The following is a 57,215-nucleotide window of genomic DNA, read 5'->3' on the forward strand; positions in this document are numbered from 1 at the left end:
GTGAGCGGCGGGTGCTGGCGGCGGCGGATGCCATGGCCGCCGCGGCGTTCGCCGCCGAGTTCCTGCCGCCGAACGTGCGCCGCGCGCTGGCCGCCGAGGCGCCGCGCCGCCGGGGGAGCCTCAAGGACGTCGAGCACGTGGTGATCCTCATGCAGGAGAACCGCAGCTTCGACCACTACTTCGGCACGCTCCCCGGGGTCGCCGGCTTCTCCGACCCGAACGCGATCACGCTGAGCACCGGGCGGTCGGTGTTCTACCAGCCCGACGACGTCAACGAGGCCGGCTACGTGCTGCCCTTCCACCTCGACACCACCAGGAGCAGCGCGCAGGCCATCCCGTCCACCAGCCACGCGTGGAGCGTCCAGCACGCGGCCTGGAACAACGGGAGGATGGACGGCTGGCTGCCCGCGCACCGCGCCGCCGACGGGGACAACGCCCCGTATGTCATGGGCTACTACACGCGCGAGGACATCCCGTTCCACTACGCGCTGGCCGAGCAGTTCACCGTCTGCGACCGCTACCACTGCTCCGTCCTCGGCCCGACGTGGCCGAACCGGCTGTACCTGATGAGCGCGACCATCGACCCGGACGGCGACGACGGCGGCCCGATCACCGGCAACGTCGACCCGGAGCCCTACACCTGGGACACCTACCCGGAGGCGCTGACCGACGCGGGTGTGAGCTGGAAGGTGTACCAGGAGGCCGACAACTACGGCTGCAACATCCTGGAGCCGTTCGCCGCCTACCAGGACGCGCCGGCGGGCTCCCCGCTCTACAGGAACGGGATGCGGACGTACTCGGCGGGCCAGTTCGAGTACGACGCGGCGCACGACCGGCTGCCGACGGTGTCGTGGATCATCCCGACCAGCTACCAGTCCGAGCACCCCGACTACACCCCGGCGGCGGGCGCCGACTACGTCGCGTCCAAGATCGACGCGATCGCGTCCAACCCGGACGTGTGGGCCAAGACCGTCTTCATCCTGAACTACGACGAGAACGACGGGCTGTTCGACCACGTCCCGCCGCCGGTCCCGCCGCCCGGCACCGACGGCGAGTTCGTCGACGGCGTGCCGATCGGCGCCGGGTTCCGGGTGCCGTGCGTCATCGTGTCGCCGTGGACGCGCGGCGGCTGGATCGCGAGCGAGCCGTTCGACCACACCTCCCCGCTGCGCTTCCTGGAACGGGTCACCGGCGTGGAGATCCCGAACATCAGCGACTGGCGCCGCGCCGCCTTCGGCGACCTGACCTCGGCGTTCGACTTCGGCCCCTCCGGCGGGCAGGGCGCGTTCCCGAAACTGCCCGGCACCAAAGGGCCCCTCGCCGACGCGGTCACCGGCGTCACGTCCCTCCCCGCGCCCGCGCTGCCCGGCGCCGAGCAGACCCCGCCCGTCCAGGAGCACGGCCCGCGGCCGCGGCCGCGGCGCTGAACCGCACCGACAGCGACAGGAGACCGAGATGGTGCGAGGACTGCGAGGACTGAGCCTGACCGCCGCCGGAACCGCCGCCGGGGCCGCGCTGATCGCGCTGCCCGTCGCGGCGTCCGCGCTGGCCGGGCCGGACCCGGGCACCGGCCCGTCCGACGAGCAGGGCGTCCAGCCGGGCGCGCCGTCCTGGGCGCCGTTCGTCCCGCCGGCGCCGCAGCCGGTGTCCCCGCCCGCGGTGCCCGCGCGGCCGTCGGTCCCGCAGGTGCCGCCCGCGCCGTCGCCGTGGGGGCGCAGCCAGCTGAAGGAGAGCGGCTATACCGCGTACGTCGCGCTGGCCGGGAGCGGCCGGGTCGCCCGGGTGGACGTCGCGACCCACACCGTCACCTCGACCGCCATCCGCGCCGACACCGCCGAAGGCGTCGCCGTCACCCCGGACGCCCGGAAGGTGTACGTCGCCGTCACCGGCCAGTACCAGGTGATGGCGGTGGACGCGGCCACGCTGCGGACCACCCCGATCGTGGTCGGCGCCTTCCCGCAGGACGTCGCCGTCTCACCGGACGGGTCGCAGGCTTACGCGGCCGTCACCGGTGGCGACACCGGTGACGGCGGGTCCAGCACGGTCGCGGTCATCGACACCGGCACCGACACCGTGACCCGCCGCATCGACGTCGGCGCGGCGCCGCGCCGGCTGGCGTTCGCGCCCGACGGCGAGCACGCCTACGTGACGACGGCGCGCGGCCTCGTCGTCATCGACACCGCGAAGGGGACGGCCACCGGCACGGTCCCCGGCATCCCGGACGCGCAGGGCGTCGCCGTCGGCCCGGACGGCTCCCGCGTGTACGCGACGCAGCCGGACGCGAACCTGCTGTACGTGGTGGACGCCGCGCATCGCACGGTCACGCGCAAGGTGAAGGCGGGCGCCGAACCGTGGGCCGTCGCCGCCACCCCCGACGGCCGGAAGGTCTACGTCGCCGACATGAACTCCGACTCGGTCGGCGTCTACGACGCCACGGGCCGCAAGCACCTCGGGGACGTGCCGGTGGGCCGGCTGCCCGCTTCCGTCGAAGCCGCGCCGGACGGCTCGGAGGTCTGGGCGGGCAACAACATGACCGGCACCGTCTCGGTGATCGACACCGGCGACGACAGGGTCACCACGACGATCCGCGGCGGTTCGCGGAGCGAGACCCTCGGCGCGAGCCCCCTCGACATCGCCTTCGTCCGCAACCCGTGACGAACACGCGTTCATTTGCGGCGAGTCGTCGTCTGGAGCGCTCCCATAACGACGACTCGCCGCAACTCGACGGCGGGGCTAGGCGCCGATGGCGGCGCGCTTGCGGGCGATGTGGACGGCGTGCCGCAGGCTCTCCAGGTCGTAGGCGCCCTGGTGGCGGCGGCCGTTGACGAAGAACGTGGGGGTGCCGGACACGCCGCTGAGGTCGGCGGAGTCGACGTCCTCGGCGACCCGGCCGGCTCCGGCGCCGCGGCGCAGGTCGTCGCGGAACCGGGCCACGTCCAGCCCGAGGTCGCCGGCGTACCGGACGAGGTCCTTGGGCTGCAGCGCGTCCTGGTGGGCGAACAGCAGGTCGTGCATCTCCCAGAACGCGCCCTGCGCGGCGGCGGCCTCGGCGGCCTGCGCCGCGAGCTGCGCCTGCGGGTGGACGTCGTTGAGCGGCAGGTGCCGCCACACGTACCGGACGTCGCCCTGCCCGGCCAGCAGCTCGCGGATCACCGGCTCGGCCTGCCCGCAGTACGGGCACTCGAAGTCGCCGTACTCGACCACGGTGACCGGCGCACGGTCCGGGCCGCGGACGTGGTCGCGCGCCGGGTCGACCGGCGCGGCCAGGTCGATCACGCTCTGCGCGGTGCCGAGCAGCGCGACCACCCGCGGCCGGGCCGGCAGCAGCGCCGTCACGCGGACCACCAGCCAGGTCACCACGGACGCCAGCAGCGCCGCCGACAGGATGCCGACCTTGGCCTCGGCGAGCCGGTCGCCGGTGAACGCCAGCGTCGCGATCAGCAGGGCGGCGGTGAAGCCGATCCCGGCGATGGCGCCGCCGCCCCCGACCGCCGCCCAGCCGACCGGCGGCTTCAGCCGGCCCCGGCTCACCGCCGACACCAGCCACGACAGCCCGAGGATGCCGATCGGCTTGCCGACCACGTAGCCGGCCACGATGCCCAGCGTCACCGGCGAGGTGAACGCGTGCCGCAGGAACCCGGCGCTGATCGGGATCCCCGCGTTGGCGAGCGCGAACAGCGGGACGATCACGTAGCTCGTCCACGGGTGGTACAGCTGCTGGAGCCGCTCGTTCGGGGAGATCGCGGCGGCGACACCGGTCCGCGCCGACCGGGCCAGCTCCGGGGTCGGCTGCTCGCGGAACAGCCGGAAGACCTCGCTGGCGCGCTCCAGATCGGTGCGCGCGGCCGGGTACGCGTACGTCAGCAGCCCCATGGCCAGCCCGACGACGACCGGTTCGACGCCCGAGGCGTTCAGCGCCAGCCAGGCGCCGACGCCGAGGACCGCGTAGACCGGGAGATGGGCGACGCCCGCCGCGCGGACCGCCAACGTGACGGCCAGCACGCCGACGGCGGTCAGCAGCGGGCCCACCCTGACGTCCTCGCTGTACACGGTCGCGATCACCAGCAGCGCGACCAGGTCGTCGACCACGGTGACGGTGAGCAGGTAGGCGTGCAGCCGGCCGGGGAACCGCTTGCCGACGAGGGTGAGGACCCCGAGCGCGAACGCGGTGTCGGTCGACATCGCGGTGCCCCACCCGTGCAGGGACGGCCCGCCCGCGTTCACCGCCAGGTAGATCGCCACCGGGACCACCATGCCGCCGATCCCGGCGGCGAGCGGCAGCGCGAGCCGGCGGCGCTCGCGCAGCTCGCCCATGTCGAACTCGCGGCGCGCCTCCAGCCCGACGACGAAGAAGAACAGCGTCATCAGCCCGCTGTTGATCCACTCCCGCAGGTCCATCGCCAGGGCGTGGCGGCCGGCGCGCAGCGACGCCTCCGTCCCCCAGAACGCGTCGTAGGACGAGCCGGAGGCGTTCGCCCACACCAGCGCCCCGATCGTCGCGGCCAGCAGGACGACCGCGCCGCCGGTCTCGGTGCGCATGAACTCCCGCAGCGGCGTCTGCAGGTTGCGGGCCCACGCCGTCCGGTCCGACAGCGGTCCGGCGGGCGGTCCCTCGCGGTTCTCCGTCATCGCAGCATCGTCACCCGATCATCCGGCGGCACTGCGGGCCGCGGTCGGTCGACCGGCCCCGACCAGCGCATACCCCATGATCGCAGACCCGGAACCGGCGCCGCCCGGCGCGCCGCGGCGCGGGTCAGCCGATGTGCGGGCGGTCCAGCCGGGCCCACGCCGCGTCCCACATCTCCTCCCGGCCGCGGTCGCAGCGCCGCCGGACCATCAGGTAGACCGCCAGCGGCGGCAGCGCGGCGGCGCCGGCGGCGCCCGCACCGGCGAAGACCGCGCCCGCCACGGTGTCCGCGCGGTCCTGCGGGCGCGGGGTCTTCTCGCCGCGGTCGTCCACCCAGATCCGCCGCGCCGTCCCCGGCGTGGTCTTCCTCCCCGCGGGGACCACGGCCGTGTGCGCCTGGCCGTCGGGAGTGGTCCAGGCGAGCCGGGCGTAGGAGTACCGCTGCTCGCCGCTCTGCTCCTCGATGCCCGTGACCCGGGCGGTGATCCGGTGGTGCGCGGCCGACTCCGCGTGCTCGGCGTGCACCCCGGCCCCGTAGGACAGCGACGCCGCGCTCGCGCAGGCGGGTGGCGCCGCGATCGCGAAAGCGGCGGCGGCCCCCATCCCGACGGCCCGCTGCCGGCGGTCGACGTCCCGGCGCAGCGGGTTGCCGTCGAACCCGAACCGGCGGCGCAGCCGCCGCAGGGCCGCCGCGACGCGGCGCGGACGAACGCTGGTCATGGCTCCCTCCCGATGGGACCCATGATCTCAGCCCGGTCCGCCGCGGGCTCCGCCGGGCTCCGGGGTGCGCACGGAGACGCGGGTGACGCCGGCCACGGTGCGGGCCAGCACGTCGGCGACGCGCTGCGCCGCCTCGTCGGCCGGCCCGGTCAGCACCACCACCCCGTCGCTCACCGACACCTCCCAGGCGTGCCCGCCGGGACCGTACTCGGTGATCGCGGCCAGCACGTCGTCCCTGATCCGCGCGTCGCCGCGGGCCAGCAGCGCGATCAGGTCGCGGCGGCTGACGATGCCGACGAGCACGGCCCCGTCCAGCACCGGGACGCTCTTGTGTCGCGTCCGCATCATCGTCTCGGCGAGCGCGGCGACGTCGGTGCCCGGGCGGGCGGTCTCCACCTCCCGCGTCATGACCTCCTCCACGGACCGCGGGGGCGGCCCGGCGGAGGTGGCGAGGGGTCGCGAGAACGCCCGCGGGTCGGCCTCGAACGCGCCGCGCAGCAGGTCCATCTCGCTGACGATCCCCGCCAGCCGACCGTTCTCGTCCAGGACGGGCAGCGCCGTGATCTCGTGCTCGTGCAGGACGCGGGCGGCCTGGCGGACCGTGGCCGTCCGCGGGATCGTCACGACCGGTGAGGTCATCGCCTCTCGGACCAGCATGGCGTCCTCCCCTTCGACGTGTCGTCCTGTCTACATCTCCCGCACCGGACCGCGCATGCGCCGCACGGGCTACCGCGCCGCGGGCGCCGGCCGCCGGTAGATGGTGATGGTGTGGCCGACCTCGTCGATCGGCTCGCTCGTCCTGATGAGGGCGAGTATGCGGGGATCGGCCTTGGCGATCCAGCTGTCCGACACCGCGAGGATGCCGCGGACCCGGTCCGGCGGGACGGCGAGCGGGTCGGAGGCGGCGATCCCGTAGCTCGACGGGACGCCGCTGCCCTTGTAGGCCAGCCAGACCGGCTCCCCGGCGTACCGGTCGCGCAGGCGGCCGGCGAGGCGGCCGAGGTCCTGCCCCCAGTCGGCGTTGGAGTCGTGCAGCCGCAGGTGGGTCTTGGACGGCCCGCCGAACGCCTCGTTCGAGTACGGCAGGTAGTACGGGAACGTCCGGACCGAGCTGACCGCGACGAACAGGACCAGCCCGGCCGCCGCCACGGGCGTCCACCGCCACCGGACCGCGACCGCGCAGCCCGCCGCGACCGCCAGCAGGATCGGGACGAAGATGGCATACCGGACGCCGAGGTCGCGGGATCCGGCCATCGCGGCGGCCAGCAGCACCGCCGCGGGCACGAGCACGTACGGCGCCGCCGGACGAAGCCGCCGCACCGACACCATGGCCGCCGCGCCTGCGAGCCAGAGCGCCAGCATCCCCAGCGGCGTCTTCACCAGGAGCGCGGCCGGCAGGTAGTACCAGAGCGACCCCTGGTACTGGTGGCCGAACAGGAAGCCGGTCCACGTCGCGTCCTCGAACCCGAACTGGATGCGCAGCCCGTCCCGGTACGGGCGCGGGAAGGGCAGCGCGTCCGCGGCGAGCCCGCGGAGCCCGCCGATGGACGGGACGCCTGGCGGGGTCGTCCACCGCAGCCGCGGATCGACGGCGAGGTAGCTCGCCCACACCACCGCGACCGCGATCACCGCGACCCCGGCCGCCGCGGTGGCACCGCGCAGGATCGCCTTCCGGACCGACTTGTCCTCGCCCCGGCGGTACGCGGACCACGCCGGGACGGCCGCGAGCGCCAGCAGCACCGGAACGGCCGCGAGGGTGCTCATCTTGGTGGCGAGCGCCGCGCCCAGCGCCGCCCCCGCGAGCGGCAGGTACGGCCACAGCCGGTTCCGCGCCCGCCACAGCAGCCACACCGACGTCAGGACGAACCCGGCCGCCGGCACGTCCAGCGTGGCCAGCGATCCGTGCGCGATGACGTCGGGCGAGAACGCGTACAGGCCCAGCGCCGTCAGCCCGCCGGCCGCGCCGGCCAGGTCGCGCGCGAAGGCGAAGACGACCAGCCCGAACAGCAGCGTCAGCACGATCATGGGCAGCCTGGCCGCGAGCATCACCCGGTCAGGGGCGTTGCCCGACTCGTACAGCAGGTGCCGCCCGATCGCCTCCTGCGGCCCGGTGTAGGACCGGTCCAGGCGGACGCCTGCCAGCTCCGGCCCGACCCCGATGACCAGCTTGCCGAGCGGCGGGTGCTCCGGGTTGTCGCGCAGGTCGTGCTCCCGCAGGTACACCAGCGACGCGCCGGCGTACACCGGCTCGTCGATGGTCGGCGTCTGCCGCACCGCCGTCGTGACCATCGCCGCCGCCATCGCGGCGAGCAGCGCGACCACGGCGAGCGCCACCGCCAGCGACCTCATCACCCCAAGGTCCCACCATCGGGGGCCCGAGGTCACCTGTGCGACGCCGCCGGCGCGGAAGAGGCGGAGGGCGTCGAGCCGAAGGCGGTCAGGAAGCGGTCGCGGAACGTGCTCATCGGCCAGACGGGCGAGGTCCGCGCCGGCCGCAGGCCGTCCTGCCAGCCCCAGCCGGAGATCCGGTCCAGCACGGCCGGATCGCGGGCCACGATGGTGACCGGGACGTCCCGGCTCGCGTGCTGCCCGGCGATCGTCGGCGCGGGCTGGTGGTCGCCGAGGAAGACCAGCACCGTGTTCTTCGTCCCGTAGGTCAGCATGTAGGACACCAGCGTGTTCAGCGTGTACTCGATGGACTTGCGGTACTCCCCGCGGATCCGGCCGGACGACGGCCAGGCCGCGTTCTCGCCCTTGCCCATCCCCGCGAACACCGACCCGTCGCCCACCGTCCTCCAGTCGACCAGGCTCGGGATGGACGCCCACGGCGCGTGGCTGGACACCAGCGCCAGCTCCGCCATCACCGGCGCCCGCTTCGGCGCGCTCAGCTCGTCGCGCTGCAGCGTGTTCAGCGTGTACTGGTCCGGCATGGTCGCGTAACTGAACCGGGGGCCCTTGTAGCCGAGGTTCCGGTCGTCGTAGACCTTGTTATAGCCGTAGAACGACGCCTCCGGCCACGACCGGGTGATCGCGGGCTGGACGGTGAGCGTCCGCCAGCCCGCCTCGCCGAACGCCCGGGTGAGCGTGAAGCGGCTGCTCGACGTCAGCGTCCGGTACCGCTGCTGGTTGTCGATCCACAGCCCGGACAGCAGCGTCGAGTGCGCCAGCCAGCTCCCGCCGCCCGCGGTCGAGGAGGTGAGGTAGCCGCTGCGGGCGCCGAACCCGGCCGCCTTGAGCCGCCGGCTGCCCGCGTCCAGCACCGCGTCCACCTGCGGCGCGTACTCCGGGTGCTCGACCGCCGAGCGTCCGTAGCTCTCCACGAACGCCAGCACGACGTCCTTGCCGCGCAGGCCGGTCAGCATCTGGCTCGGGGGCGTGTGCTGGAAGGCGTCGACGGCGGCCTGCTTGGCGAACACCTTGCGGTCGTTGAGGCTCGACCCGACCTGCCGCGCGTGGTCGTAGGCGAGTTCCGCGGCGCTTCCCGACGCCAGCGGGACGCCGGGGACGACCTGCACGCCCAGCGCGCCGCACGCGACCCACGCCGTCCCGAGGACCGCGACCGTCCTGCCCGTCGCGGTGCGATGCCGGGCGGCCAGCCGGGTCAGCCGCAGCACCGACAGCGCCATCAGCACCGGCACCGCGATCACCAGGAGCACGATGAGCGCGGTCAGGCCGATCGCGGCCGGCCGTCCGACGGAGGTGTCGACGAACTCGAACCCGGGCCGCAGGAAGCTCCAGTCGAACACCGGGTTGAACGGGCGGACCAGGACGGCGTCGAAGCCGATGTCCATCACCTTGAAGATGACCACCACACCGAGGAGGGCGCCGAGCGGTGCCGCGACCCACCGCCGGGCCCGCTCCGGCAGCACGAGGACCAGCGCCACGGTGAGGAGCGCCTCGACCGGGATCCGGACGAACTGCCCGGGCGTCAGCCGGTCGAACCGGTCCGGTGCGTCCAGGGCGAACAGCACCAGCAGGCAGGCCAGCGTGGTCGCCGTCCATGCCGCGACGCGCCGCAGCCGGCCCCGCGCGGGCGGGTCGCCGGGTTCCCGCCCGGCCTCGTCCTCGCGGTCCGCGCTCGCCGAACGGAACGCATGAAACACCGACATCTCGGTTCTCCCCAGCCTGGCCCGTGACTGCACGTGGCCGTCCGAAGCCCGGCTTCGATCCCGGGCGCGGCGGCCACATCCGGTTGTACGGCCCGGGGCCTGGATCGGTTCAGGTCGGAGAGCGGCGCCGGGGACGCGCCGGCGCGTGCGAAGGCCGCCCCGGGTGCGTCCCCGAGGCGGCCTCTCCAGGTCCGGCCGGCGCGGCCGCGCCGGCCGTGATCAGTACTTGATCAGGCCGCGGATGTTCTTGCCGTCCCGCATGTCCTGGTAGCCCTGGTTGACCTCGTCCAGGCTGTAGGTGTTGGTGATCAGCTCGTCCAGCTTGAGCTTGCCCTCCTCGTAGAGGCGCAGGAGGCGCGTGACGTCGCGGCGCGGGTTGGCGTTGCCGAAGATGCAGCCGACCAGCTCCTTGCGCTGCATGGCGAGGTCGAACAGGTTGAGCTTGACGTCCTCCTGCATGACCGGCGCGACCGCCGTGACGACGCCGCGGCCGCCCTTGGTGACCATGCCCATCATCGGGCCGATGAGGTCGCCGGTGGCGGTCCCCACGGTCAGGATGACCTTGTCGGCGTTGGCGCCCCAGGTCATCTCGGCGACCATCGCCTGCGCCTCCTCGATGGAGGCGGCGCCGTGGGTGGCGCCGAAGACGGAGACGGCCTTCTCCCGCTTCCACTCGACCGGGTCGACCGCGATGACGTGCCGGGCGCCGGCCATCGCCGCGCCCTGCACCGCGTTCATCCCGATGCCGCCGATCCCGATCACCACGACGGTGTCGCCGGCCTGCACGCCTGCGGCGTTGACCGCCGAGCCCCAGCCGGTGGTGACGCCGCAGCCGACCAGCGCGGCCTTGTCGAGGGGGATCCAGTCGTCGATCTTGATGACGGACGACTCGTTCACCACCGTGTACGGCTCGAACGTCCCCGTGCAGCACATGGTGCCGAGGTCCTCGCCGTTCTTGGAGTGGTGCCGCGACGTCATGTCGCTGATCTGCCGGCCCGACAGCAGGAAGGCGCCGAGGTCGCAGATGTGCTGGCGGCCCTGCGCGCAGGAGGGGCAGCGGCCGCACGCCGGGATGAACGACAGGACGACGTGGTCGCCCTCCTTCACCGAGGTGACCCCGGCGCCGACCTCCACGATCTCGCCGGCGCCCTCGTGCCCGCCGATGACCGGGAACTGCTTCCAGCCCATCAGGTCGGCGATCTCCTTGTCGATCACCATGTCGCCGGTGACCATGTGCTCGTCGGAGTGGCACAGGCCGGAGGCCGCGAGCTTGACCTTGACCTCACCGGCCTTGGGGTCGTCGAGTTCGATGTCCTCGACGCTCCACTCGGTGTTCTTGTCCCACAGGATCGCCGCTCGAGTCTGCACAGGGCCCCCTCGCTGGTTCGGGCTGAAGATTCGTCAAAAATAGACGTTTTCCACCCCGCCTGTCGACATCCGAATCGGATTATGTTTCATGTTCCGGACGGGGTTCCGGTCGCGCCGCTGGACAGGCGTCCAGGTCCGCGCTTTCTTAGAACCTTCTGAGATCACCGTCCTACCGTCTGCGGCGTTCGATCGGCGAGTCGACGGAGGCGGCACGGTGGACGGAATCCGGGACTACCTCGTTATCGGCGCGGGTCCGGCGGGCCTGCAGCTCGGTCATCTGCTGCGGCGCGCGGGCCGTGACCACACCATCCTGGAGAGCGGGCCCGGCCCGGGGACCTTCTACCGGACGTTCCCCCGGCACCGCAGGATGATCTCCATCAACAAGCCGCACACCGGCTGGGACGATCCCGAGCTGAACCTGCGGATGGACTGGAACTCGATGCTCAGCGACGTTCCGGACCTGGTGCTGTCGAAGTACACCGACGCCTACTTCCCGCACGCCGACGACTACGTCCGCTACCTGGCGGACTACGCGACGACGCTGAAGCTGGACGTCCGCTACGACACCCGGGTCGTCAACGTCGCCAAGGACGGGCACTTCAAGGTGACCGACCAGCACGGTGACGTGCACCAGGCCAGGCGCGTCATCGTCGCGACCGGGTTCGGGAAGCAGAACGTCCCCGCGATCCCGGGGATCGAGGGCGTCGAGCATTACTCCGACGTCTCGGTCGATCCCGACGACTTCACCGACCAGCGGGTCCTCATCCTGGGCAAGGGCAACTCGGCGTTCGAGACCGCGGACGCGCTGGTCGAGCGGGCCGCCGTCATCCACGTCATCGGTCCGAGCGAGGTCAGGTTCGCGTGGCGGACGCACTTCATCGGCCACCTGCGCGCGGTGAACAACAACTTCCTGGACACCTACCAGCTCAAGACGCAGAACATGGTCCTGGACGGCCGCGTCGAGCGCATCGACCGCGCCGGCGGCGCCTACCGGGCGCGGATCGCCTACGCCCGGCGCGACAAGGTCGTGACGCTGGAGTACGACCGGGTCATCAACTGCACCGGCTTCCGCATGGACGCCTCGATCTTCGACGAGACGTGCCGGCCGCGGCTCGTGATCAACGACCGGTTTCCGGCGCTCACCACGCAGTGGGAGTCGGTCGACGTGCCGGACCTGTTCTTCGCCGGGACGATCACGCAGTCCCGCGACTTCAAGAAGTTCACCAGCGCGTTCCTGCACGGGTTCCGCTACGGCGTCCGCGCGCTGCACCGGATGCTGGAGCGCAGGTACGAAGGCGTGGACTGGCCCGAGCGCGAGATCCCGGCCGAGCCCGGCGCCATCGCCGGCGCCGTGCTGGACCGGATCAACCGGACCTCGGCGCTGTGGCAGCAGTACGGCTTCCTCTGCGACGTCGTCGCGGTCGGCGACGGCCGCGCCCGCTATCTGGAGGAGCTGCCGCTCGACCACGTCGCCGCGCACATGGAGGGCGAGGACGAGCGCGCCTGGTTCACCGTCAGCCTGGAGTACGGCGCCGGGCACGCCGACATCGACCCGTTCGACATCGAGGCGGGGCGCGCCTGGGAGGCGGACCCGTCCAAGGAGGACCGCTACCTGCACCCGGTGATCCGCTACTACCGGGACGGGGAGCTCGCAGGCAGGCTGCTTCTGCCCGAGGACATCTGCAACGACTGGTCGGGCGAGAAGGAGTTCCGCGAGCCGCTCCGCGCCTTCGCCGCGTCCGCGCTGACCCCGGCGGGGGCCTGACGTGGGCGCTCCGGTGAACGTCCGCGAGTTCGAAGACCTCGCGCGCGAACGGCTCGATCCGGTCCACTACGACTACTTCGCGTCCGGCGCGCAGGACGAGGTGACCGTGCGCGCCAACGAGGCCGCGTTCGCCCGCCTCGCCCTTCTCCCGCGCGTGCTGCGCGGCGCCGGAACGCCGCGGCTCGGCGTCACCGTCCTCGGCGACGAGGCGTCGATGCCCGTCATGCTCGCGCCCACCGCGTTCCACCGGCTCGCCCATCCGGACGCCGAGCGGGCGACCGCGCGGGCCGCCGCGAAGGCCGGCGTCATCATGATCGCGGCGATGCTCTCCACGGTCGCGATCGAGGAGGTGGCGGCCGAGGCGCGCAAGGCGGCGCCCGACCCGGCGCTGTGGTTCCAGCTCTACCCGCAGCCGGACCCGGCCTTCACCGAGGCGGTCGTCCGGCGCGCGGAGGCGGCCGGGTGCCGCGCGCTGGTGGTGACCGCCGACTCGCCCGCCCTCGGCCGCAACGAGCGCGGCGACCGCAACGGCTTCCACGACCTGCCGCCCGGCGTGCGCTGCGAGAACCTGCGCGAGCCCGGCGACCCGGCGCGGACCGGCCACGTCCGGCAGGTCGTGCTGTCGCCGGGGATCTCCTGGGACGACCTCGACCGGCTGCGCGGCGTCACGGACCTGCCGATCGTGGTCAAGGGCGTACTGCGTCCCGACGACGCGCGGCTGGCCGTCGAGCGGGGCGCGGACGCGGTCATCGTGTCCAACCACGGCGGCCGGCAACTGGACACGGTGCCCGCCTCGATCACCCGGCTCGCGCCGGTGGCGGAGGCCGTCGCCGGACGGGTCCCGGTGCTGCTCGACGGGGGCGTGCGGCGCGGGACCGACGTGATCAAAGCGCTCGCGCTGGGCGCGGACGCGGTCGCGATCGGCCGCCCGGCGCTGTGGGGCCTGGCCGCCGGCGGCGAGGACGGGGTGACGGAGGTCCTCGGGCTGCTGCGGCGGGAGCTGGAGAACGCGCTCGTGCTCTGCGGCTGCGCCGCCCCGCAGGAGACGGGCCCCGACCTCGTCCAGGAGGGGGCATGTTGATCGCGACGGTCGCCGTGGCGGCGATCGCCGTTCTCGCGAGCCTGCCGTACTGGCTGCCCCGCACGGTGGTCGCCCTGCGGGTGCGCATCTTCGCGCGGGTCAACGGGGAGGAGGGCGTCCCGATCCCGGGCGACCTGGTCGGCGCCGACCGGTTCCGGGAGGTCTACTCCCATCCGGCGGCGGACGGGCGCAGCGAGGGCGCGCCGCTGTCGGACCTGTTCTGGTACTGGCTGGCGCCGGGCCCGCACGTCCATCAGGAGCATCTCGAACCGGGGGAGCGCTACGACGAGGTCGCCCGCGCCACCCGCCGGATCCTGGCCCGGCCGAAGGGCGAGACGGCGGCGCTCGCGGAGCGCTGCGCCGCCCGCGTGCTGGACGGGACCGGGCCCGGGCTCGTCCGCCTCCGCGACCTGATGATGCCGATCTGGGCGGAGTTCTCCTACGAGTTGGTCTTCGGCGAGCGGTGCCCGGCGCACGCCCGCGCTCTGATCGTCGCGAACGCCGACGACGTCATCACCGCCCTGAAGTGCTGCGGGCTGCGGCACATGGACCGCCGCGGCCGGCTGACCGACTACCTCCGGGACCGTCTCGGCGACGTCCGGTTCCCGCTGCCGGAGCGGCTGTCGAAGGACGAGCAGGTCTTCTACCTGCAAGGGGCGTTCTTCAACACGGCGGTGGTGCAGATGTCGGAGGCGATGGCGCACCTGCTGATGGCGATCGCCCAGCATCCGGACGTGCAGCGCCGCCTCGCGGACGATCCCGCCGACGACGCCTACCTGGACCGCGTCATCGAGGAGAGCATGCGCCGCTATCCGCTGTTCGGCATCGCGCACCGCATCACCTCGGCCGACATACCCGTTGACGAGCGGACCACGCTGCCCGCAGGGTCCGTGCTCTGCTTCAACTACCCCGAGTTCCACGGCACCGGGTTCGAGGACGCCGACCGCTTCGACCCCGGCCGGTGGGAACGCGTGCCGGCGCGCGGCGCGAACCACATCCCGTTCGGCGTCACCGCGAACCGGCCCTGCCCGGCCCGGGGCGTCGCGCCCGCCGCCATGCGGGCGGTGACGCGGGAGACGCTCCGCCGCTTCGCGCTGTCGTCGTCCGCCGCGCACACCCGCTCCCTCCCGAACCGGGGGCCGTGCCTGCTCGCCCCGCGCGGCGCCCCGGCGCCGGCCCTCCGCGCGGGGGCCCGGCTGGCGCTGCTGCGGCTGCGCGACCGGTGGGAGGACGTGTGGCGCAGCCTCGTCCAGCTCGTCTACGGCACGTACATGGTGCTGGACGCCCGGCGGCAGCGCCTCGCCGCCGCCCACTTCGAGAACCTGCGGACCGCGGGAGAGAAAGGCTGATCGGGTTGGACGACGAACTGCTCGCCGAAGCGCGGCTGCGCCGCCCGAACGGCGCTCCGCACGACCGTTTCCTCGCCTCCTACCGCGCCCGGATGGGCTATCGCGGGCAGGCGCTCGTCCCGCCGGCCGTGTTCGGTGTCGAGAACGCGGTCGACATCCACTGCCACGCCCACGAAGGGCAGCAGGACGCCCTGGCGATCGCGAAGCTGGCGTCGGCCAGCGGGATGAAGGGGCTGCTGTTCAAGAGCGTCGTGGGCATGAACCGGCCCGAGGCGCCCGGCCCCGCCGAGGTGGTCCGGGCGGTCCGGCGCGACCTCGAACGGTGGTGCGAGGACACCGGCGTCGAGCCGGTGCGGCTCTGGTCCGGGTGGATCGCCACCGACACCCGCGGCATGCCGCTGCCGGAGGCGGCCCGCCGCGCGATCGAGGACGGCGCGTCCGCCGTGTGGATGCCGGTCTTCCGCAGCGCCAACACGCTGCACAAGGTCGGCGGGCTGCCCGTTTGGTGGGGCGAGGACTCCCGCCAGTGGAGCGACCCGCTGCCGTGGCCGGACGCCCTGCGCGCAGGCGCGTACACGCTCGACGAGCAGGGCTCGCTGAAGCCGGAGTACAAGGAGGTGTTCCGCATCGCCGCCGACCACGACGTCATGGTCTCGTTCGCGCACGCCACGCACGAGGAGATCTACGCGATGGCGGACGAGGTCCGGAGCCTCGGCATCACCAAGGCGGTGATCGACCATCCGTTCAGCCCGTTCATCGACCTGTCCCTCGACCAGATGCGCGAGCTGGCGTCGGCGGGGATCACCATGAACTTCACCTACGACGAGATCTCCCCGCTGCTCGGCGTCGACCCGGCGCGGATGTGCGCGGCGATCCAGGCACTCGGCACCCGGCACGTGACGCTGTCCAGCGACGCCGGCGAACCGCTGTTCCCCAACACCGTCGAGGCCCTCCGCCTGCTGCGCGCCCACATGTGCGCGTTCGGGCTGAGCGAGGAGCAGGTGCACGAGATCAGTTCCGTCAACCCGTCCCGGCTGCTGAAGGCGGACGCATGACCGAGATGCTCATCGGCGGCGAGCCCGTCGGTTCCGGCCGGACGATCGGAGTCGTGAACCCGGCGACGGGGGAGGAGTTCGCCCGCGCGCCCGACTGCGACGAGACCGCCCTCGACGCGGCGGTGCTGGCCGCGGGCGAGGCGTGGCCGGGCTGGCGCGCCGACGCCGCTGCGCGCCGCGAACGGCTGGCCGCCGCGGCCGCCGCGCTGCGCGAGGCGGCGGGCGAGCTGGCGCCCGTCCTGACCGCCGAGCAGGGCAAGCCGCTGCGGGAGGCCGAGGCGGAGGTGGCGCGGGCCGCCGCCCGCTTCCAGCACCTCGCGGAGCTGGAGATCGCCCCGGACGTGATGGAGGGCGCCGACGGCGAGCGCGTCCACGTGCATTGGCGCCCGGTCGGTCCGGTTGCCGCGATCGCGCCGTGGAACTTCCCGCTGCAACTGGGCGCGGCGAAGGTGGCGCCCGCGCTGGCGGCCGGATGCACCGTCGTGCTGAAACCGTCGCCGTATACGCCGCTGGCGACGCTCGCGATGGGACGCGTCCTGGCGGACGTGCTCCCGCCCGGCGTGCTCAACGTCGTCTCGGGCGCCGACCCGCTGGGGGAGCGGCTGGCCGCCCACCCCGGCATCCGGAAGATCAACTTCACCGGGTCGGTCGCGACCGGGAAGCACGTGGCCGCCGCGGCGGCGCCCGACCTCAAGCGCCTCACGCTGGAACTCGGCGGCAACGACGCGGCGATCGTCCTCGACGACGCCGACGTGGACGCCGTCGCCGACGCGCTGTTCTGGAGCGCCTTCGCCAACTGCGGCCAGATCTGCATGGCGGTGAAACGCGTCTACGCCCCCGCCGCCCTCCACGACGATCTGGCCGAGGCGCTCGCGGAACGCGCCGCGAAGGCCGTCGTCGGCGACGGCATGGACCCGGCCACGCAGATCGGCCCCATCGCCAACCGCCCGCAGTACGAGCGCGTGTCGGGCCTCGTCGCCGAGGCGCTGGCTGGCGGCGCCCGCGCCGCCGCCGGTGGCGGCCCCCTCGACGGCCCCGGTTTCTTCTTCGCCCCGACCGTGCTGGCCGGCGCCGAAGCCGGCATGCGGATCGTCGAGGAGGAGCAGTTCGGCCCTGCGCTCCCTCTCGTCCCCTATCGCGACGTCGAGGAGGCGGTCGCCCTCGCCAACGCGACCCCGTACGGCCTGTGCGGCTCGGTCTGGGGCACCGACGCCGGCCGCGCCGCCGAGATCGCCGGACGGCTGGAGTGCGGAACCGCCTGGGTGAACGGGCACATGCGGATGTCCCTGGCCGAACCGTTCGGCGGCACCAAGCACAGCGGGCTCGGCGTCTCCGGCGGACCGTGGGGCGTCCGGGCGCACTGCGAACCGTTCGTCCTCCACGTCCCCGCGCCTTGACACGTTCCATGCGGCGACGGCGTCGAGCGGGCACCTGCCGTCAAGATCAAGCCCGTGGAATCCTGGAGGGGTGCGCACGCATCCGCCCCGGATCCTCCTCATCGAGGACGACGCCGAGATCGCGGGAATGCTGGACGAGCTGTTCACCGGCGAGGGCTACCGCGTCGAGGTGGCCCCCGACGGGCACCGCGGGCTGCACCTGGCGCTCGCCCGCGCCTATGACGTCCTGGTCGTCGACCGGATACTGCCCGGCCTGGACGGCCTGGACGTCCTCCGCCGGGTCCGCGGCAAGGGCGTCGCCACCCCGGTGCTCGTGCTGACCGCGCTCGGCACGGTCGCCGACCGGGTCGCCGGGCTCGACTCCGGCGCCGAGGACTACCTGGTCAAGCCGTTCGACGTCGACGAGCTGCTGGCGCGGATCCGGGCGCTGCGCCGCCGGCACGCCGACCGGGAGCGGACGCTGCCGCTGGGCGCCGGGGAGATCGACCTCGTCCAGCACCGGGCGCGGCTGGCGGACGGCACCGAGCACGAGCTGTCCGCCCGCGAGTTCGAGCTGCTGCGCGTCCTCGCCGGGCGGCCCGGCATGGTGTTCAGCCGCGCCGAGCTGCGCGCGCGGGTCTTCGAGGACACCACCTCGGAATCGATCGTCGACACCTATGTCCACTACCTGCGGCGCAAGCTCGGCCGCGGCACCGTCCGCACCGTCCGCGGCCTCGGCTACCGGGCGGGCGAGCTGTGAGGCCGGGCGGCGGAGGAGGCCCCGTGCAAGGACCGGACGCGCGCGTGCTCTCGAGGGTCGGATGGGTCCTCACCCTGCAACTCGCGGCGGCGGCGACCGTCGTGATCGCGCTCGTCGGCGCGCTGGTCTACCTGGCGATGAGCGCCGGGCAGCGCAGCGACGCCGAGCGCGACCTGCGGCACGTGATCGCCGCGAACGCCGTCGAGAACGCGCCTCCCTGCGTGTGGATGTTCTCCATCGGCGACGGCCGGGTCCGCCGGACGCCGAACGCGCCGGCCGAGCTCCCCGTCCAGGCCGATCTGCGCGCTCGCGGCACGCTCGTGCGCGAACACCGCATCGACGGCATCAGCTACCTGGTGCGCACCGAGCACCACGGCCCGGTCGTCGTGCAGGCGGCCCTCGACCGGCGCTACCAGATCCAGGAGCGGCACCGCCTCTACAAGGCGCTGGGCGTCGCCGAGATCGGCGGGCTGCTCGCCGCGCTCATCACCGGCCGGCTGCTCGCGCGGCGGGCGATCTCCCCGCTCGCCGAGGCGCTCGACCGGCAGCGCCGGTTCGTCGCCGACGCCAGCCACGAGCTGCGCACCCCGCTGACGCGCCTGCACGTCCGGGCGCAGCTGCTGGCGAGGCGCACCGACGCGGGCGCGCTGGGCGACGAGCTCGGCGCGATCGTCTCCGACACCCGGCAGTTCGGCGAGGTGATCGAGGACCTGCTGCTGTCGGCCCGGCTGCGTCCCCACGCGGTCGAGGGCAGCGCCGTGGACCTCGCCGGCGTCGTCGCCTCGGTGGCCGCCGCCGAGTCCGTCCGCGCGCGGACGCGGGACATCGCCCTGGAGGTCGCGGGCGCCGGTGCGCCCTGCGTCGTGGACGGGATCGAGACGGCGCTGCGCCGCGTCGTGTGCGCGCTGCTCGACAACGCCATCGGGTACACGCCCCCCGGAGGCCGCGTCGAGGTGGCGGTGGCGCGCGACGGCGACCGGGTCGAACTCACCGTGCGCGACGACGGGACCGGCTTCGACCCGGCCGACGCCGAACGGATCTTCGAACGCTTCGCCCGGGGCGCGCACGGCAGCGGCCGCCGCTTCGGGCTGGGGCTCTCCCTCGTCCGCGAGGTCGTGGAGAGCCACGGCGGCACGATCGAGGCGACCGGACGTCCGGGGGCCGGTGCGACCTTCACCGTCCGCCTGCCCGCCGCGTCCCCGCCCGCGCGGCGCCGCCGCGCGGGCGCCGTCCCGGCCCGCTGGGCCCGCGCCTAGGAGCGGGCGTCGGCCCAGGCGCGGTCGAGGACCTGCGTGAACGCCTCGGCGGGCTGAGCGCCGGACACGCCGTAGCGGCGGTCGACGACGAAGAAGGGGACGCCGGTCGCACCGAGCCGCTGGGCCTCGCGCTGGTCGGCGTCCACCTCGTCGGTGAACTCACTAGACGCCAAGGTGGCGCGGGCCGCCTCCGGGTCGAGTCCGGCCTCGGCGGCGACGCTCACCAGTGAGTCGCGGTCGAAGATCGAGCGCCCGTCGGTGAAGTGCGCCTTGTAGAGGGCCTCCACGACGGCATCCTGGACCCCCTGCCCGCCTTGCTCGCCCGCGAGGCGGACGAGCCGGTGCGCGTCGGCGGTGTTCCCCACCTGCCCGCCGTCGAGGTGGTACTCCAGCCCGACCCCGGCCGCGCGCTCTTCCATCTGCCGGTTCATCTCGACGGCCTGGTCGCGCGTCATGCCGTACTTGCCGGCCAGCATGTCCGCCACGTCCTCGGTCTTGCCGCTCGGATAGGACGGGTCGAGCTGGAACGCCCGGTAGGCGACCTCGACCCGGTCGCGGTGCGCGAAGCCGTCGAGCGCCCGCTCGAACTGGCGCTTGCCGATGTAGCACCAGGGGCAGATGACGTCGGACCAGATCTCGACACGCATGGGACACCTTTCTCAGGACGGCTGACCGTGTGCAACGCTCAGCGGCCCTGATCGATTTCCCTGGGGGCGACCCCTACGCGGATCGAGCCGGACCGGGCGGCCTCCTGGAGCGCGGCGTCCAGGCCGTCCAGCGGATGGACGGCGCCGAGCAGCGCGTCCACCGGCAGCCGGGCGGCGGCGGACTCGGACCAGGCGGCGGCTTCGGCTAGGTGGGCGGGAGCGTAGTTGTGCACGCCCCGCACGGTGAGCAGGCCGCGCACCAGGTCCTGCGCCTCCCAGTCCAGTGGCGCGCCGGGCGAGACGGTCCCGGCGAGGACGATGGTGCCGCCCGTGGCAGTGCGGGCGACGGCGTCCCGTGCGGCGGCGGGCGCGCCGGACAGTTCGATGTAGACGTCGGCGGGCGGCGGCTCCGCGGTGAGGCCGACGGTGTTCGCGGCGCCCATCAGCTTGGCGGTCGCGCGGCGTCCGGCATCGGGATCGACGACCGTGACGGCGGCGCCCCGGTCGGCGAGCATCGCGGTCGCCAGCAGGCCGAGCAGGCCCGCGCCGCACACCGTGACGTTCCGGCCGCGCACCTCGGCGCCCCCGGCGGAGACGGCCGCGACCGCCGTCGCGGTCGCGCAACCGAGCGGCGCCGCCAGCGCGGCGGGCAGGTCCGGCGGCACCACGGCCAGGGGAGTGTCGGCGCGGACGCGCACATGAGTGGCGTAGCCGCCCGACAGCGGCCCGGCCTCCGCCAGCGGCGCGTGACCGTACTTGAACAGCCGCTCGCACTTCTGCGGCAGATCCCGGCGGCAGCGCCCGCACTCCCCACACGCCGCGTAGATGCCGACCGCGACCCGGTCCCCGACGGCGACCGCCCGGCCGCGGACGTCGCGCGGAGGCGAGTCCCCGAGGCGGACGACCCGTCCGACGATCTCGTGCCCGAGCACCCCGGGCGCCGGACCCGGCCGGCGCCCGGAGACGGTGTGCAGGTCCGAGCCGCAGATCGTCGCGAGCTCCACCTCGACCAGCGCCTCGCTCGGCACGAGTTCCTCAGGGCGCACCGTCACCGGCCGGTGGCGTCCGCCCACACCGGGCCAGACCATCGCGACCGCATCGGCGGTCACGGCGCGAGCCTGCGTCGGACGAACGAGCTGAGCACGTCCACCACCACGACCAGGACCAGCACCATCAGGATGTAGGTGAGCATCTGGTCGAACCGGAACTCCTGGATCGACTGGTTGATGAGGAAGCCGATGCCCCCGGCGCCGACCAGTCCGAGCACCAGCGACGCCCGCACGTTGACGTCCAGCCGGTACAGCACCAGCCCGACCAGCTGCGGCACGCACGCCGGCAGCACCGCGTGCGCGACCAGCTGGGTGCGGCTCGCCCCGGCGATCCGCAGCGCCTGCGCCGGGCCGTCGTCGACCTCCTCCATCGCCTCCGACCACAGCTTGCCCATCACGCCGGTGTTGTTGCAGACCAGCGCGAGCACGCCGGCGAACGGGCCGAGCCCGACCGCCGTGACGAAGATCAGCGCGAACACCACGTCCGGGACGGCGCGCAGGAACGACATGACGCCCCGCGCGGCCTGGTAGACGGCGGCGTTGCCGTTGACGGCGCGCGAGCCGAGCGCGCACAGCACGATCGTGAACGGGATCGACAGCGTGGTCCCGAGCAGCCCGATCCACAGCGTCACCAGGCAGGCGTGCAGGCCGTCCTTGACGACCGGGTCCCAGGCGAGGTCCGGCGGGACCGCCTCGGACACGAACCGGACCATGCCGTGCCAGCCGTCGGCCAGCAGGCCGAGGTCCATGTCGGTGCCGATCCACGCGGCGACGTGCAACGTGACGAGCACCGCGATGACCGCGCCGCCGGTCACCAGCGTGCGCGTGCTGCGCCGCCTGCGGGGGACCGGCGACCGCTTGGGCGGGCGCTCGGTGGCGAGAACACTCACGGATGGACCTCCTCGTCCGCGACATAGAGAGAGGACACCTGGTCCTGGGACACCTCGCCGGCGGGCCCGGCGAAGGCGATCCGCCCGCCGCGCAGGCCGACCAGCCGGTCGGCGTGCCGGCGGGCCAGGTCCGGCTGGTGCAGCACCGCCGCGACCGCGATCGACTCCGCCCGGGCCAGCTCGGTCATCACGGTCATGACGTTCTCGGCGGCCGACGGGTCCAGCGCCGAGACCGGCTCGTCCGCGAGCAGCACCTCCGCGCGCTGGCACAGGGCGCGGGCTAGCGCGACCCGCTGCTGCTGGCCGCCCGACAGCGCGGCGACCCGCTCGTGCGCCCGGTCGGCCAGGCTGACCCGGTCCAGGCACGCCATCGCCTCCTCGCGCAGTTCGCGGGGGAACGCGACGGGCGCCCATGAGCGGCGCAGCGGCAGCCGGCCGAGCGCGCCGGCGCAGACGTTGTCCAGCGCCGAGCGCCGCCGCACCAGGTGGATCTGCTGGAACACCATGGCGACGCGGGTGCGGGCCCGGTCGGCCGCGCGGGACCCGTCGAGCAGGTCGTCGCCGAACACGCCGGCCCGTCCGCCGTCCGGGCGGACGAGGCCGACCACGCACTTCAGCGCCGTCGACTTGCCCGACCCGTTGGCCCCGAGGAGCGCCACCACCTCCCCCGGGGCCACGTCGAGGTCGAAACCGGACAGCACCGTGCGGCCGCCGAAGGACTTGCGCAGGCCGCGGACCGTGAGCGCGTTGGCGGTCATCGCGCTACAGGTTCTTCTCGGTGAGGCCGAGCGTCCTGGCCAGGTCGAACAGCGGCTGGTAGGTCTGCTTCGTCACCGGGACGAGCGGGCCCGGCTCGACGTCGAGGAACGCGCCCGCCTTCGCCACGTCCTGCGGCGACACCGACGTCAGCGCGGAGACCAGCTTCTTCTTGAACGCCGGGTCGAGGTCCTTGGCCACGGTGATCGGGTCGTTGGGGATCGGGTCGGACGCCCAGATCTGCTTGTACTTCGCGGCGTCGAACTGGTGCTCCTCCGTCGAGGTCGCCTGCTGCTGGGTGTTGATCTCCGCGGCGTCGACCTTCCCGTAGGTCAGCGCGAGCAGCGACTGCGGGTGGCCGCCCGCGTACTGCAGCTTGACGTCGGACTCCGACAGCCCGGCCTTCCTGAGGGCGTACCGGGGCAGCGCGTCACCCGACGTCGAGCCCGCGTCCGACAGCGCGAGCGTGCGGCCCTTGAGGTCGGCGATGGTCCCGATCGGGCTGTCCTTCTTCACCCAGATGCCGGCCTTGTAGGTCGACACCGAGCGGTCCGGGTTGCCGAAGGACGCCACCGGCTCGGCACCGGTGCGCTGCGAAGCGAACACGAACCCGAGCGGGCCGAACTGCGCAACGTCGAGCTTGTGGTTCTGCAGCGCCAGCACCTCGGCCGAGTACCCCTGGACGATCTGGACCTTGACCGGGCAGTCCAGCTTGGCCTCCAGGGCCTTGCCCAGCGTCTCGTAGGCGGGCGTGAGCTTGGCGGCGTCCTCGAACGGCTCGACGCCGAAACGGATCTCGCCCCCGGGACAGGACCCCTTGGCGGCGCCGGACGAGCCGTCACCGCAGCCCGCCAGCACGAGGGCGGCCGCGGGGACGAGCGCGGCCAGCACGACAGAAAGCCGAAAACGGCGCATGGAAAGGCCTTTCATAGGTCAGAACAGCGAATCCAGGACGGCGGGGGCCAGTCCGTGGGCGATGGTCATGCCGATGCCGGAGGTGACCGAGACGGCGCGGACGCCGTGGGCCACCTCCACGTCGAGCACCCCGGCGGGCGCCGAGGCGTACTGGCCCCGCCAGCGCCGCAGCACCCGCAGCGACGGGGCGCCGAGCAGCCGCGCGCCCTCGCGCAGCAGCAGCCCCGCCGTCTCCTCGTCGTCGAACGGCGCATGGGTGGGGGAGTAGTGGTGGGTGTCGCCGAGCACGATCGCGCCGCCGGGACGCTGGGTGAACATCAGGTTCACCCCGGCGTCCAGCAGCTCGGGCGCCTCCGCGGCGACCGCCTCGCGCAGCGCGGCGGCCGACGGCTGCGCCGCGAACCCGCCGTAGCGCAGCAGCGACAGCCCGGTCAGCACGCCCGGCGCGACCCGGACGCCGCCGGGCGGCGCGACCTCCAGCATCCGCAGCAGGCAGCGGGTCATCCCGGCGGCGTCGGCGACGTCCGGCAGCAGCCGGTCGAGATCGTGGCCGACGGCGAGTACCGTCCGGGCGGCCCGGACGTCACCCCGCGAAGTACGGACCAGGCCCGGCTTCACCGACAGCACGCTGGTGCGCCACGCGATCGGAACCCCCTGCCCGGCCAGCCAGCCGGCCACGGCGGGGACCACCGTCGGCGAGTCCAGCCGCAGATCCAGCGGCAAGTGCGCGCCGCCCAACGCCCCGGCCACCCGCGCTTGCCGCGCGACAGCGTCCGCATCCAGCATCCGCACCTGCTCGACGCCCCGCGCTGCGGCGAACTCCTCCAGCACGGCCATCTCCTCGGGCCGCCGCGCGACCACCACCGTGCCGGCCTCAACGACGTCGAAGCCCGCCTTGGCGGCCAGCCAGAGCCAGCGTTCGCGCGCGGCCAGCGCGTACCGGAGCGCATCGCCGTCCTGGGCGGTCACGCAGATATGGCCGAAGTTGCGGATCGAGGCGCCCGCCGCGAACGCGTCGCGGTCGACCACCGCGACCGTCAGCCCGCGCAGGTGCGCCTCGACGGCGTGCGCGAGCCCGACGACGCCGGCGCCGACCACGAGCAGGTCCACAGGAGTGGAGGGAAGGGGGGACATGGCCCCGAGAGTCGGGGCCCGGCGGGCCACCCGTCAACCACCCGAGAGGACTTGTACAAACAAGTTAACCGCCTGTTCACCTGCAAAAACAGGACGTTGACAGCGCTGCCACCGGCCCTTGTATGGTCAGCCCATGCCGTCGGGATCACTGCACGCCAAGCTCGCCGACGCGCTCCGGGAGCGGATCGCCTCCGGCGCGCTCGCCGTGGGGGAGCCGCTGCCCTCGGAGGCCCGGCTCGTCGAGGAGTTCGGGACCTCCCGCGGCACCGTCCGGCAGGCGCTGTCCACCCTGCGCAACGAGGGCCTGATCGAGGGCGGCCAGGGCCGCCGCCCCGTCGTCCGGCGCCGCCCGATGGGCCAGCCGTTCGAGACATTCCTGTCCTTCTCCGCGTGGGTGGAGCTCTCCGGGCACCGTCCCGGCCAGCACACCATCGAGCTGGCCCGCCGCGGCGCCGACCCGGTCGCCGCTGGTGCCCTCGGCCTGGAGCCGGGCGAGCCGGTCATCGACGTGCTGCGGCTCCGGCTGCTCGACGACGAGCCGGTCATGCTGGAGCGCAGCACGTTCGTCCTGGACATCGGCCTGCTGCTGTTCGACTTCGACCCGGACGCGGGCTCCATCTACGCGGGCCTGCTGGCCCGCGGCGTGGAGATCGTCGCGGCCACCCACACCATCGACGCGATCGCCGCCCCCACCGACGACGCCCGCCTGCTCGGCGTCGCCAAGGGCGCCCCGCTCCTGCGCGAACGCCGCACCGCGAGGACCACCGACGGCCGTCCCGTCGAGTACGGCGACGACCGCTACCGCCCCGACCGCGCCACCTTCACCATCGCCAACGAGCGGGCGCACCACCTGGCGCTCGTGCGCACCGTGCCCGAAACAGGAGAGGCCCTATGACGTTCGAACTCGCCGCCCTCGACATGGCCGGCACCACCGTCGAGGAGGGCGGCGCGGTGTACGCGGCGCTCGACCAGGCCGTGGCGGCCCACATCGGCCGCCCGGTCCCCGCGGACGTCCTGCACCGCTGGACCGGCACCAGCAAGCGCGAGGCCACCGCCGGCCTGCTGACCGAACTGACCGGCACCGCCGCCGACACCGACACCGTCTACACCGACTTCACCCGCCGCCTCACCAAGGCCTACGCGGACGTCCCCCCGCGACCGATCCCCGGCGTCACCGAGGCCATCGGCGAACTGCGCGCCGCCGGCGTCAAGGTCGTCCTGCAGACCGGCTACTCCCGCGACATCGCCGAGTCCATCCTGGACGCGATGCACTGGACCGTCCCCGGCACCGTCGACGGCCTCGTCACCAGCGACGAGGTCCCCGCGAGCCGCCCGGCCCCCTACCTGATCTTCCGCGCGATGGAGCTGGCCGGCGTGACGAGCGTGCACCGCGTCCTCGCCGCCGGCGACACCCCCAACGACCTGGCCGCCGCCCACAACGCCGGCGCCGCCTACGCCGTCGCCGTCACCACCGGCGCAAGCACCCCCACCGACCTGGGCCGCCACCCCCACACCCACCTCCTGAAGTCCGCCGCAGACCTCCCCACCCTCCTCTGACCCGCACAAAGGGCAGCCCGCACCGAAAGGGGGCAAGGGGCGAAGCCCCAAAAAGCGGAGGTGGCGGAGACCGGGGGCTGCTCGCTGACCGCAACCACCGAGGGGGCGAGGGGCGAAGCCCCAAAGGACAGCAACCACGTGGGGACCGCAACGGAAGAGGAGACCGCAACCACGTGGGGGGTGTGGGGGGCGGAGCCCCCCACAGCGGGGGTCCGGGGGTCGTCCCCCGGGTCAACAGGAAGAGGGAGTGCCGGCCCGCGCTCTCCGCGGGCACACCACTCCCCACTCCATCGTGGGCGATACTGGGATTGAACCAGTGACCTCTACCGTGTCAAGGTAGCGCTCTCCCACTGAGCTAATCGCCCTTGCGTGTACTGCGAGGTGGAGACGGGATTTGAACCCGTGTACACGGCTTTGCAGGCCGTTGCCTCGCCTCTCGGCCACTCCACCAGAGCGAGGCCTTACGGGCCTCTCAGAGCGGACGACGGGATTCGAACCCGCGACCCTCACCTTGGCAAGGTGATGCTCTACCAACTGAGCCACGTCCGCTTGTCGGCTCCGGGGTTTCCCCCGGCGCGCATGGACAACTCTAGCGGAATCCGGGAGCGGTTGCGTACTCGATGGGCTCGGAGCCGGTGGCCTCGGCGTGCACCGAGTTCCAGAAGGCGAGCTCCTTGTCCTCCTCCAGGTGGGCGATGCGGCCCCAGAATTCGCGGTCCTCGGCCTCGTGGGCGGCGGCGAGGGAGAGGGCGGGCATGACGGTGGTGCCGGCGTCGGCGGCGTCGAGGTCGGCGGTGGTGACGCCGGCCGGGAGGGCGACGGGGGTGGAGGGGCGGTGGTGCTTGCCGCGCTTGCGGACGCGGATGGGCGGCGCGGTGGGTGCCTTCGCGGCGGCGACGCGTCCGGCGGCGAGGGCGACGGTGCCGCACAGCACGAAGGCGAGGATGCCGCCGAGGACGACGTCCTGGGTGGGGAGCTGCTGCTCGGGGGAGCTGTGCTGCTCCTCGTGGGTGTGCGTCGCGGTGCCGCGGTCGCCGACCTTGTCGACGGTGGTGGCGGGGGCGGCGTGCTTGGGGGTGTACTTGGCCTCGGTGACGTGGATCTTGCCGGGGTAGCCGAAGCCGACGACGTCGTCCATGCCGCGGGTCTTGCGCATGAGCTTGTAGCCGTCGGCGTTGCCCTCGATGGTGTGGAGGGTGTGGCCGTCGACCTTCTCGACGATGCCGACGTGGTCGATCTGGTCGATGTCGCCGGAGCCGGACCAGTCGTAGAAGACGAGGGCGCCGGGTTCGGGGGAGTGCCCCCAGGCGTCGTGGTCCTTGAACCACTTGGCGTGGTCGATCGTGGAGGCGAACTGCCCGGCCTGCTCGGCGACGCCCGCCTTGTCGGCGGCCCAGGCGAGGAACATGTCGCACCAGGGGGCCGTCTTGAAGTAGGAGTCGTGGTCGCCGTCGATGTGCTGGGCGTACCAGTCGCCGAACTTGGTGTAGCCGCTGCCGTGCTCGGTGTATCCGAGCTGCTTCTGGGCAACGTCGAGCAGCTTCTTGCCGATCGGGTCCATCTCGCTCCCTGCCGACTCGCCGACTCGGGCAGGGGACGCCCGACCGGGGGATCCGGTCGGTGCCTCGTTCCAAGGTCACGTTCCGGTCTCGCTGGAATGTAGTCGAGGTAAACCGCGAGCGGCAAGCCGTTCCGGGAAAGCGGTCAAATCGGGCTACCCGGAGGTAGCCCGTCAGAAGTAGCCCCTCGGCAGGACGGTCACCGGGCAGGGCGCGGCCCGCAGCACCTTGACGGAGACCTCGCCGAGGAAGACCCGGTGGGCGGCGGCGTCCTCGCTGGACGCGCAGACCAGCAGCTCGCCCTCGGGCCAGTCGAGGTCGTCCAGGGCGTCGGCGACGTCGTCGCCCTCGGCCAGGTCGGCGCTGACGTCCTCGGGGAGGAGTTCGGCGGACTCGACGGCGAGCCGGATGGCCAGCGCCAGGTCGTCGCGGAGCCGCTCGGCGTCGACGTCCCCGATGGCGAGGGTGACCAGGCGGAGCGGGACGTCGAGCCGGTCGGCGGCCTGGGCGGCGCGGACCACCGCCTCGTCGCACTGGGGGCGCCGGACGTACATGACGGTGATCCGGCCGAGCTCCTCGGGCGGGACGTAGCCGGCGGGGGCGAGCATGACGGCCTCGGTGGCCGAGTGCAGCAGGTGGTCGGCGGCGGCGCCGACGCCGATGCGGCCCCGCGCGCCGCCCTCGGGGGAGCCGACGACGATCAGGTCGGCGCCGATCCGGCCGGCGAGCGAGGTGAGGCCGCGGCCGACGCTGCGGCTCTCCTGGGCCATCAGCTCGGCGGGCTGCTCGCCCAGCAGGTCGGCGGCCTGCTCCAGCAGCGTGTGGGCCTCGGCCGCGGCGCCCGCGCGGCCCGGCGGGTGGACGGTGGCCACGCTCAGCTCGCCGCCGGTGAGGGCGACGATGGCGCGCCCCAGCTCCAGGGCCTCCCGGCCGCCGGCGTCGTTGACGTATCCGGCCAGCACGTGTTCGCCGATCATGTGTCCAGCATTCCCCCGGACGGCGCCCTCACAACGATCATGGTCTGATTTGCGGTAACTTTTCGTGTTTAAAGCTCAGTGCACTATTTGGGGGGATTTTCATGGGGGACGAGGCGGGGGGCCTCGCACCGGGCCGCTGGACGATCGACCCGGTCCACTCCGAGATCACCTTCACGGTCCGGCACCTGATGACCACGGTCCGCGGTTCCTTCCCCGACTTCGGCGGTGAGGTGACCATCGGGGAGGACCCGATGCGCTCCAGCGCCCGGGCCGAGATCAGGATGGCCTCCATCGACACCCGCAGCGCCGAGCGCGACGAGCACGTCCGCTCGGCCGACTTCCTGGACGTCCGGCGCCACCCGGTCATGACGTTCCGCGGGACCGGCGTGGAGCGCGCCGCGATCGGCCGCCGGGCCCGGCAGCCCCGCTACCACCTGGACGGCGAGCTGACGGTCAGGGGCGTCACCCGGCCCGTCCGGCTGCTGACGGAGTTCCACGGCATCGCGTCCGACCCCTGGGGCGGCACCCGCGCCGGGTTCACCGCGACCGCCTCGATCAGCCGCCGCGACTTCGGCATCGAGTTCAACGTGCCGCTGCAGGGCGACAAGGTCATGCTCGGCGACACGATCGCCATCGCGCTGGAGATCCAGGCCGTCCACGAGGGCTGACCGGTCCGGCCCGGGGGCCGGTCAGGTGAGCGGGCCGGGCCCGCCCGTGCCGGCCGGTTCCGGCGCCCGCACCTCCGGAACGTGCGGGTTGCCGTACCAGGCGACCGCGACCGCTCCGGCGACCGCCAGCACGAACCCGATGCCCGCGGGGACCGCCATGCCGTCCCGTGCCGCGTCCCCGAGCCACAGCACGCCGATGATGCCCGGAACCACCGTCTCGCCCGCCACCAGCGCCGCCGTGGCGCCGTTGATGGACCCGATCTGCAGCGCGAGCGTGTGGAAGTACATCCCGCCGAGGCCGGCGATCGCGATCGCGTACAGCGCGGGGTCGCCGAGCAGGTCCCGCCAGGCGAACGGGTCGGTCCCGTTGAGGACCCGGACGCCGACGCCGACCGCGCCGAAGCACAGCCCCGACAGCAGGCCCGCGGGGATCGCGGCGCGCGGCCCCATCAGCCGGACGATCGGCAGCGCGGCGGCGACGAGCAGCACCGACACCGCGAGCAGCCCCCAGTGCCAGCCGATCGCGACGCGCCCGGCGCCCTCGTGCCCGGCGGTGCCGGCCAGCAGGACCAGCGCGGCGCACACCACGGCGATCGAGATCCACTCCGGCCGGACCAGCCGGATGCCCAGCACCCAGATGCCGAGCACCGCCGTGATCACCAGGTTGGCGCTGATCACCGTCTGCGACAGGAACAGCGGCACCAGCTTGGCCGACAGCGCGCCGAGCGCGAACCCGGCCGTGTCCAGCACCGTCCCGACGATGAACTCCCACGTCACGACGGCCTTGGCGGTGGAGGACAGGCTCGGTCCGCCGTACTCGGTCGATCCTTCGCCCGCCGTGGTCTCGCGGGCGGCGGACCGCCGGGCGCCGAGCGCCTGCAGGACCGATCCCGTCCCGTAACACGCCGACGCGCCCACCGCCGTCAGCAGCCCGATGAACACCGGCGTCCTCCGATTCGCCGCGGGAGACCGCCCGTTCCGCCGGTCCGGTCCGTCCCGCCCCCCAGTCTGACGACCGGGCGGGCGGGAATGTTTCGCCTGCTCCGCACCCGGTCGCGCCTCACCCTTCCCGCGCCAGCCGCCGGACGGCCAGCTCCGCGTAGAGGGCCGCGCCGTCGGCGAGCACGGCGTCGTCGTAGCGGGCCTCGGGCGAGTGGTTGACCGCCGCCTCGCCCGGGTCGGTGCCGGCCGGGCACGCGCCCATCACGACGAAGGCCGACGGGACCTCGTTGCACACGAACGCGAAGTCCTCGGAGGTGGGGAACGGCCGCGGCGAGTCGACGTAGCGCTCCTCGCCGTAGACCTCCCGGACGGTGTCCGCCATGAACGCGGCCTCGGCGGCGTTGTTGATCATCACCGGGAAGTCCTGGAGGTAGCTGACGTCGACGTCCAGGCGGTGCGCCTTGGCCAGGCCCTGCACCAGCTCGACCACCCGCTCCTTCAGCTTCTCGTGCGCCGCGGGGGAGAACGACCGGACGGTGCCGGAGAAGCTCGCCTCGTCCGGGATGACGTTGTCCATCGTCCCGGAGTGGAACGATCCGATCGTCAGCACGACCGGGTCGAACGGGTCGAACACGCGGGTCACCATCGTCTGCAGCGCGGTGACCATCTCGCAGGCGGCCGGCAGCGGGTCCTTCGCCAGGTGCGGCATGGACCCGTGCCCGCCGGCGCCCCGGACGGTGACCCGCAGCCGGTCCGCGGCCGCCATGACCGGCCCGGTCCGGCTCACGAACATGCCCTGCGGCAGCGCCGCGGAGAACACGTGCAGGGCGTACGCGGCGACGGGACGCTCGCCGGACGCCTCCAGCACGCCCTCCTCGATCATGATCTTCGCGCCGCCGAGGCCCTCCTCGCCCGGCTGGAACATGAAGACCACGTTGCCGGCCAGGTCGCCGCGGCGGTCCGCGAGCAGCCGCGCCGCGCCCGCCAGCATGGTGGTGTGCAGGTCGTGCCCGCACGCGTGCATGACCCCGTCCACCTGCGAGATCACCCCGGCGTCGCCGCGCTCGCTCACCGGGAGCGCGTCCATGTCGCCGCGCAGCAGCACCGTCGGGCCCGGGCGGGCGCCCCGCAGCACCGCCGTCACCGAGGTCAGCCGCTCGCCCGTGGTGACCTCCAGCGGCAGGCCGTCGAGCGCCGCGAGCACCTTCTCCTGGGTGCGCGGCAGGTCCAGGCCGAGCTCGGGCTCGCGGTGCAGGGCGCCGCGGAGCCGGACGAGGTCGTCCTGGAGGGCGGCGGCGTCGTCGCGCAGGGAGCCGGGATCGGGCGAGGGCTGGCTCAACGGTTCCTCCTCAGGGATCTCCGGTGGGCCGCGGGCGGCTTTCCGGGCGGCCCGTTCCGGCGCCGCACCTGCACCGTATCGTCGGCGCCGCCCGGTTCACCCCTCCCTGCGGGCACGAAGATCCTTGAGGAGGAGGTGCGCGTCGCGCAGCCGCGGCGCGTCCTTCAGCGACCGGTAGATGCCCCACTTGGGGGAGATCCCGGCCGTGCCGGGCCGGAGGTCGAGCCCGTCCCGCCCGGCGCCGGCGACCGTCCGGCCGCCGGCTTCGACCGTCCAGTGGACGCGCCCGGCCGGCGCGGCGGCGAAGCGGGCCTCGACCTCGACGTCGATCCAGCGGCTGCTCAGCGGCGCCAGGTCGGTGGCGTCCACGACGACGCCCGACCTGATCGCGTTCAGCTCCAGCAGGTCACGCCCGCCGCGCCGGCGCAGCGACATCACCAGCACCGGCGCGCCGCCCGGCCCGCCGCCGGGGACGGAGGCGAAGAACTGCTGGACGTGCGTGAAGCCCGTCGTCGCCCCCAGCGCCCGCGTCAGGTACCACGACCAGGCGAAACGCCACGTCTCGCCCTCGGCGACGCGGCGTTCCCGGCCGTCCGCCGTCCGCATTCCCCGGACCTCCTGGCGCTGCCGGTCCGGATACGTGTCGACATCGCTCGGATAGTGGATGTCGAACCGGTACATCGTCCCCAGTGCCCGGATATGGCGGACGCCCGGATGCGACCCCGCCCGGTCGTCCTCGACCCCCGCGAACGCGCCGAGCCCGTCCGCGCGGGGATCGGCGCTCCACGCCGCCGGTCCGTCGTCCGCCACCGGTCCATCATGCCGCTCGTCAGAAGGCCGCGGCTCGTCAGAAGGCGGTACGGGCGAGCCAGTGGTCCAGAAGCGACCGGTCGCCGGTCACCTCCACCTCGGCGTCGCCCGGTGCCAGCCGCCGGGCGAACACCAGCATCAGATCGCGGACGGGTCCGGCGACGGTCAGGTCGCCGTCCCGCGATGCGCGCTCCCAGCCGATCCCGTCCGGCAGCCGGCTGATCACCCATCCGGGCACGGACGGCTCGGACGGGCGCAGGGCCAGGGTCTCGCCCCGCCCGCGCAGCTCGGCCAGCTCGGGTCGGAACGTCGCGGCGGCGGGCTCGGACACCAGCACGAGCCACTCGCTGATCCCGTCCGCGGCGACGTCGGGCGCGACCCCGTACGGGACGCCCGTGGTCAAGGCGGCGTCGGCGTGGTGGACGACGGTGTCGTGCAGCATCCGGCGCAGCCACATCGCGGCCGGGCGCGGCCCCATGACCGGGTGCGCGACGGTGCGGCCCGGGTCCGCCTCGAAGGCCCGGACGAGATCGTCCGCGCCGTCGCGCAGCCAGCCGGGCCAGTCCGCCGCCGGGCCGGGCGCCGTCCGGGGCACCTGCGTGACCAGGTCGGTCTCGCCGGCGCGGAGGAACCCGGCGGCCCACCGGTGCGCCTGGCCGACGTGCCCGACGAGATCGCGCAGCGTCCACTCCGGGCAGGTCGGGACCCGCGCGTCCGGGTCCGCCCCGGCGACGGCGCCGGCGATCCCGCCGGCGTGCTCGCGCAGCGCCCGAGCGAGCCGCTCGGCTCCGAGCACATGGTCGTTCATGTTCGTTTCCTCCTCGTGGACGTCGTGCCCGTAACGTAGGAACTCCAGCCCGGTGGAGGTTCAAGTGAGTGTGACCGGCGCCACAGGGCCGGGATCCCTTGGCATCGGCGATCTGGCGGCCCTGACGGGCGTCCCCGTCCGGACGATCCGGTTCTACTGCGACGAGGGGATCCTAGAGCCCGCCCGCAGCGCCGGAGGGCACCGCCGGTTCGACGCGGCGGCGGCCGACCGGCTCCGGCTCGTCCGGCGGCTGCGCGGGCTCGGCCTGGGGCTGCCCGCCATCGCGGCCGTGCTGGCGGGGGAACGGTCGCTCGGCGAGGCGGTGGCCGCGGCGCGCGCCGCGCTGGAGGCGGAGATGGCGTCGCTGGCCTGGCGGCGCGCCGCGCTGGGCGCGGTCGAGGCGGCGGCGCCGGACGAGCGGTCCGCGCGGCTGGACCTGCTGGCGGCGGCGGAGGACGGCCGCGCGGCGCGGGGTGCGCTGGTGGAGTTCTGGCTGCGCCGGATCATGGCGCCGCTTCCGGACGAGCAGGTCGAGGAGTTCCTGGAGATGGTCGTGCCGCCTCCGCCGGTCGACCCGACCCCGGCGCAGGTGGTCGCCTACGCGGAGATGGTGGTGCTGGCGGGCGACCGGTCGCTGAACCGCAGGCTGCGGGAGCAGAGCAGGGCGAACGTGCGGGTGGTGGGCGACGAGGAGTCGCTGCTGGCCGGGATGGGCGAGGCGATGGAGCTGGCTTCGCCGCTGGTCCTGGCGGGGGAGGCGCCGGGCCCCGGCAAGGCCCTGGACCGGTTCGTGGCCGCGCACGCCGCCGGGCGGAGCGCGCGGGACACCCCAGAGTTCCGGCGCGAGATCCTGCGCGACGCGCAGGTGGAGCTCGATCCGCGCGTCGTCCGGTACTGGGACCTGTTCCGCCTGGTCACCGGCGATCCCGTGTCCCTCGGCACGCTCCACTTCTGGTTGATCGAGGCGCTGGAGCGCAGCGTTCCCCCGGCCGGGGCGAGGGTCCGGCGCGGGCCGGAATAGCGGGGCGGCCGGCGGGGTTCCGGTAGAATACTTGAAAGTTCTACTATTTCGGAGGCCGGCATGCAGTTCGGGATCTTCACGGTCGGCGACGTCACCGCCGACCCGACCACCGGCCGGACCCCGTCGGAGGCCGAGCGGATCAAGGCGATGGTGGCGATCGCGCTGAAGGCCGAGGAGGCCGGGCTCGACGTCTTCGCCACCGGCGAGCACCACAACCCGCCCTTCGTGCCGTCCTCGCCGACGACGATGCTCGGCTATGTCGCGGCGCGCACCGAGCGGCTGATCCTCTCCACCGCGACCACGCTGATCACCACGAACGACCCGGTGAAGATCGCCGAGGACTTCGCGATGCTGCAGCATCTCGCCGGCGGCCGGGTCGACCTGATGATGGGGCGCGGCAACACCGGGCCCGTCTACCCCTGGTTCGGCAAGGACATCCGCGACGGCATCCCGCTCGCCATCGAGAACTACCACCTGCTCCACCGGCTCTGGCGCGAGGACGTCGTCGACTGGGAGGGCAAGCACCGCACGCCCCTGCAGTCGTTCACCTCGACGCCGCGCCCGCTGGACGGCGTGCCGCCGTTCGTGTGGCACGGCTCGATCCGCAGCCCGGAGATCGCCGAGCAGGCCGCCTACTACGGCGACGGGTTCTTCGCGAACCACATCTTCTGGCCCACGGACCACTTCCAGCGGCTGATCGGCCTGTACCGGCGCCGCTACGAGCACTACGGGCACGGGTCCGCCGACCAGGCGATCGTCGGCCTCGGCGGGCAGGTGTTCATGCGGAAGAACTCCCAGGACGCCGTCCGCGAATTCCGGCCCTACTTCGACAACGCCCCCGTCTACGGGCACGGCCCGTCGCTGGAGGAGTTCACCCGCGAGACGCCGCTGACGGTCGGCAGCCCGCAGCAGGTGATCGACAGGACCCTGACGTTCCGCGACCACTTCGGCGACTACCAGCGGCAGCTGTTCCTGATGGACCACGCGGGGCTGCCGCTCAAGACCGTCCTGGAGCAGATCGACATGCTGGGCGAGGAGGTCGTGCCTGTGCTGCGCAAGGAGTTCGAGGCGCTGCGGCCCGCGCACGTCCCGGCGACCGCGCCGACGCACGCCTCGCTGGTCGCGGCCAAGGAGAACGCGGAGGTGACGCGATGACGACGCTCGCCGTGGTCTCGGCCGGGCTCGGGCGCCCGTCGTCCACCCGGCTGCTCGCCGACCGCCTCGCCGAGGCCGCCGCGCAGGCGCTGGGAACGGACCCGGAGATCGAGACGGTCGAGCTGCGCGACCACGCGCACGCGATGGTCGACGCGACTCTCACCGGCTTCCCGTCCGGCGATTTCCGCGCCGCCGTCCAGGCCGTGACCGGGGCGGACGGGCTGATCGCGGTGACGCCGGTGTTCAACACCTCCTACAGCGGCCTGTTCAAGACGTTCTTCGACGTGATCGAGCGCGGGGACCTCGAGGGCCGGCCGGTGCTGCTCGGCGCGACCGGCGGCACCGCCCGGCACTCCCTCGCCATCGACTTCGCGATGCGCCCGCTGTTCGCCTATCTGCGCGCGAACGCCATGCCGACCGCAGTGTTCGCCGCGTCCGAGGACTGGGGGAGCGCCGACACCGCCCTGCCCGACCGCATCGCCCGCGCCGGCGCCGAACTCGCCGCCGCGATCGACGGGCGCCCAGCCGCCGAGAAGGCCGACCCGTACGAGGAGCCCGTCCCGTTCGAGGACCTCCTCGCCGGTCGCTGACCCATCGGACCTCCTTTTTTAAGGCTTGGCTTATATAAGCCGCGCCTGTATGTTGGGTCCCGTGCACGCCTTCGATGTGCTGGGCGACCCGGTCCGGCGCCGCATCCTGGAGCTGCTCGCCGACGGCGAGCGGTCCTCGGGCGAGGTGTCGTCGGTCGTCCGGGAGGAGTTCGGCATCTCGCAGCCCGCCGTGTCGCAGCACCTCAAGGTGCTGCGCGAGGCGGGCTTCGCGGTCGTCCGACCGGACGGGACGCGGCGCCTCTACAGCGTCGGGTCCGCGCCGCTCCAGGAGATCGACGCCTGGCTCGACCGCTTCCGCCGCTACTGGACGCCGCATCTGGACGCCCTGGCCACCGAGATCGCCAGGGGACGGCGCGCACGCCGGACCGAGGAGGAACCATGATCGAAGTGACCGGGCAGATCAACGACGTGCGGCGCCGGGTCGGCGAGCGCGAGATGGAGGCGGGCACCGCCCGCGCGGTCGTCATCAGCCAGACCTACGGCGCCCCCGTCGAGGACGTGTGGGACGCCGTCACGAACCCTGAGCGGATCCCGCGCTGGTTCCTGCCCGTCTCGGGCGACCTGCGCGTCGGAGGCCGCTACCAGCTCGAAGGCAACGCCGGCGGCACCGTCGAACGCTGCGACCCGCCGAAGAGCTTCTTCGCCACCTGGGAGTTCGCCGGCCAGACCAGCTGGATCGAGGTGCGGCTGACCCCCGAGGCGGACGGGCGCACCCGCTTCGAACTGGAGCACATCACCCACGTCGACGACCACTGGGAGCAGTTCGGGCCGGGCGCCGTCGGCGTCGGCTGGGACATGGGCCTGCTCGGCCTCTCCCTGCACCTGTCGTCCGGCGAGGACATCCCGGCGGACCTCGGACCCGAGTGGCAGGCGTCCGACGAGGCCCGCGACTTCATGACCGGCTGCGCGGAAGGCTGGTACGCGGCGGACGCCGCGTCCGGCACCCCGCAGGCCGACGCCCGCGCCCGCGCCGACCGCACGATCGCCGCGTACACCGGATCCGTGGAATGATCCCCGTTTTGTGACGCTTCTCCAGGGCCTGGACCGCATCGACTGGTCCGCCCTGAGGCACGCCTACGGCTCGGCCGAGGACGTCCCCGACCTGCTGCGCGCCATCGCGGACTCCGACCGCCGGCATCACGTCAACAGCGGATGGCGGGCCTTCGCCGAGGATCGGGGAACTGCGCGCCCTCGCCGCGCGCCTCCTCGGGGAGGCGGACGCCGCGACGGCTCAGCCGGAGTCCTCCAGGTCGCCTTCGACGTCGAGGTAGAGGCGTTTCAACGCCTCCAGGGTGTCCTGTTCCGGGTGCTCCCACATGCCCCGGTCGGCGGCTTCGAGGAGGCGTTCGGTGATGCCGTGCAGCGCCCACGGGTTCGACTCGTTGAAGAACGCCTGGTTCTCGGCGTCCAGCGCGTACGTCTGCGCGAGCTTCTCGTACATCCAGTCGGCGACGACCCCGGCGGTCGCGTCGTAGCCGAACAGGTAGTCGACCGTCGCCGCCAGCTCGAACGCGCCCTTGTAGCCGTGCCTCCGCATGGCGGCGAGCCAGCGCGGGTTGACGACGCGGGCGCGGAAGACGCGGGACGTCTCCTCGTCGAGGGTGCGGGTGCGGACGGCGTCCGGACGGGTGCTGTCGCCGATGTAGGCCCTGGGTGCCTTCCCGGTCAGCGCCCGCACCGTCGCGATCATGCCGCCGTGGTACTGGAAGTAGTCGTCGGAGTCGGCGATGTCGTGCTCGCGAGTGTCGGTGTTCTTCGCCGCGACGCTGATCCGCCGGTAGGCGTTCTCCATGTCGCCGCGCGCCGGGACGCCGTCGAGCCCCCGCCCGTAGGCGAAGCCGCCCCACACCGCGTACACCTCGGCGAGGTCGGAGTCGTCGCGCCAGTTCCGGCTGTCGATCAGCGGCAGAATGCCGGCCCCGTACGCGCCGGGCCGCGACCCGAACACCCGCAGCGTCGCCCGCCGCTCGTCGCCGCCCTCGGCCAGATCGGCCCGGACGTGCGCGCGGACGTAGTTCATCTCGTCGGGCTCGTCCTGGTTCGCCGCGATCTGGACGGCATCGTCCAGCATCGCGACGGCGTGCGGGAACGCGTCGCGGAAGAACCCGCTGATCCGGATTGTGACGTCGATGCGCGGACGGCCCAGCTCGTCCAGCGGCACCGGTTCCAGGCCGGTGACGCGGCGGGACGCCTCGTCCCACACCGGGCGGACGCCGAGCAGCGCCAGCACCTCGGCGATGTCGTCGCCGGACGTGCGCATCGCGCTGGTGCCCCACACCGACAGCCCGACCGAGCGCGGCCATTCACCGGTGTCCTCGCGGTACCGGTCCAGCAGCGAGTCGGCCATCGCGCGGCCCGTGTCGTAGGCGAGCCGGGACGGGACGGCCTTCGGGTCGACGGAGTAGAAGTTCCGGCCGGTCGGCAGCACGTTGATCAGGCCGCGCAGCGGAGAGCCGCTCGGCCCGGCGGGCACGTAGCCGCCGTCGAGGGCGTGCAGCACCATCCCGATCTCGTCGGTGGTCCTCTCCAGCCGCGGGACGACCTCCGTCGCGGCGAACCGCAGGATCTCGGCGACCTGCCCGTCGGCCACCTCGGACGCGGCGTCCGGGTCCCAGCCGTGCTCCTCCATCGCGGTGACCAGCGCCCGCGCCCGCTCCTCGACCGCGTCGACCTCGGCCCGGGCCGCGCCGTCCTCCTTCAGGCCGAGCGCCTCGCGCAGGCCGGGCAGCGTCACCGAACCGCCCCACATCTGCCGCGCCCGCAGCATCGCCAGCACCAGGTCGACGCGCGTCTCCCCGGCCGGGGCCGCGCCGAGGACGTGCAGGCCGTCGCGGATCTGGACGTCCTTCACCTCGCACAGCCAGCCGTCCACGTGCAGCAGGAAGTCGTCGAACTCGGCGTCGTGCGGGCGGTCGTCCAGGCCGAGGTCGTGGTCGAGGCGGGCGGCCTGGATCAGCGTCCAGATCTGCGCGCGGATCGCGGGCAGCTTCGCCGGGTCGAGCGCCGCGATGTTCGCGTGCTCGTCGAGCAGTTGCTCCAGCCGCGCGATGTCGCCGTAGCTCTCCGCCCGCGCCATCGGCGGGATCAGGTGGTCGACGAGTGTGGCGTGCGCGCGGCGCTTGGCCTGCGTGCCCTCGCCGGGGTCGTTCACCAGGAACGGGTAGACGAGCGGCAGGTCGCCGATCGCCGCGTCAGGACCGCAGGACGCCGACATCCCCGCGGACTTGCCGGGCAGCCACTCCAGGTTCCCGTGCTTGCCGACGTGGACGACGGCGTGCGCGCCGAACTCGTCCGCGATCCACCGGTACGCCGCCAGGTAGTGGTGGCTCGGCGGAAGGTCGGGGTCGTGGTAGATCGCGACGGGGTTCTCACCGAACCCGCGCGGCGGCTGCACCATCACGACGACGTTCCCCGACCGCAGCGCCGCGAGGACGATCTCGCCGTCCGGGTCGCGCGAGTCGTCCACGAACAGCTCACCGGGCGGCGGGCCCCAGTGGCGTTCGATGCCTTCGCGCAGGTCCTGCGGAAGCGTCGCGTACCAGGCCTTGTACCGCGCGGCCGGGATGCGGACGGGGTTGCCGGTGAGCTGCGCCTCGGTCAGCCAGTCGGGGTCCTGGCCGCCCGCCGCGATGAGCGCGTGCATGAGCGCGTCGCCCTCGGCGGGCAGCGCGTCGCCGATGTCGTAGCCGTGGTCGCGCATCTCGGCGAGCAGCTTCACGACGCTGGCCGGGGTGTCGAGCCCGACCGCGTTGCCGATCCGCGCGTGCTTGGTCGGGTACGCCGACAGCATCAGCGCGACCCGCTTGTCCTCCGCCGGGACGTGCCGCAGCCGCCCGTGCCGGACGGCGATCCCGGCGACCCGCGCGGAGCGCTCCGCGTCGGCGACGTAGACGCTGAGGCCGTCCTCGTCGGTCTCCTTGAACGAGAACGGCACCGTGATGATCCGGCCGTCGAACTCGGGGACGGCGACCTGCGTCGCGGTGTCCAGGGGCGACAGGCCGTCGTCGTTGGCCTCCCACGCGGCGCGCTCGCTCGTCAGGCACAGGCCCTGCAGGATCGGGACGTCCAGTTCGGCGAGCGCGCCGACGTCCCACGCCTCGTCATCGCCGCCCGCGCCGGCGAACGCCGGCTTCGTGCCGCCCGCCGCCAGCACGGTGACGACCAGCGCGTCCGCCCGTCCGAGGGTCTCCAGCAGCTCGTTCTCGGCGGTGCGCAGCGACGCGCAGAACACCGGGAGCGCCTGCCCGCCCTTCGCCTCGATCGCCTCGCACAGCGCCTCGACGAACGCGGTGTTCCCGGCGAGGTGATGCGCGCGGTAGTACAGGACGCCGACGACCGGGCCGTCACCCGCCTTGGTCTCGCGCTCCAGCACGCCCCAGGTCGGCGTGGGCGCCGGGGGAGCGAACCCGAACCCGGTGAGCAGCACCGTGTCGGACAGGAAGTTGAACAGCTCGGCGAGGTTGCCGGGCCCGCCGTGCGCCAGGTACGCGTGCGCCTCCGCGCTCACCCCGGCCGGGACGGTCGACAGCTCCATCAGCTCGGCGTCCGGGGCCTGCTCGCCGCTGAGCACCACCACCGGACGCGGGCCGGCGAGCAGCGCGTCCAGCCCGTCCTCCCACGCGCGCCGTCCGCCCAGCAGCCGCACGACCACCAGGTCGGCGCCGTCCACCAGCGCGGGCAGGTCGTCCACGGACGTGCGGGCCGGATTGGCGAGCCGGAAACCGGCGCCGCTCGCACGCGCACTGAGCAGGTCGGTGTCCGAAGTGGACAGCAGCAGGATCACGCGGATCGGGTCCTCACCCGGGGTCCTCGCCCCGAATCGCAGGTCGCAGCGCCGTACGACGGCTCGCACGGCGGCGGCACGGAGTCTCCTGGCTCCCGGATCGGCGCTCGCCCCGGCCTTCCCGCTCGCGCGGTGGCCTTCGGTGGGGTCTGCTCCCCGGTGACAGTGGCGGGACCGCGCCGGATTCGCACCGGCTTCCTCCCTTGCCGCCGCCCACACCCTAACCCGATCGGTGCGAACCCCGCGCGCCGGGCGCCCCCGGCCGCGATGATCGTCAGATGCCCGACGAACCGAACCCCCGGCCGGACGAGGACGCCCCCGCCCCCGCACGGCGCCCGCGCCGGCCGAGCGTCCCGGTCGCGCTGTCGGTGGCCGCGGCCGTCGCGGCGACCGTCGCGGTCGTCTCCGGAGCCAGGCTGTTCGCGGACGATCCCGGCGACGTCCCGGACGGCCACCCCTCGGCGGGCGGGAAGCCACGGCACGAATACCGGCAGCCCCGGTTCTCCCTGCAGGTGGGGAGGAGCGCGAAGCAGCCGTGGTTCACGGTGCTGGGGCTGCGGAACCACGGGCAGCCGAAGCCGGCCGACACGGTCCGGGCGCCGTCGGGCGCGGGACCCGCCCAGGCGATCGTCGAGGCGCCGCACAACACGTTCTTCGTCGCGGCCGTGCAGGCGAAAAGGTGTGAGACGCGCCTGTACCGGTTCCGCCTCGCCGGCGACGGGCACGTGATCGGGATCCGCCCGGTCTCCGGCGGTGCGCTGCCCGGCATCGCCGGCGGACCGGCGGTCAGCCCGGACGGGAACCGCATCGCCTTCGCGTCCGCGCCGTGCGCCGGAAACGACGGCGAGGCGTCCGGCGGAGGCGCGGTCCCGCGGCTTCGGCCGGCGCCGCCGGCCCTGTCGGTCCTCGACACCACCACCGGACGGCGGCGCACGTGGACCGCCACGGGGACGGCCGCCCTCGGCGAGATCGTGTGGGCCGCCGACGGCCGCACCCTCGGCTACACCCTTGCGGACATCGCGGGCGGGAACCTCGGACCGGTCACCGTCCACGCGCTCGACACCGCCGCGAGCGGAACCGACCTGCGCGCCGGACGCGTCCTGTTCCGCCAGACCGCCGAAGTCGGAAAGGTCGGCACGGCCATCATGAGTGCGGACGGCAGGTCCGGCCATGGCACCGGCGAGCGAGCGCAGCCTCCGGCCACCGTCCTGTTCTCCTTCGAGGAAGGCCGGATCGAGATCGGCAGCACCATCCCGCACCGGGACGGCAGGGGCGTCGGCGTCATGGTCAGCACCGGCGAAGGGCCGCGGTACGCCTGCCTGAACGGCGTCGACGCCTTCGACCGGACCATGTCCGGAGGCTTCGAGGCGCCGGCCCCGTTCCCCGTGTCGTGCTCGATCGCGTGGGGCTACTGAGATGCGGGACGAACCCAAGTCGTGGCGGATCCGGCGCTGGTCGGCGCCGGTCGCTCTCGCGGTCCTGGTCATCGCGGCCATCGCCGGTGTCGGCTTGGCGGTGGGCGGGGAAGTCCCGGAGGCAGCAGGACATTTCCGCGACCGGACGCCGCGTTTCCTGCTCACCGCAGGACGCCAGGGGCAATGGCTCGAGGTGCGAACGATGCCCCGGACCGGCGCGCGCGAGCAGGTGGTCGACGCGGTGGAGCCTCCGGCGTCCGCCGGTGCGGTGCAGGAGATCCTCGCCGGGCCGGACGGGACGTTCGTGGTCGCCGCCTCGCGAAGGGACCCGTGCGAGACGCGCCTCTTCCAGTTCCGGCTGACCGGTGACGGCCACGTGACGGGGCTCGCGCCGCTGCGCGGCGGTACCACCCCCGCGCTGGTCGCGGGCCTTGCGATGAACCGCCGAGGCGACCGGCTCGCCTACACGACCGCGCCCTGCACGCCGAACCCGCCGAACCCGCCGCACGTGTTGGCGCCCGCGAGCCCGTCGAGTGCCGTGCTGACCGTGCTCGACACCGAGACGGGGGACCGCCGCACCTGGAGCGCGTCCGGGCCCTCGGTCATCGGCGAGATCGTCTGGGCCCATGACGGGCGGACGCTCGGTTATGCCACCGGCGACGTCGTCCCAGGGTCCGCGCGGGAGGCCGTCCTTCGGAGCGTGACCGTCCGCGCCGTCGACACCCGCGCCGGCGGCTCCGGCCTGCGCGAGGGACGGGTCCTGTTCCGTGCGCCGGACGGCCAGGGGACGGTCACCTCCGCCACCATGAGCCCGGACGGCCGCTCCGGCTACGGCATCATGCGCCGGCCGCGCGCCACCGTGCTGTTCTCCTTCACCGGAGGGGAGCCGATGCACGTCACCCGCACGATCCCGCAGGAGCCGGGGGTGGTGCTCGCGATCGGCTTTGTCTCGAGCGGGGAACCGCGTTATGCCTGTTTGAACGGCCTCGACGCGTTCGGCAGGGCCATCGACGGGGCGTTCCAGACGACCTTCGCCGGGTTCGGGCACTGCGATTCGGCGATGGCCTACTGAGCCGCCGTCCCGCCCGAGATCGTGTCGTTCCGGCCTTCGGGGCGGGCCTTAGGATCCTGGCGTGCCGTCTTCGCGTTCCGGTCCCGACCGCTGCCCCGGTGCTCTGCGGGTGCACGCCGCCGCCGACGGGGGGCTGGCGCGCGTCCGGCTGCCCGGCGGCGCGCTGGCGCGGGCGCAACTCGACGCCCTCGCCGATGCCTCAAGCGAGCTGGGCGATGGGTTCCTTGAGCTGACGTCGCGCGCGAACATGCAGATCAGAGGGCTCGCGGACGGCGCGGAGGAAGAGCTCAGCGCGCGGCTGCGCGATGCCGGGCTGCTGCCGTCCGCTGCGCATGAGCGGGTCCGCAACATCCTCGGCAGCGTGCTGACCGGATGCGACGGAAACGGGCTGCTGGATGTCCGGCCCGTCGTGGCGGCGCTGGACGCCGGTCTCTGCGCGGACCCGGACCTCGTCGACCTCCCCGGCCGGTTCCTGTTCGCGGTGGACGACGGGCGCGGCGACGTGATCGCGCTGCGCGCCGACGTCGGCCTGTACGCGGTGGCGCCGGACGCGTTCGCCCTGGTCCTCGCCGGAAAGGACAGCGGCCTGCGCGCTCATCCCGAGGACGCCGCCGCCCTCGCGCTGGACGCCGCCCGGACGTTCCTGCGGGTCCGGACGAGCGAATGGCGGGTCGCCGAACTCGGCCACGACCTTCCGCTGGCCGGCGAACGAGCAGAACCCGTGGCCGTCCCGGCGGTGCCGCGCAGGCCGCCGCTCGGCGAGATCCCGCAGCGTGACGGGCGGACGGCGTTCTCCGGGCTGGTCCCGCTCGGCCGCCTCGACCCGGCGGGCCTGCGCGCCGCCGGGGAGATCATTGTCACTCCGTGGAGGGGGGTCGTCGTTCCCGGCATCACGGACGTGCCAGACTTCCCTGGCCTGGTCACCGGACCCGACTGGGCGGGGCTGACCTCCTGCGCGGGCCGTCCGGGCTGCGCCAAGTCGCTGACCGACGTGCGCGACGACGCGGCGCGTGCCCGCCGGGCCGGCGGCGGGCTGCCGGTGCACTGGTCGGGCTGCGAGCGGCAGTGCGGCAGTCCCGCCGACCGGCACGTCGCGGTGGTGGCCGCCCCCGGCGGATACGAGGTGCGGCTCGGCGGCGAGGTCCGCGCCGGGTTCGGCGACCTGACGGCGACGGCGGCGGCCGCCGCCACGACACGGAGGAGCGAGTGATCGACTACGTCCGCGACGGCGCGGAGATCTACCGGCGGTCGTTCGCGACCATCAGGGCGGAGGCGGACCTCGCGGGGCTGCCGGACGACGTCGCCCGGGTCGCCGTCCGCATGATCCACGCGTGCGGGATGACCGACCTGGTGCGGGACCTGGACCACGCGCCCGGCGTCGTCGCGGGCGCCCGCCGGGCCCTGCTGGACGGGCGCCCGATCCTGTGCGACGCGCAGATGGTCGCGGCGGGCGTCACCCGCCGGAGGCTCCCGGCGGGCAACGACGTCGTCTGCACGCTCGGAGACCCCCGGGTGCCCGCGCTCGCCGCGGAGCTCGGCACCACCCGCAGCGCCGCCGCGCTGGAGCTGTGGCGGGACCGGCTGGAAGGCTCCGTCGTCGCGATCGGCAACGCGCCGACCGCGCTGTTCCGGCTGCTGGAGATGGTCGCGGACGGCGCGCCCCGGCCCGCCGCCGTGCTGGGGATCCCGGTCGGGTTCATCGGCGCGGCCGAGTCCAAGGACGCGCTCGCCGCGTCCGGCCTGCCGCATCTGGTGGTGCGCGGGCGGCGCGGCGGCAGCGCCATGACCGCCGCCGCGATCAACGCCATCGCCAGCGAGGAAGAGTGATGACCGGACACCTGTACGGGGTCGGGCTCGGCCCCGGCGACCCCGAGCTGATCACGGTGAAGGCGGCCCGGCTCGTCGGGGCCGCGGACGTGGTCGTGCACCACGCCGCGCGCCACGGCCGCAGCATCGCCCGCCGCATCGCCGCCCCCCACCTGCGCGAAGGGCAGATCGAGGAGGCGCTGATCTACCCGGTCACCACCGAGGCGACCAGCGACTACCGGGCCGTGCTGGAGGAGTTCTACGAGCGGTGCGCGGCGCGGCTCGCCGAGCACCTGGACGCCGGCCGGAACGTGGTGGTGCTGTGCGAGGGCGACCCGTTCTTCTACGGCTCGTACATGCACCTCCATAAGCGGCTCTCCGGCCGGTATCCGACGACGGTGGTGCCGGGCGTGACGTCGGTGAGCGCCGCGTCCGCCGAGCTCGGCCGCCCGCTGGTGGAGCGCGACGAGGTGCTGACCGTCCTGCCGGGCACGCTCCCGCCCGATGATCTGGCCCGGCGCCTCAAGGCCACCGACTCGGCCGCCGTACTGAAGCTCGGCCGGACGTTCGGCGGCGTCCGCGCGGCACTGGCGGAGGCTGGCCGGCTGGACGACGCCTGGTACGTCGAGCGCGCCACCACCGACGGGCAGCGGACGGCCCCGCTGGCCGACGTCGACCCGGACACCGTCCCGTACTTCTCCGTCGCGATCCTGCCGAGCCGCGTGCACGAGCAGACCCGCCGCGAGCTGCCGGAACCCGCCGCGACGGGGGAGGGACGGGGCGAGGTCGCGATCGTCGGGCTCGGCCCGGCGGGTCGCGAATGGCTCACCCCGGAGGCGCAGGACGCCCTCGCCACCGCCGACGACCTGGTCGGATACGTGCCCTACCTGGCGCGGGTGCCCGCGAACCCCCGGCAGGAGCGGCATCCGTCCGACAACCGGGTCGAGTCGGAGCGGGCCGAGTTCGCGCTGGCGCTGGCCGAGCGGGGACGCCGCGTGGCCGTGGTGTCGTCCGGCGATCCCGGCGTGTTCGCGATGGCCGCCGCCGTGCTGGAGGTCGCCGCCGAGGACCGCTGGAAGGACGTCCCGGTGCGGGTCCTGCCGGGCCTGACCGCCGCGAACGCCGTCGCGTCCCGGATCGGTGCGCCGCTCGGCCACGACTACTGCGTGCTGTCACTGTCGGACCGGCTGAAGCCGTGGGACGTCATCGCGTCCCGCCTCGCCGCCGCCGCTGCCGCCGACCTGGTCATCGCGATCTACAACCCGGCGTCGAAGTCCCGGAAGGAGCAGGTCGCCAGAGCCCGCGACGTCCTGCTGGAGCACCGGTCGCCGGACACGCCGGTCGTCATCGGACGCGACGTCGGCGGCCCGGAGGAGAGCGTCCGGGTCGTCCGGCTCGCCGACCTCGACGCGGACGGCGTCGACATGCGGACGCTGCTGCTGGTCGGGTCGTCGCAGACGACGGTCGCCGAACGCGGCGACGGCCGCACGACCGTGTTCACGCCCCGCCGCTACCCCTCATGAGCGAGCCAGGCCACCGCTTCCTCGACCGTCGCGGCGATCGGGACGCCGTCCGGCGCCGGCGGCCGGTCGACCATGACGACCGGGACGCCCAGCGTGCGGGCGGCGGTGAGCTTGGCGGACGTCATCGCGCTGCCGCTGTCCTTGGTGACCAGCGCGTCGATCGCGTGCTCGCGCATCAGCGCCAGTTCCTCCTCGACGGTGAACGGGCCGCGCGCCAGGACGGTCCCCATGCGCGGCGGCAGCGGGGGCTCCGGCGGGTCGACGGACCGGACCAGGAACCAGCGCCGCGCGTCGCCCGCGAACGCCGCGAGGTTCTTGCGGCCGGTCGTCAGGAAGACCCGCTCGCCGGGCAGGCTCGCGGCGGCGGCCTCCAGGGACGGGACGCGCCGCCAGTCGTCGCCCGGCCCCTCCGTCCAGCCGGGACGGCGCAGCACCAGCAGCGGGACCTCGGTCCGCCCCGCCGCGACCACGGCGGATTCGGTCATCAGCGCGGCGAACGGATGCGTGGCGTCGACGACCGCGCCGATCCGCTCCTCGCGCAGCCAGGCCGCGAGCCCGTCCGGGCCGCCGAACCCGCCGATGCGGGTGCGGCCGGGCGGCAGGCCGGGGTCGGCCGTCCGGCCGGCGAGGGAGCTGGTCACGTCGTAGCGGGGATCGGCGGCGAGGGCTCCGGCCAGCCGCCGCGCCTCACCGGTCCCGCCGAGCAGGAGAACACGCCTGGTCTCTTCCACGGGCATGGCCTCTTCCACGGGCAGGGTCACGAAGGCATGGTACGGCCGTGAGCGATCTCCGCTACGGCTGGACGACCGGGGCGTGCGCGACCGCCGCGACGAAGGCCGCGCACGCCGCGCTGCTGACCGGCGAGTTCCCCGACCCGGTCGAGATCACGCTGCCGAAGGGGCAGACGCCTGCGTTCGCGCTGGCCGTCGAGGAGCTCGGCGAAGGGTTCGCGACCGCCGGGATCGTCAAGGACGCGGGCGACGACCCCGACGTCACGCACGACGCGCTCGTCCGCTCGACCGTCCGGCGGGGCGAACCCGGCAGCGGCGTGGTGTTCCGCGCGGGCCCGGGCGTTGGCACCGTCACCCGCCCCGGCCTGCCCCTCGACGTCGGCGAACCGGCGATCAACCCGGTGCCGCGCCGGATGATGCGCGAGGTCCTCGGCGACGCGGACGTCATCGTGGAGATCTCCGTCGACGACGGCGAGGAGCTGGCCCGCAGGACGTGGAATCCGCGCCTCGGCATCCTCGGCGGGCTGTCGATCCTCGGCACGACCGGCGTCGTCGTCCCGTACTCGTGCTCGGCGTGGATCGACAGCATCCGGCGCGGCGTGGACGTCGCGCGCGCGATGGGCCGCACGCACGTCGCGGGCGCGACCGGCAGCACGTCCGAGAAGGTCGTGGCCGAGCTGCACGGACTGCCGGAGGACGCGCTGCTCGACATGGGCGACTTCGCCGGCGCCGTGCTGAAGTACCTGCGCCGGCATCCGGTGCCGAGGCTGACGATCGCGGGCGGCATCGGCAAGCTCGCCAAGCTCGCCGCCGGCCACCTCGACCTGCACTCCAAGCGTTCGCAGGTCGACTTCGGCGTCCTCGCCGCCATGGTCGGCGACCCGGAGACCGCCGAGCGCGTCCGCAACGCCAACACCGCACTGGACGCGCTGCAGATCTGCCAGCGGGCCGGCGTCCCGCTGGGCGACCTAGTGGCGGCCCGCGCCCGGGAGACCGCCCTGGCCACCTTGCGCGGCGCGCCCGTCGCGGTCGACGTCGTCGTCATCGACCGCGCCGGCGCGATCGTCGGCCGCTCCGGCCCCTGACCCTTTCGTTGACTTGCGGCGAGTCGTCGTTATGCGGCGCGTCAAAACGACGACTCGCCGCAAGTGAACGTGTTCAGCGGCAGCGGGCGGCGGAGTACAGGTGGCTGTCGGTGAAGTTCTCGGCGGTCAGGACGCGGCCGACGATGATCACCGCCGTCCGCTTGATGCCCGCTTCGCGGACCTTCGCGGTGATGTCGGCGAGCGTGCCCCGGACGATCACCTCGTCGGCGCGGGACGCGTAGGCGACGACGGCGGCCGGGCAGTCACCGCCATAGTTCGGGACCAGCTCGTCCACCACGGAGTCGATCCGCTGGACGGCCAGGTGCAGCACCATCGTCGCGCGGCTGAGGCCCAGCGTGCGCAGGTCCTCGCCCGGCGGCATCGGGGTCGCGCGCGCCGACGTGCGGGTCAGCACCACGGTCTGCCCGACCTCCGGGACGGTCAGCTCCCGGCCCAGCGAGGCCGCCGCCGCCGCGAACGCGGGTACGCCCGGCGTCACGTCGTACGGGACGCCCGCCGCGTCCAGCCGCCGCATCTGCTCGGCCATCGCGCTGAACACCGACGGGTCGCCCGAGTGCAGCCGCGCCACGTCCTGCCCGCGCCCGTGCGCCGCGACGAGTTCGGCGACGATGTCGTCCAGGACCATCTGCGCGGTGTCCATGAGACGCGCGCCGGGCGGGCACCACTCCAGCACCTCCGGCGGGACGAGGCTTCCGGCGTACAGGCACACCGGCGACGCGGCGACCAGGTCGCGCCCGCGCACCGTCATCAGGTCGGCGGCGCCCGGCCCGGCGCCGATGAAGTGCACGGTCACCGGTCGTCCCCCCGCGTCACGGCCCACTGCGTCACCGGCATCATCGGCCGCCATCCCGTGAACCCGCCGACCGCGCCGGCGCGTCCGATCTCGATCCTGGCCAGGTCGCCGCCGAGCCGCTCGCGCGCCTGCGTGACCACCCGCTCCGACTCGATCGTGACGGCGTTGACGACCAGCCGCCCGCCCGGCCGCAGCGCCTCCCAGCACGCGTCCACCATCCCCGGCGCGGTGACCCCGCCGCCGATGAAGACCGCGTCCGGGGCGGGCAGCCCCGCCAGCGCGGCGGGCGCCTCGCCGACGACCACGCGCAGGCCCGGGACGCCCAGCGCCGCCGCGTTCGCCTCGATCCGCGCCGCGCGCCGCTCCCGCTCCTCGATCGCGATCGCCCGGCAGGACCGGTGCGCGCGCATCCACTCGATCCCGATGCTGCCCGCGCCGCCCCCCACGTCCCAGAGCAGCTCGCCCGGGACGGGCCCCAGCCGGGCGAGGGTGATCGCGCGGACCTCCCGCTTGGTGATCTGCCCGTCGTGGTCGTAGGAGTCGTCCGGCAGCCCCGGCACGACGGACGTCCCCGGCCCGGCGCAGCGGATCGCGACGACGTTCAGCGCGCCCGGATCGTCCGGGACCGGGCCGACGCGCTCGTCCTCCGCGCCCAGCCGCTCCAGGACGGTCACCTCGCTGGCGCCGTAGCCGCGCTCGTCCAGCAGCGCTCTGACCTCGGCGGGCGTGTCCGCGCCCGCGCTAAGCACCAGCACCCGCCGGCCCGGCGCCAGCACCGCGTTCAGCACCGACAGCGGCCGGCCCACCGCGCTCACGACCTCGGTGTCCTCGACCGGCCAGCCGAGCCGCGCGCAGGCCAGCGACAGCGACGACGCGTGCGGCAAAACCCGCACCCGGCCGGCGCCCAGCAGCCGGACGAGCGTCGTGCCGACCCCGTGGAACAGCGGGTCGCCGCTCGCCGCGACCGCGATCCGGCGCCCGCGGTGCGCCTCGAACAGCGCGGCCAGCCCCGGCAGCATCGGCGACGGCCACAGCGCCCGCTCGGCGTCCAGGGCCGGCAGCAGGCCCAGGTGCCGCGGCCCGCCCATGATCACTTCCGCCTTGCGGAACGCGTCCCGCGCGGCCTCGGTCAGCCCGTCCCAGCCGTCCGCGCCGATGCCGACGACCCAGACGTCCGGGGCCTCCGGGCCTTCCGGGGCGTCCACGGCGTGTATATCGGGCCTTGTCGTGCCGTTGGACGTGCTCTCGTCGTCAGACATTGCCCAGCACCCGCCCGACCGCGATCTCGATGACGACCCGCTGCGGATTCGCGCGCGGGGGCTTGTAGCGCTCGGCGTAGCGCCGCTCCGCGTCCGCGACGGACGCCGCGTCGTCCTTCAGGACGGCCCGGCCCTCGACCGTCACCCAGTGCCGGCCGTCCACCTGGCTCACCGCGACCGGGAGCCCCGCCTCGCCCGCCGCGCGCACGTGCCGCGCCTTCGCCGACCCGCCCGAGGTGATCACGCGCACCAGCCCGGCGCCGGCGTCCAGCGTCGCGCCCACCGGGACCGCGTGCGGCGTGCCGTCCGGACGGACCGTGACCAGCGTGCACACCCGCCGCTCCCGCCAGAACGCCCGCACCCGCTCGTCGTCCAGGCTCAGCCGGTGTCGTGTCGCCTGCATCTCGTCCTCTCCTCACGGTGGTCAGCAGGATCCCACGGCCCTGGGGGAGAACGTACGGACGGGGAGGTGACATGGTCCCGCCGTCCGCCGCGCTGGCGGATTTGTCGCGCTATATGATTAGTTAGCGCAAGAAACTATTTCTTGGGGAGGGGAGAGCGTGCCGACCAAGCACTATCCGTGGGTCGCGCTGAGCAACACGACGCTGGGCATGCTGCTGGCCACGGTCAACTCCTCGATCGTGATCATCTCGCTGCCGGCGATCTTCCGCGGCATCCATCTGAACCCCCTCGAACCGGGCAACGTCAGCTACCTGCTGTGGGTCCTGATGGGCTACATGCTCGTCTCGGCCGTCCTGGTGGTGACGCTCGGCCGGCTCGGCGACATGTTCGGGCGCGTCCGCATGTACAACGCGGGCTTCGCGGTCTTCACGGTCGGGACGGTCGCGCTCGGGCTCGACCCGCTGCACGGCGGCGCGGGCGCGATCTGGCTGATCGCCTGGCGGGTGTTCCAGGGCATCGGCGGCGCCATGCTGATGGCCAACTCCGCCGCGATCCTCACCGACGCGTTCCCGGCCGACCGGCGCGGCATGGCCATGGGCGTCAACCAGGTCGCCGGCATCGCGGGCAGCTTCCTCGGCCTGGTCGCCGGCGGGCTGCTGAGCGAGGTCAACTGGCGGCTGGTGTTCTTCGCCTCCGCCCCGATCGGCCTGATCGGCACCCTCTGGGCCTACCGCAGCCTCATCGAGACCGCCAAGCGGTCGCTCAGCACCAAGATCGACTGGGTCGGCAACGCCACCTTCGCCGTCGGGCTGACCGCGCTGCTCGCCGGGATCACCTACGGCATCCAGCCGTACGGCGGGCACGACATGGGCTGGACGAACCCCTGGGTGCTGGCCGGCGTCATCGGCGGCGCCGCGGTCCTGGCGGTGTTCTGCCTCATCGAGACCAAGGTGGACGAGCCCATGTTCCACCTCGGGCTCTTCAAGATCCGCGCGTTCGCGGCCGGGAACGCGGCGGGCCTGCTCGCCGCGATCTCCCGCGGCGGCATGCAGTTCATGCTGATCATCTGGCTGCAGGGCATCTGGCTGCCGCTGCACGGCTACGACTTCGAGGACACCCCGCTGTGGGCCGGCATCTACCTGCTGCCGCTGACCCTCGGGTTCCTGGTCGCCGGGCCGATCTCGGGCCACCTGTCCGACCGGCACGGGGCCCGCGCGTTCGCCTCCGGGGGGCTGGCGCTGTCCGCGCTGGCCTTCCTCGGGCTGCTGCTGATCCCGACGGACTTCAACTACTGGGCCTTCGCGGCGCTGATCTTCCTCAACGGGGTCGGCTCGGGGCTGTTCGCCGCGCCCAACACCACCGCGATCATGAACGCGGTGCCGGCCGGGCAGCGCGGCGCCGCGTCCGGCATGCGCGCCACCTTCATGAACGCCGGCATGGTGCTGTCCATCGGCGTGTTCTTCTCGCTGATGATCGCCGGGCTGTCGAACTCGCTGCCGAAGACGCTGACCGGCGGGCTGACCTCGCACGGCGTCCCGGCGGGCGTCGCGGCCCAGGTCGGCCAGACCCCGCCGGTCGGGACGCTGTTCGCCGCGTTCCTCGGCTACAACCCGATCCAGAACCTGCTGGAGCCGTTCGGCGTGCTGGGCAGGCTGGACCCGCACGACGTCGCCACGCTCACCGGCCGCTCGTACTTCCCGCACCTGATCGCCGACCCGTTCCACCACGGCCTGGTGATCGTGTTCAGCCTGGCGATCGCCATGTCGCTGATCGCGGCGCTCGCCTCGCTTCTGCGCGGCCGCCGTTACGTGCACGACGACGCGGCGACGGACGCGCCCGAGCCGGTGAAGGCCGGGAAGGACGCCTCCTAGCCGCCGCCCGGCGCGGGTCCCGCACGGCCCGCACGCCAGACCCCGCTCCGGAACCCCCCGGCGGCGCCCGCGCGCGGGGGGGCGGCCCTGTCCGGCCGGATTCACCGCCGCCGCCCCATTGACGTGTACCACAAACGTTTTCATACTTCCGGGCATGAGCACCGCCCCTGACGGCTCCCGGGCGACGATCCGGGCCGTGGCGAGGCTCGCCGGGGTGTCCGCCTCGACGGTCTCGCGCGCCCTGAACGCCCCCGAGCTGGTCAACGCCGAGACCCGGCGGCGCGTGCTCGAATGCGCCGACCGGCTGGGCTACCAGCCCAACCGGGCGGCGCAGTCCCTGGTCCTCGGCCGCACCCGCAACGTCGGGCTGATCGTCCCCGACATCGCCAACCCCTTCTACGCGCCGTTCATCAAGGGCGTGGAGGCGCACTTCCGCGACACCGAGTACGCGGTGTTCCTCGCCGACACCGACGAGGACACCGCGACCGAGGTCCGGCTCGCCGAGGCCATGTCCGAACGGGTGGACGGGCTGATCCTGTGCGCCCCCCGCATGTCCGGGACGCGGCTGCGCACCGTCGCGTCCAAGACCACGATCGTGCTGGCCAACCGGGTCAGCCGTGCCGCGCCGTCGGTCCTGCTGGACTTCCGGCCCGGCATGGAGCAGGCCGTCGCGCACGTGCACGCGCTCGGCCACCGCCGCTGCGCCTACCTCGCCGGACCGGCCAACTCCTGGTCCAACCGGCAGCGGCGCAGGTACCTGGCGGCCGGCTGCGCCGCACGCGGCATCGAACTGGTCGAGCTCGGCCCGTACGAACCGCGCTTCACCGGCGGCTTCCGCGCCGCCGACGAGGTGCTCGCGCAGGACGTGACCGCCGTGTTCGCCTACAACGACCTCGTCGCGCTCGGGGTGCTGTCCCGGCTCACCGCGCGCGGCGTCCCCGTCCCCGCCCGGCCCGGGACACCGGGCGGGCTCAGCCTCGTCGGCTTCGACGACGTCCCGATGGCGTCGATGACCCATCCGCCCCTCACCACCGTGGCGATGCCCGTGACCGCCCTGGCCAGGGCCGCGGCCGCCGCCATGCACGCGATGCTCGCCGAGGGGGCGCCGGGCGCGCCCCCGCCCCCGCCGGCCGCCGAGCTGGCGACCCGTCTCCTCATCCGAGGCACCACCGGGCCGATCTGAGCGCCGGCCCGCCCTGGAGGACCCACCCCATGCGAATCCCCCGAACCGCCGTCCTCGCCCTCTCCGCCGCCACCGCCGCCCTGGTCGCCGCCTGCGGCGCCCCCGACTCCGGTGGCAAGTCGATCTCCGAGCCCTCGCCCGCCGACGTCAAGCTCCCGTCCAAGCCGGTCACGCTCAACATCGTGGACGTCGCCGGCAACCTCCAGCTCACCCAGCCGATCTTCGAGAACTACCAGAAGACCCATCCGAAGCTCGTCAACAAGATCACCTATATCAAGGTCACCGCGCCCGAGCTGGCCGGCAAGGTCAAGGCGCAGCAGGACGCCGGGCGCCTCGACATCGACCTCGTCCTCACCGGCACCGACGGCCTGTCCGCCGGGCTGGAGCAGAACCTCTGGGTCGACCTGCTCGGCAAGTACGCCGGCAAGCTCCCCGACGTGAAGTCGATCTACCAGGACCCCGCCGCGAAGATGCAGGACCTCGCGCAGGGCAAGGGCGTCGTCGTCACCTACTACCCGTCCGGCCCGCTGCTGGAGTACAACCCCAAGACCGTCCCGAACCCGCCGAAGACCGCGCAGGACCTGCTCGCCTGGGCGAAGGCGCACCCGAAGCGCCTCGAATACGCGCGTCCCGCCAACTCCGGGCCCGGCCGCACCTGGCTGATGGGCCTGCCCTACATCCTCAAGGACTCCAACCCGATGGACCCGGTGAACGGCTGGTCCAAGACCTGGGCCTACCTCAAGGAACTCGGCAAGTACGTCGACTACTACCCGACCGGCACCTCGCAGACCATGAAGGAACTCGGCGAGGGCTCCCGCGACATCATCCTCACCACCACCGGCTGGGACATCAACCCCCGCGCCCTCGGCCAGGTCCCGAAGAACGTCGGGGTCCAGTCGCTCGACGGCTTCACCTGGGTCACCGACGCGCACTACATGGTCGTGCCGAAGGGCGTGTCCGGCGGCAAGCTCGCCGTCCTCGCCGACCTCATGAAGTTCGCGCTCACCCCGCAGCAGCAGGCCGTCACCTACGACAAGGGCTACTTCTACCCCGGCCCCGCCGTGAAGGGCGTGACGCTGTCGATGGCGCCGGCCGAGAGCCAGAAGGTCATCCAGGAGTACGGCCGCCCCGAGTACGACAGGCTCATCGCCGACAACCCCAAGGCCCCACCCCTCGACGCCAAGGCCATGGTCGCCGCCTTCGACCGCTGGGACCGCGAGATCGGCGGCCAAAAGGTCAAGAAGTCATGACGGCGCGAACGGTGAAATCGGAACGAGGACACTCCGCAGGCTCCGCGTCCTCGGGAGGTGGGTCATGACGGCGGAGGTGGTGGCGGCGCGGGGCGCGCGGGGGACGTTCGGGGCGCTGCGGCTGGAGGGCGTGACGCGGCGGTTCGGGAAGGCGGTGGCGCTGAGCGGGCTCGACCTGCGGATCGAGGGCGGGGAGTTCCTCGCGCTGCTCGGGCCGTCCGGGTGCGGCAAGTCGACCGCGCTGAACTGCCTGGCCGGGCTGCTGCCGCTGTCGGAGGGCGGCATCTGGCTGGACGACGAGCGCATCGACGGGCTGCCGCCCGAGCGGCGCGGGTTCGGGATGGTGTTCCAGAACTACGCGCTGTTCCCGCACCTGTCGGTCCGCAAGAACGTGGCGTTCGGGCTGTCGGTCCGGCGCGTCGGGAAGGCGGAGACGGCGCGGCGCGTGGACGAGGCGCTGCGCATGGTGGAGCTGACCGAGCACGAGCACAAGCTGCCCGGCCAGCTGTCGGGCGGTCAGCAGCAGCGGGTGGCGATCGCCCGCGCGATCGTGCTGCGGCCCCGGCTCGTGCTGATGGACGAGCCGCTGTCGAACCTGGACGCGAAGCTGCGCGTCCAGATGCGCACCGAGATCCGCCGCATCCACCAGGACCTCGGCCTGACCACCGTGTACGTGACGCACGACCAGGAGGAGGCGCTCGCGCTCGCCGACCGGGTCGTGGTGCTGCGGGCGGGGCGCGTCGAGCAGATCGGCACGCCCGAGGAGGTCTACACCTACCCCGCGAGCACCTACATCGCCGGGTTCATGGGGTACCGGAACCTGCTGGAACTGCCCGTGCTGTCGGCCGGGGACGGGCGGGTGACGCTCGGCGAGCGGGACGGCTTGGAGCTGACCGGCGTCGCCCAGGAGGCCGTCGAGGGGACGCGGGCGGTCGCGGCCGTCCGGCCCGAGGACTTCCGGGTCGCGGCGGCGGAGCCCGAGCCCCCGAACGCCGTGGCCGTGCGGGTCGAGGTGTCGGAGTTCCACGGCCGCGAGGTCGCCGCCGAGGGCGTGACCGACGGCGGGCGGGTCATCCATTTCCGGTCGCCGGAGCGGATCGCGCCGGGGGAGCGGGTCGTCCTGACCGTCCCGCCGGAGCGCGTGCTCGTGTTCGCGGACGAGGGGGAAGGGTGATGGCCGTCGACGCCCCCGCGCGTCCCGCACCGGCGAAGGCGCGGGGCGGCCTGCGGCACCGGCTCGCCGAACGCGGCGTCGACCGGGTGCTGCTCCTGCTGCTCCCCGCGCTGCTCATCGTCGTGCTGCTGTTCCTGTACCCGATGATGTACGGGGTCGGGCTGTCGCTGCAGCCGATGCACGGCGGCGGCGCGCTCGCGAACTACCGCGAGTTCTTCCAGGACTCCTACCAGCGGAGCACGGTGTGGAAGACGCTGCGGCTCGCGCTGCCGGCCGCGCTGATCAACGTCGGCGCGTCCGTGCCGATCGCGTACCGGCTGCGCGGCCGGTTCCGGGGCCGCCGGCTGCTGACGGCGGTGCTGGTCCTGCCGGTCACGCTCGGAACGGTCCTGGTGGCGGACGGCATCCTCCGATATCTCGGCCCGAAGGGCTGGTTCAACCGGGTCCTGCTCGACATCGGGCTGGTCGACCACCCGGTCCGGCTGATCTACAACTACTGGGGCGTGCTGTTCTCGCTGCTCATCACCGGGTTCCCGTTCGCGT

The 57,215-nt window shown here is 73.7% G+C and carries 51 protein-coding genes, 3 tRNA genes and 1 riboswitch (1 of these 55 running past the window's edge); of the genes, 28 read left to right on the forward strand and 26 right to left on the reverse strand.

Annotated elements, in window-relative coordinates:
* A partial coding sequence (locus ABD296_RS30690; RefSeq protein ID WP_344274951.1) for an alkaline phosphatase family protein occupies positions 1-1,427 on the forward strand: 1,427 nt, incomplete at its 5' end.
* A 28-nt stretch (positions 1,428-1,455) separates the two neighbouring features.
* Positions 1,456-2,655, forward strand: coding sequence for a YncE family protein (locus ABD296_RS30695; RefSeq protein WP_344274955.1), 1,200 nt, complete (start codon positions 1,456-1,458; stop codon positions 2,653-2,655).
* Positions 2,656-2,733: 78 nt separating this feature from the next.
* On the opposite strand, the gene nhaA is transcribed toward ABD296_RS30695, so the two are convergent.
* The 6 genes from nhaA to ABD296_RS30725 form a co-directional block, all read right to left on the reverse strand.
* Positions 2,734-4,629, reverse strand: a complete 1,896-nt coding sequence (gene nhaA / locus ABD296_RS30700; RefSeq protein ID WP_344274958.1) for a Na+/H+ antiporter NhaA — start codon at positions 4,627-4,629, stop codon at positions 2,734-2,736.
* 124 nt (positions 4,630-4,753) lie between these two features.
* Complete coding sequence (locus tag ABD296_RS30705) at positions 4,754-5,347, reverse strand: Rv1733c family protein (RefSeq protein ID WP_344274960.1); 594 nt, start codon at positions 5,345-5,347, stop codon at positions 4,754-4,756.
* 27 nt (positions 5,348-5,374) lie between these two features.
* Positions 5,375-6,004, reverse strand: coding sequence for a CBS domain-containing protein (locus ABD296_RS30710; protein WP_344274963.1), 630 nt, complete (start codon positions 6,002-6,004; stop codon positions 5,375-5,377).
* A gap of 69 nt (positions 6,005-6,073) precedes the next feature.
* On the reverse strand, positions 6,074-7,696 hold the full coding sequence (locus ABD296_RS30715; RefSeq protein ID WP_344274966.1) for an ArnT family glycosyltransferase: 1,623 nt from the start codon (positions 7,694-7,696) through the stop codon (positions 6,074-6,076).
* Positions 7,697-7,728: 32 nt separating this feature from the next.
* Positions 7,729-9,456: an alkaline phosphatase family protein gene (locus tag ABD296_RS30720; RefSeq protein WP_344274969.1), complete on the reverse strand. Its 1,728-nt coding sequence runs from the start codon at positions 9,454-9,456 to the stop codon at positions 7,729-7,731.
* Between the two features lie 219 nt (positions 9,457-9,675).
* On the reverse strand, positions 9,676-10,824 hold the full coding sequence (locus ABD296_RS30725) for an NDMA-dependent alcohol dehydrogenase (RefSeq protein WP_344274971.1): 1,149 nt from the start codon (positions 10,822-10,824) through the stop codon (positions 9,676-9,678).
* 214 nt (positions 10,825-11,038) lie between these two features.
* On the opposite strand from ABD296_RS30725, the gene ABD296_RS30730 reads away from it, so the two are divergent.
* The 7 genes from ABD296_RS30730 to ABD296_RS30760 all read left to right on the forward strand — a co-directional run bounded on the left by ABD296_RS30730 (position 11,039) and on the right by ABD296_RS30760 (position 19,466).
* Positions 11,039-12,589: an NAD(P)-binding domain-containing protein gene (locus ABD296_RS30730; protein WP_344274974.1), complete on the forward strand. Its 1,551-nt coding sequence runs from the start codon at positions 11,039-11,041 to the stop codon at positions 12,587-12,589.
* A gap of 1 nt (position 12,590) precedes the next feature.
* The gene (locus ABD296_RS30735) at positions 12,591-13,670 is read left to right on the forward strand and encodes an alpha-hydroxy acid oxidase (RefSeq protein WP_344274977.1); all 1,080 of its coding nucleotides are present in this window, start codon (positions 12,591-12,593) and stop codon (positions 13,668-13,670) included.
* On the forward strand, positions 13,664-15,019 hold the full coding sequence (locus tag ABD296_RS30740; protein ID WP_344274980.1) for a cytochrome P450: 1,356 nt from the start codon (positions 13,664-13,666) through the stop codon (positions 15,017-15,019). Before ABD296_RS30735 ends, ABD296_RS30740 begins: the two co-directional genes overlap by 7 nt.
* Before the next feature lie 5 nt (positions 15,020-15,024).
* Entirely contained in the window at positions 15,025-16,074 is a 1,050-nt protein-coding gene (locus ABD296_RS30745) for a DUF6282 family protein (protein WP_344274985.1), read from the forward strand.
* The gene (locus tag ABD296_RS30750) at positions 16,071-17,471 is read left to right on the forward strand and encodes an aldehyde dehydrogenase family protein (RefSeq protein ID WP_344274987.1); all 1,401 of its coding nucleotides are present in this window, start codon (positions 16,071-16,073) and stop codon (positions 17,469-17,471) included. Before ABD296_RS30745 ends, ABD296_RS30750 begins: the two co-directional genes overlap by 4 nt.
* A gap of 70 nt (positions 17,472-17,541) precedes the next feature.
* Positions 17,542-18,210: a response regulator transcription factor gene (locus ABD296_RS30755; RefSeq protein WP_344274990.1), complete on the forward strand. Its 669-nt coding sequence runs from the start codon at positions 17,542-17,544 to the stop codon at positions 18,208-18,210.
* Between the two features lie 44 nt (positions 18,211-18,254).
* Positions 18,255-19,466: a sensor histidine kinase gene (locus ABD296_RS30760; RefSeq protein ID WP_344274994.1), complete on the forward strand. Its 1,212-nt coding sequence runs from the start codon at positions 18,255-18,257 to the stop codon at positions 19,464-19,466.
* Here ABD296_RS30760 and ABD296_RS30765 read toward each other — a convergent pair.
* Genes ABD296_RS30765 through ABD296_RS30790 form a run of 6 tightly spaced genes read right to left on the reverse strand, consistent with a single transcriptional unit; the run spans position 19,463 to position 24,857 of the window.
* The gene (locus tag ABD296_RS30765) at positions 19,463-20,113 is read right to left on the reverse strand and encodes a DsbA family oxidoreductase (RefSeq protein WP_344274997.1); all 651 of its coding nucleotides are present in this window, start codon (positions 20,111-20,113) and stop codon (positions 19,463-19,465) included. The two genes, ABD296_RS30760 and ABD296_RS30765, sit on opposite strands and share 4 nt — an antisense overlap.
* A 38-nt stretch (positions 20,114-20,151) precedes the next feature.
* Positions 20,152-21,222, reverse strand: a complete 1,071-nt coding sequence (locus ABD296_RS30770; protein WP_344275000.1) for an alcohol dehydrogenase catalytic domain-containing protein — start codon at positions 21,220-21,222, stop codon at positions 20,152-20,154.
* Entirely contained in the window at positions 21,219-22,052 is an 834-nt protein-coding gene (gene phnE, locus ABD296_RS30775) for a phosphonate ABC transporter, permease protein PhnE (RefSeq protein ID WP_344275003.1), read from the reverse strand. Before phnE ends, ABD296_RS30770 begins: the two co-directional genes overlap by 4 nt.
* Complete coding sequence (locus ABD296_RS30780) at positions 22,049-22,810, reverse strand: phosphonate ABC transporter ATP-binding protein (protein WP_344275006.1); 762 nt, start codon at positions 22,808-22,810, stop codon at positions 22,049-22,051. The genes phnE and ABD296_RS30780 overlap by 4 nt, the downstream gene beginning before the upstream one ends.
* 4 nt (positions 22,811-22,814) lie before the next feature.
* Positions 22,815-23,723, reverse strand: a complete 909-nt coding sequence (locus ABD296_RS30785; RefSeq protein ID WP_344275009.1) for a phosphate/phosphite/phosphonate ABC transporter substrate-binding protein — start codon at positions 23,721-23,723, stop codon at positions 22,815-22,817.
* An 18-nt stretch (positions 23,724-23,741) separates the two neighbouring features.
* The gene (locus ABD296_RS30790; protein ID WP_344275012.1) at positions 23,742-24,857 is read right to left on the reverse strand and encodes a TIGR03364 family FAD-dependent oxidoreductase; all 1,116 of its coding nucleotides are present in this window, start codon (positions 24,855-24,857) and stop codon (positions 23,742-23,744) included.
* Positions 24,858-24,990: 133 nt separating this feature from the next.
* On the opposite strand from ABD296_RS30790, the gene ABD296_RS30795 reads away from it, so the two are divergent.
* Complete coding sequence (locus ABD296_RS30795) at positions 24,991-25,752, forward strand: GntR family transcriptional regulator (RefSeq protein WP_344275015.1); 762 nt, start codon at positions 24,991-24,993, stop codon at positions 25,750-25,752.
* Positions 25,749-26,414 carry a phosphonatase-like hydrolase gene (locus ABD296_RS30800; protein ID WP_344275018.1) on the forward strand — a complete coding sequence of 222 codons (666 nt, stop codon included), beginning with the start codon at positions 25,749-25,751 and terminating at the stop codon, positions 26,412-26,414. The genes ABD296_RS30795 and ABD296_RS30800 overlap by 4 nt, the downstream gene beginning before the upstream one ends.
* Before the next feature lie 293 nt (positions 26,415-26,707).
* Here ABD296_RS30800 and ABD296_RS30805 read toward each other — a convergent pair.
* The 5 genes from ABD296_RS30805 to ABD296_RS30825 all read right to left on the reverse strand — a co-directional run bounded on the left by ABD296_RS30805 (position 26,708) and on the right by ABD296_RS30825 (position 28,950).
* Positions 26,708-26,779: transfer RNA gene (locus ABD296_RS30805), tRNA-Val, on the reverse strand.
* A 14-nt stretch (positions 26,780-26,793) separates the two neighbouring features.
* Positions 26,794-26,864: transfer RNA gene (locus ABD296_RS30810), tRNA-Cys, on the reverse strand.
* A gap of 26 nt (positions 26,865-26,890) precedes the next feature.
* Positions 26,891-26,963: transfer RNA gene (locus ABD296_RS30815), tRNA-Gly, on the reverse strand.
* Positions 26,964-27,003: 40 nt separating this feature from the next.
* Complete coding sequence (locus tag ABD296_RS30820) at positions 27,004-27,975, reverse strand: CHAP domain-containing protein (protein ID WP_344275021.1); 972 nt, start codon at positions 27,973-27,975, stop codon at positions 27,004-27,006.
* A 171-nt stretch (positions 27,976-28,146) separates the two neighbouring features.
* Positions 28,147-28,950 (reverse strand): universal stress protein, encoded by an 804-nt coding sequence (locus tag ABD296_RS30825; protein WP_344275024.1) that lies wholly within the window; start codon positions 28,948-28,950, stop codon positions 28,147-28,149.
* Positions 28,951-29,051: 101 nt separating this feature from the next.
* Between ABD296_RS30825 and ABD296_RS30830 the strand changes: the two genes are divergently transcribed.
* The gene (locus ABD296_RS30830) at positions 29,052-29,618 is read left to right on the forward strand and encodes a YceI family protein (RefSeq protein ID WP_344275027.1); all 567 of its coding nucleotides are present in this window, start codon (positions 29,052-29,054) and stop codon (positions 29,616-29,618) included.
* A 21-nt stretch (positions 29,619-29,639) separates the two neighbouring features.
* Here the strand turns inward: ABD296_RS30830 and ABD296_RS30835 are convergent, their stop codons facing one another.
* The 4 genes from ABD296_RS30835 to ABD296_RS30850 all read right to left on the reverse strand — a co-directional run bounded on the left by ABD296_RS30835 (position 29,640) and on the right by ABD296_RS30850 (position 33,517).
* Complete coding sequence (locus ABD296_RS30835; RefSeq protein ID WP_344275030.1) at positions 29,640-30,560, reverse strand: hypothetical protein; 921 nt, start codon at positions 30,558-30,560, stop codon at positions 29,640-29,642.
* A 118-nt stretch (positions 30,561-30,678) separates the two neighbouring features.
* Positions 30,679-31,899 carry a M20 metallopeptidase family protein gene (locus ABD296_RS30840; RefSeq protein ID WP_344275033.1) on the reverse strand — a complete coding sequence of 407 codons (1,221 nt, stop codon included), beginning with the start codon at positions 31,897-31,899 and terminating at the stop codon, positions 30,679-30,681.
* A 96-nt stretch (positions 31,900-31,995) separates the two neighbouring features.
* Complete coding sequence (locus ABD296_RS30845) at positions 31,996-32,709, reverse strand: hypothetical protein (protein WP_344275035.1); 714 nt, start codon at positions 32,707-32,709, stop codon at positions 31,996-31,998.
* 37 nt (positions 32,710-32,746) lie between these two features.
* Positions 32,747-33,517, reverse strand: coding sequence for a maleylpyruvate isomerase family mycothiol-dependent enzyme (locus tag ABD296_RS30850; RefSeq protein ID WP_344275038.1), 771 nt, complete (start codon positions 33,515-33,517; stop codon positions 32,747-32,749).
* Between the two features lie 64 nt (positions 33,518-33,581).
* Between ABD296_RS30850 and ABD296_RS30855 the strand changes: the two genes are divergently transcribed.
* The 5 genes from ABD296_RS30855 (at position 33,582) to ABD296_RS30875 (ending at position 37,315) form a co-directional block, all read left to right on the forward strand.
* Positions 33,582-34,538 carry a MerR family transcriptional regulator gene (locus ABD296_RS30855; RefSeq protein ID WP_344275041.1) on the forward strand — a complete coding sequence of 319 codons (957 nt, stop codon included), beginning with the start codon at positions 33,582-33,584 and terminating at the stop codon, positions 34,536-34,538.
* A 60-nt stretch (positions 34,539-34,598) separates the two neighbouring features.
* Positions 34,599-35,693: an LLM class flavin-dependent oxidoreductase gene (locus ABD296_RS30860; RefSeq protein WP_344275044.1), complete on the forward strand. Its 1,095-nt coding sequence runs from the start codon at positions 34,599-34,601 to the stop codon at positions 35,691-35,693.
* Positions 35,690-36,283 carry a CE1759 family FMN reductase gene (locus tag ABD296_RS30865; RefSeq protein ID WP_344275047.1) on the forward strand — a complete coding sequence of 198 codons (594 nt, stop codon included), beginning with the start codon at positions 35,690-35,692 and terminating at the stop codon, positions 36,281-36,283. Before ABD296_RS30860 ends, ABD296_RS30865 begins: the two co-directional genes overlap by 4 nt.
* 61 nt (positions 36,284-36,344) lie before the next feature.
* The gene (locus ABD296_RS30870; RefSeq protein WP_344275050.1) at positions 36,345-36,686 is read left to right on the forward strand and encodes an ArsR/SmtB family transcription factor; all 342 of its coding nucleotides are present in this window, start codon (positions 36,345-36,347) and stop codon (positions 36,684-36,686) included.
* Positions 36,683-37,315 (forward strand): SRPBCC family protein, encoded by a 633-nt coding sequence (locus tag ABD296_RS30875; RefSeq protein ID WP_344275053.1) that lies wholly within the window; start codon positions 36,683-36,685, stop codon positions 37,313-37,315. Before ABD296_RS30870 ends, ABD296_RS30875 begins: the two co-directional genes overlap by 4 nt.
* Before the next feature lie 220 nt (positions 37,316-37,535).
* Here ABD296_RS30875 and cobN read toward each other — a convergent pair whose 3' ends face one another.
* Positions 37,536-41,087 (reverse strand): cobaltochelatase subunit CobN, encoded by a 3,552-nt coding sequence (gene cobN, locus ABD296_RS30880; RefSeq protein WP_407061528.1) that lies wholly within the window; start codon positions 41,085-41,087, stop codon positions 37,536-37,538.
* A gap of 82 nt (positions 41,088-41,169) precedes the next feature.
* A riboswitch (cobalamin riboswitch) is annotated at positions 41,170-41,287 on the reverse strand.
* Positions 41,288-41,365: 78 nt separating this feature from the next.
* Here cobN and ABD296_RS30885 point away from each other — a divergent pair.
* The 5 genes from ABD296_RS30885 to cobJ all read left to right on the forward strand — a co-directional run bounded on the left by ABD296_RS30885 (position 41,366) and on the right by cobJ (position 46,903).
* A complete protein-coding gene (locus tag ABD296_RS30885; protein ID WP_344275055.1) occupies positions 41,366-42,502 on the forward strand; it encodes a TolB-like translocation protein in 1,137 nt (378 codons plus the stop codon).
* A gap of 1 nt (position 42,503) precedes the next feature.
* A complete protein-coding gene (locus ABD296_RS30890) occupies positions 42,504-43,574 on the forward strand; it encodes a hypothetical protein (RefSeq protein ID WP_344275058.1) in 1,071 nt (356 codons plus the stop codon).
* Positions 43,575-43,635: 61 nt separating this feature from the next.
* On the forward strand, positions 43,636-44,784 hold the full coding sequence (locus tag ABD296_RS30895) for a precorrin-3B synthase (RefSeq protein ID WP_344275060.1): 1,149 nt from the start codon (positions 43,636-43,638) through the stop codon (positions 44,782-44,784).
* A complete protein-coding gene (locus ABD296_RS30900) occupies positions 44,781-45,401 on the forward strand; it encodes a precorrin-8X methylmutase (protein WP_344275063.1) in 621 nt (206 codons plus the stop codon). Before ABD296_RS30895 ends, ABD296_RS30900 begins: the two co-directional genes overlap by 4 nt.
* Complete coding sequence (gene cobJ, locus ABD296_RS30905) at positions 45,401-46,903, forward strand: precorrin-3B C(17)-methyltransferase (protein ID WP_344275068.1); 1,503 nt, start codon at positions 45,401-45,403, stop codon at positions 46,901-46,903. Before ABD296_RS30900 ends, cobJ begins: the two co-directional genes overlap by 1 nt.
* On the opposite strand, the gene ABD296_RS30910 is transcribed toward cobJ, so the two are convergent.
* Positions 46,891-47,640 (reverse strand): cobalt-precorrin-6A reductase, encoded by a 750-nt coding sequence (locus ABD296_RS30910; protein WP_344275108.1) that lies wholly within the window; start codon positions 47,638-47,640, stop codon positions 46,891-46,893. The two genes, cobJ and ABD296_RS30910, sit on opposite strands and share 13 nt — an antisense overlap.
* Before the next feature lie 41 nt (positions 47,641-47,681).
* Between ABD296_RS30910 and ABD296_RS30915 the strand changes: the two genes are divergently transcribed.
* Entirely contained in the window at positions 47,682-48,719 is a 1,038-nt protein-coding gene (locus ABD296_RS30915; RefSeq protein WP_344275071.1) for a cobalt-precorrin-5B (C(1))-methyltransferase, read from the forward strand.
* Between the two features lie 73 nt (positions 48,720-48,792).
* Here the strand turns inward: ABD296_RS30915 and cobM are convergent, their stop codons facing one another.
* Genes cobM through ABD296_RS30930 form a run of 3 tightly spaced genes read right to left on the reverse strand, consistent with a single transcriptional unit; the run spans position 48,793 to position 51,195 of the window.
* Entirely contained in the window at positions 48,793-49,533 is a 741-nt protein-coding gene (cobM, locus tag ABD296_RS30920) for a precorrin-4 C(11)-methyltransferase (protein WP_344275074.1), read from the reverse strand.
* A complete protein-coding gene (gene cbiE / locus ABD296_RS30925) occupies positions 49,530-50,792 on the reverse strand; it encodes a precorrin-6y C5,15-methyltransferase (decarboxylating) subunit CbiE (RefSeq protein WP_344275077.1) in 1,263 nt (420 codons plus the stop codon). The genes cobM and cbiE overlap by 4 nt, the downstream gene beginning before the upstream one ends.
* Complete coding sequence (locus ABD296_RS30930) at positions 50,785-51,195, reverse strand: pyridoxamine 5'-phosphate oxidase family protein (protein ID WP_344275080.1); 411 nt, start codon at positions 51,193-51,195, stop codon at positions 50,785-50,787. Before ABD296_RS30930 ends, cbiE begins: the two co-directional genes overlap by 8 nt.
* A 157-nt stretch (positions 51,196-51,352) precedes the next feature.
* On the opposite strand from ABD296_RS30930, the gene ABD296_RS30935 reads away from it, so the two are divergent.
* From ABD296_RS30935 to ABD296_RS30955, 5 genes are all read left to right on the forward strand, one after another.
* Positions 51,353-53,065: an MFS transporter gene (locus ABD296_RS30935; protein ID WP_344275084.1), complete on the forward strand. Its 1,713-nt coding sequence runs from the start codon at positions 51,353-51,355 to the stop codon at positions 53,063-53,065.
* A 154-nt stretch (positions 53,066-53,219) separates the two neighbouring features.
* On the forward strand, positions 53,220-54,248 hold the full coding sequence (locus ABD296_RS30940; RefSeq protein WP_344275087.1) for a LacI family DNA-binding transcriptional regulator: 1,029 nt from the start codon (positions 53,220-53,222) through the stop codon (positions 54,246-54,248).
* A gap of 29 nt (positions 54,249-54,277) precedes the next feature.
* Positions 54,278-55,498 carry an extracellular solute-binding protein gene (locus ABD296_RS30945; protein ID WP_344275090.1) on the forward strand — a complete coding sequence of 407 codons (1,221 nt, stop codon included), beginning with the start codon at positions 54,278-54,280 and terminating at the stop codon, positions 55,496-55,498.
* Positions 55,499-55,562: 64 nt separating this feature from the next.
* Positions 55,563-56,672, forward strand: a complete 1,110-nt coding sequence (locus tag ABD296_RS30950; protein WP_344275092.1) for an ABC transporter ATP-binding protein — start codon at positions 55,563-55,565, stop codon at positions 56,670-56,672.
* Positions 56,672-57,215, forward strand: the 5' portion of a protein-coding gene (locus ABD296_RS30955) for an ABC transporter permease (RefSeq protein ID WP_344275095.1). Its footprint extends 380 nt past the window's final position; 544 of the gene's 924 nt are visible here — the first part of the coding sequence; the start codon lies at positions 56,672-56,674; the stop codon falls past the right edge of the window. The genes ABD296_RS30950 and ABD296_RS30955 overlap by 1 nt, the downstream gene beginning before the upstream one ends.

Origin of the sequence: Actinomadura napierensis (assembly GCF_039529375.1) — a bacterium.
In the GTDB taxonomy this organism is placed as follows: domain Bacteria; phylum Actinomycetota; class Actinomycetes; order Streptosporangiales; family Streptosporangiaceae; genus Spirillospora; species Spirillospora napierensis.

Bases quoted from the DNA above. Each gene is read 5' to 3' on its own strand.
- ABD296_RS30715 (WP_344274966.1), bottom strand. From the start codon at position 7,696: ATGAGGTCGCTGGCGGTGGCGCTCGCCGTGGTCGCGCTGCTCGCCGCG.
- ABD296_RS30850 (WP_344275038.1), bottom strand. From the start codon at position 33,517: ATGAACGACCATGTGCTCGGAGCCGAGCGGCTCGCTCGGGCGCTGCGC.
- ABD296_RS30890 (WP_344275058.1), top strand. From the start codon at position 42,504: ATGCGGGACGAACCCAAGTCGTGGCGGATCCGGCGCTGGTCGGCGCCG.
- cobJ (WP_344275068.1), top strand. From the start codon at position 45,401: ATGACCGGACACCTGTACGGGGTCGGGCTCGGCCCCGGCGACCCCGAG.
- ABD296_RS30875 (WP_344275053.1), top strand. From the start codon at position 36,683: ATGATCGAAGTGACCGGGCAGATCAACGACGTGCGGCGCCGGGTCGGC.
- ABD296_RS30945 (WP_344275090.1), top strand. From the start codon at position 54,278: ATGCGAATCCCCCGAACCGCCGTCCTCGCCCTCTCCGCCGCCACCGCC.
- ABD296_RS30860 (WP_344275044.1), top strand. From the start codon at position 34,599: ATGCAGTTCGGGATCTTCACGGTCGGCGACGTCACCGCCGACCCGACC.
- ABD296_RS30740 (WP_344274980.1), top strand. From the start codon at position 13,664: ATGTTGATCGCGACGGTCGCCGTGGCGGCGATCGCCGTTCTCGCGAGC.
- ABD296_RS30910 (WP_344275108.1), bottom strand. From the start codon at position 47,640: ATGCCCGTGGAAGAGACCAGGCGTGTTCTCCTGCTCGGCGGGACCGGT.
- ABD296_RS30885 (WP_344275055.1), top strand. From the start codon at position 41,366: ATGCCCGACGAACCGAACCCCCGGCCGGACGAGGACGCCCCCGCCCCC.
- ABD296_RS30825 (WP_344275024.1), bottom strand. From the start codon at position 28,950: ATGATCGGCGAACACGTGCTGGCCGGATACGTCAACGACGCCGGCGGC.
- ABD296_RS30780 (WP_344275006.1), bottom strand. From the start codon at position 22,810: ATGACCGCCAACGCGCTCACGGTCCGCGGCCTGCGCAAGTCCTTCGGC.
- ABD296_RS30765 (WP_344274997.1), bottom strand. From the start codon at position 20,113: ATGCGTGTCGAGATCTGGTCCGACGTCATCTGCCCCTGGTGCTACATC.
- ABD296_RS30750 (WP_344274987.1), top strand. From the start codon at position 16,071: ATGACCGAGATGCTCATCGGCGGCGAGCCCGTCGGTTCCGGCCGGACG.
- ABD296_RS30705 (WP_344274960.1), bottom strand. From the start codon at position 5,347: ATGACCAGCGTTCGTCCGCGCCGCGTCGCGGCGGCCCTGCGGCGGCTG.
- ABD296_RS30795 (WP_344275015.1), top strand. From the start codon at position 24,991: ATGCCGTCGGGATCACTGCACGCCAAGCTCGCCGACGCGCTCCGGGAG.
- ABD296_RS30940 (WP_344275087.1), top strand. From the start codon at position 53,220: ATGAGCACCGCCCCTGACGGCTCCCGGGCGACGATCCGGGCCGTGGCG.
- ABD296_RS30785 (WP_344275009.1), bottom strand. From the start codon at position 23,723: ATGCGCCGTTTTCGGCTTTCTGTCGTGCTGGCCGCGCTCGTCCCCGCG.
- ABD296_RS30930 (WP_344275080.1), bottom strand. From the start codon at position 51,195: ATGCAGGCGACACGACACCGGCTGAGCCTGGACGACGAGCGGGTGCGG.
- ABD296_RS30710 (WP_344274963.1), bottom strand. From the start codon at position 6,004: ATGCTGGTCCGAGAGGCGATGACCTCACCGGTCGTGACGATCCCGCGG.
- nhaA (WP_344274958.1), bottom strand. From the start codon at position 4,629: ATGACGGAGAACCGCGAGGGACCGCCCGCCGGACCGCTGTCGGACCGG.
- cbiE (WP_344275077.1), bottom strand. From the start codon at position 50,792: ATGTCTGACGACGAGAGCACGTCCAACGGCACGACAAGGCCCGATATA.
- ABD296_RS30720 (WP_344274969.1), bottom strand. From the start codon at position 9,456: ATGTCGGTGTTTCATGCGTTCCGTTCGGCGAGCGCGGACCGCGAGGAC.
- ABD296_RS30800 (WP_344275018.1), top strand. From the start codon at position 25,749: ATGACGTTCGAACTCGCCGCCCTCGACATGGCCGGCACCACCGTCGAG.
- ABD296_RS30820 (WP_344275021.1), bottom strand. From the start codon at position 27,975: ATGGACCCGATCGGCAAGAAGCTGCTCGACGTTGCCCAGAAGCAGCTC.
- ABD296_RS30790 (WP_344275012.1), bottom strand. From the start codon at position 24,857: ATGTCCCCCCTTCCCTCCACTCCTGTGGACCTGCTCGTGGTCGGCGCC.
- ABD296_RS30830 (WP_344275027.1), top strand. From the start codon at position 29,052: ATGGGGGACGAGGCGGGGGGCCTCGCACCGGGCCGCTGGACGATCGAC.
- ABD296_RS30695 (WP_344274955.1), top strand. From the start codon at position 1,456: ATGGTGCGAGGACTGCGAGGACTGAGCCTGACCGCCGCCGGAACCGCC.
- ABD296_RS30950 (WP_344275092.1), top strand. From the start codon at position 55,563: ATGACGGCGGAGGTGGTGGCGGCGCGGGGCGCGCGGGGGACGTTCGGG.
- ABD296_RS30865 (WP_344275047.1), top strand. From the start codon at position 35,690: ATGACGACGCTCGCCGTGGTCTCGGCCGGGCTCGGGCGCCCGTCGTCC.